The organism is Lysobacter sp. 22409, assembly GCF_052045105.1.
GTDB classification, from domain to species: Bacteria; Pseudomonadota; Gammaproteobacteria; order Xanthomonadales; family Xanthomonadaceae; genus Lysobacter; species Lysobacter antibioticus_B.
This window is the reverse complement of the sequence record NZ_JBQEOE010000009.1, coordinates 1-56,688: the sequence shown is the minus strand read 5'-3', so window position 1 is coordinate 56,688 and position 56,688 is coordinate 1. Positions and strand designations below refer to the sequence as shown.

At 67.5% G+C, this 56,688-nt stretch carries 46 protein-coding genes and 2 pseudogenes; 14 read left to right on the top strand and 34 right to left on the bottom strand.

What is annotated here, in order from left to right:
- Window positions 1–27 precede the first annotated feature (27 nt).
- Together ACTJJK_RS06855 and ACTJJK_RS06850 are read right to left on the bottom strand one after the other, a co-directional pair.
- Window positions 28–630: a ferritin-like domain-containing protein gene (locus ACTJJK_RS06855; RefSeq protein ID WP_440729836.1), complete on the bottom strand. Its 603-nt coding sequence runs from the start codon at window positions 628–630 to the stop codon at window positions 28–30.
- A gap of 132 nt (window positions 631–762) precedes the next feature.
- Window positions 763–1,239: a peroxiredoxin gene (locus ACTJJK_RS06850; RefSeq protein WP_440729835.1), complete on the bottom strand. Its 477-nt coding sequence runs from the start codon at window positions 1,237–1,239 to the stop codon at window positions 763–765.
- Window positions 1,240–1,401: 162 nt separating this feature from the next.
- On the opposite strand from ACTJJK_RS06850, the gene ACTJJK_RS06845 reads away from it, so the two are divergent.
- The gene (locus ACTJJK_RS06845; protein WP_223621097.1) at window positions 1,402–2,295 is read left to right on the top strand and encodes a DnaJ C-terminal domain-containing protein; all 894 of its coding nucleotides are present in this window, start codon (window positions 1,402–1,404) and stop codon (window positions 2,293–2,295) included.
- Window positions 2,296–2,480: 185 nt separating this feature from the next.
- Here the strand turns inward: ACTJJK_RS06845 and pilH are convergent, their stop codons facing one another.
- The 15 genes from pilH to purB form a co-directional block, all read right to left on the bottom strand.
- Complete coding sequence (gene pilH / locus ACTJJK_RS06840; RefSeq protein WP_031370810.1) at window positions 2,481–2,852, bottom strand: twitching motility response regulator PilH; 372 nt, start codon at window positions 2,850–2,852, stop codon at window positions 2,481–2,483.
- 60 nt (window positions 2,853–2,912) lie between these two features.
- On the bottom strand, window positions 2,913–3,905 hold the full coding sequence (locus tag ACTJJK_RS06835; protein ID WP_440729834.1) for a YhdH/YhfP family quinone oxidoreductase: 993 nt from the start codon (window positions 3,903–3,905) through the stop codon (window positions 2,913–2,915).
- A 531-nt stretch (window positions 3,906–4,436) separates the two neighbouring features.
- Entirely contained in the window at window positions 4,437–4,682 is a 246-nt protein-coding gene (locus tag ACTJJK_RS06830) for a hypothetical protein (RefSeq protein WP_440729833.1), read from the bottom strand.
- A 207-nt stretch (window positions 4,683–4,889) separates the two neighbouring features.
- The gene (locus ACTJJK_RS06825) at window positions 4,890–5,534 is read right to left on the bottom strand and encodes a DUF6438 domain-containing protein (RefSeq protein ID WP_440729832.1); all 645 of its coding nucleotides are present in this window, start codon (window positions 5,532–5,534) and stop codon (window positions 4,890–4,892) included.
- Window positions 5,535–5,582: 48 nt separating this feature from the next.
- Window positions 5,583–6,176, bottom strand: a complete 594-nt coding sequence (locus ACTJJK_RS06820) for a TIGR00730 family Rossman fold protein (protein ID WP_440729831.1) — start codon at window positions 6,174–6,176, stop codon at window positions 5,583–5,585.
- Window positions 6,177–6,380: 204 nt separating this feature from the next.
- Window positions 6,381–7,805, bottom strand: coding sequence for a dihydrolipoyl dehydrogenase (gene lpdA / locus ACTJJK_RS06815; protein ID WP_031372992.1), 1,425 nt, complete (start codon window positions 7,803–7,805; stop codon window positions 6,381–6,383).
- Between the two features lie 119 nt (window positions 7,806–7,924).
- Window positions 7,925–9,136: a dihydrolipoyllysine-residue succinyltransferase gene (sucB, locus tag ACTJJK_RS06810; RefSeq protein WP_031372991.1), complete on the bottom strand. Its 1,212-nt coding sequence runs from the start codon at window positions 9,134–9,136 to the stop codon at window positions 7,925–7,927.
- Window positions 9,137–9,205: 69 nt separating this feature from the next.
- On the bottom strand, window positions 9,206–12,040 hold the full coding sequence (locus ACTJJK_RS06805; RefSeq protein ID WP_440729830.1) for a 2-oxoglutarate dehydrogenase E1 component: 2,835 nt from the start codon (window positions 12,038–12,040) through the stop codon (window positions 9,206–9,208).
- A 257-nt stretch (window positions 12,041–12,297) separates the two neighbouring features.
- Window positions 12,298–13,200, bottom strand: coding sequence for a GNAT family N-acetyltransferase (locus tag ACTJJK_RS06800; RefSeq protein ID WP_031372989.1), 903 nt, complete (start codon window positions 13,198–13,200; stop codon window positions 12,298–12,300).
- Window positions 13,197–14,435, bottom strand: coding sequence for a ribosomal protein uL16 3-hydroxylase (locus ACTJJK_RS06795; protein WP_223621091.1), 1,239 nt, complete (start codon window positions 14,433–14,435; stop codon window positions 13,197–13,199). Before ACTJJK_RS06795 ends, ACTJJK_RS06800 begins: the two co-directional genes overlap by 4 nt.
- Window positions 14,436–14,490: 55 nt before the next feature.
- Complete coding sequence (locus ACTJJK_RS06790; RefSeq protein ID WP_161786136.1) at window positions 14,491–15,303, bottom strand: ankyrin repeat domain-containing protein; 813 nt, start codon at window positions 15,301–15,303, stop codon at window positions 14,491–14,493.
- Window positions 15,304–15,510: 207 nt separating this feature from the next.
- Window positions 15,511–16,959, bottom strand: a complete 1,449-nt coding sequence (locus ACTJJK_RS06785) for a hypothetical protein (protein WP_440729829.1) — start codon at window positions 16,957–16,959, stop codon at window positions 15,511–15,513.
- A gap of 264 nt (window positions 16,960–17,223) precedes the next feature.
- Window positions 17,224–17,628: a VOC family protein gene (locus ACTJJK_RS06780; protein ID WP_440729828.1), complete on the bottom strand. Its 405-nt coding sequence runs from the start codon at window positions 17,626–17,628 to the stop codon at window positions 17,224–17,226.
- A gap of 108 nt (window positions 17,629–17,736) precedes the next feature.
- The gene (gene bla / locus ACTJJK_RS06775; protein WP_440729827.1) at window positions 17,737–18,645 is read right to left on the bottom strand and encodes a subclass B3 metallo-beta-lactamase; all 909 of its coding nucleotides are present in this window, start codon (window positions 18,643–18,645) and stop codon (window positions 17,737–17,739) included.
- A 553-nt stretch (window positions 18,646–19,198) separates the two neighbouring features.
- The gene (gene purB, locus ACTJJK_RS06770; RefSeq protein WP_440729826.1) at window positions 19,199–20,575 is read right to left on the bottom strand and encodes an adenylosuccinate lyase; all 1,377 of its coding nucleotides are present in this window, start codon (window positions 20,573–20,575) and stop codon (window positions 19,199–19,201) included.
- A 280-nt stretch (window positions 20,576–20,855) separates the two neighbouring features.
- Here purB and ACTJJK_RS06765 point away from each other — a divergent pair, with 280 nt between their 5' ends.
- Both ACTJJK_RS06765 and ACTJJK_RS06760 read left to right on the top strand, forming a co-directional pair.
- Window positions 20,856–22,340, top strand: a complete 1,485-nt coding sequence (locus ACTJJK_RS06765; RefSeq protein WP_440729825.1) for a class II fumarate hydratase — start codon at window positions 20,856–20,858, stop codon at window positions 22,338–22,340.
- A gap of 580 nt (window positions 22,341–22,920) precedes the next feature.
- Window positions 22,921–23,103 carry a hypothetical protein gene (locus ACTJJK_RS06760; RefSeq protein WP_031372981.1) on the top strand — a complete coding sequence of 61 codons (183 nt, stop codon included), beginning with the start codon at window positions 22,921–22,923 and terminating at the stop codon, window positions 23,101–23,103.
- Between the two features lie 301 nt (window positions 23,104–23,404).
- Here ACTJJK_RS06760 and ACTJJK_RS06755 read toward each other — a convergent pair whose 3' ends face one another.
- The 6 genes from ACTJJK_RS06755 to ACTJJK_RS06730 all read right to left on the bottom strand — a co-directional run bounded on the left by ACTJJK_RS06755 (window position 23,405) and on the right by ACTJJK_RS06730 (window position 27,747).
- A complete protein-coding gene (locus ACTJJK_RS06755; protein WP_440729824.1) occupies window positions 23,405–23,944 on the bottom strand; it encodes a hypothetical protein in 540 nt (179 codons plus the stop codon).
- A 61-nt stretch (window positions 23,945–24,005) separates the two neighbouring features.
- A complete protein-coding gene (locus ACTJJK_RS06750) occupies window positions 24,006–24,773 on the bottom strand; it encodes a hypothetical protein (protein ID WP_440729823.1) in 768 nt (255 codons plus the stop codon).
- Between the two features lie 183 nt (window positions 24,774–24,956).
- Complete coding sequence (locus ACTJJK_RS06745) at window positions 24,957–25,991, bottom strand: ABC transporter permease (RefSeq protein WP_235186311.1); 1,035 nt, start codon at window positions 25,989–25,991, stop codon at window positions 24,957–24,959.
- Window positions 25,988–26,872 carry an ABC transporter ATP-binding protein gene (locus ACTJJK_RS06740; protein WP_031372977.1) on the bottom strand — a complete coding sequence of 295 codons (885 nt, stop codon included), beginning with the start codon at window positions 26,870–26,872 and terminating at the stop codon, window positions 25,988–25,990. The genes ACTJJK_RS06745 and ACTJJK_RS06740 overlap by 4 nt, the downstream gene beginning before the upstream one ends.
- Window positions 26,869–27,249 (bottom strand): GntR family transcriptional regulator, encoded by a 381-nt coding sequence (locus tag ACTJJK_RS06735; protein ID WP_031372976.1) that lies wholly within the window; start codon window positions 27,247–27,249, stop codon window positions 26,869–26,871. Before ACTJJK_RS06735 ends, ACTJJK_RS06740 begins: the two co-directional genes overlap by 4 nt.
- A 3-nt stretch (window positions 27,250–27,252) precedes the next feature.
- A complete protein-coding gene (locus ACTJJK_RS06730; RefSeq protein WP_031372975.1) occupies window positions 27,253–27,747 on the bottom strand; it encodes a hypothetical protein in 495 nt (164 codons plus the stop codon).
- Window positions 27,748–27,902: 155 nt separating this feature from the next.
- Between ACTJJK_RS06730 and ACTJJK_RS06725 the strand changes: the two are divergent.
- The 6 genes and pseudogenes from ACTJJK_RS06725 to ACTJJK_RS06700 all read left to right on the top strand — a co-directional run.
- Window positions 27,903–28,481, top strand: a pseudogene (locus ACTJJK_RS06725) (glutathione peroxidase); the annotation flags it as partial.
- A gap of 342 nt (window positions 28,482–28,823) precedes the next feature.
- On the top strand, window positions 28,824–29,768 hold the full coding sequence (locus ACTJJK_RS06720; RefSeq protein WP_031372973.1) for an FKBP-type peptidyl-prolyl cis-trans isomerase: 945 nt from the start codon (window positions 28,824–28,826) through the stop codon (window positions 29,766–29,768).
- Window positions 29,769–29,890: 122 nt separating this feature from the next.
- Window positions 29,891–30,730, top strand: coding sequence for an FKBP-type peptidyl-prolyl cis-trans isomerase (locus tag ACTJJK_RS06715; RefSeq protein ID WP_223621082.1), 840 nt, complete (start codon window positions 29,891–29,893; stop codon window positions 30,728–30,730).
- Between the two features lie 82 nt (window positions 30,731–30,812).
- Window positions 30,813–32,159: a UDP-glucose dehydrogenase family protein gene (locus ACTJJK_RS06710; RefSeq protein WP_031372971.1), complete on the top strand. Its 1,347-nt coding sequence runs from the start codon at window positions 30,813–30,815 to the stop codon at window positions 32,157–32,159.
- A gap of 27 nt (window positions 32,160–32,186) precedes the next feature.
- The gene (locus ACTJJK_RS06705) at window positions 32,187–32,420 is read left to right on the top strand and encodes a SlyX family protein (RefSeq protein ID WP_031372970.1); all 234 of its coding nucleotides are present in this window, start codon (window positions 32,187–32,189) and stop codon (window positions 32,418–32,420) included.
- Between the two features lie 9 nt (window positions 32,421–32,429).
- Window positions 32,430–33,188 carry a DUF2058 family protein gene (locus tag ACTJJK_RS06700; protein WP_440729822.1) on the top strand — a complete coding sequence of 253 codons (759 nt, stop codon included), beginning with the start codon at window positions 32,430–32,432 and terminating at the stop codon, window positions 33,186–33,188.
- A 1,111-nt stretch (window positions 33,189–34,299) separates the two neighbouring features.
- On the opposite strand, the gene ACTJJK_RS06695 is transcribed toward ACTJJK_RS06700, so the two are convergent.
- The 5 genes and pseudogenes from ACTJJK_RS06695 to ACTJJK_RS06675 form a co-directional block, all read right to left on the bottom strand.
- Window positions 34,300–35,163, bottom strand: a complete 864-nt coding sequence (locus ACTJJK_RS06695; protein ID WP_051885061.1) for an alpha/beta fold hydrolase — start codon at window positions 35,161–35,163, stop codon at window positions 34,300–34,302.
- A gap of 242 nt (window positions 35,164–35,405) precedes the next feature.
- Window positions 35,406–36,146 (bottom strand): hypothetical protein, encoded by a 741-nt coding sequence (locus ACTJJK_RS06690; RefSeq protein WP_031372360.1) that lies wholly within the window; start codon window positions 36,144–36,146, stop codon window positions 35,406–35,408.
- 59 nt (window positions 36,147–36,205) lie between these two features.
- Window positions 36,206–38,908, bottom strand: a complete 2,703-nt coding sequence (gene metH / locus ACTJJK_RS06685) for a methionine synthase (protein WP_440729821.1) — start codon at window positions 38,906–38,908, stop codon at window positions 36,206–36,208.
- Window positions 38,909–39,037: 129 nt separating this feature from the next.
- A complete protein-coding gene (locus ACTJJK_RS06680) occupies window positions 39,038–40,150 on the bottom strand; it encodes a homocysteine S-methyltransferase family protein (protein WP_223621078.1) in 1,113 nt (370 codons plus the stop codon).
- 49 nt (window positions 40,151–40,199) lie between these two features.
- Window positions 40,200–41,126 (bottom strand): annotated as a pseudogene (locus ACTJJK_RS06675) (ArsR/SmtB family transcription factor); the annotation flags it as partial.
- Between the two features lie 405 nt (window positions 41,127–41,531).
- Here ACTJJK_RS06675 and ACTJJK_RS06670 point away from each other — a divergent pair.
- From ACTJJK_RS06670 to ACTJJK_RS06655, 4 genes are all read left to right on the top strand, one after another.
- The gene (locus tag ACTJJK_RS06670) at window positions 41,532–42,692 is read left to right on the top strand and encodes an acyl-CoA dehydrogenase family protein (protein ID WP_031372356.1); all 1,161 of its coding nucleotides are present in this window, start codon (window positions 41,532–41,534) and stop codon (window positions 42,690–42,692) included.
- 11 nt (window positions 42,693–42,703) lie between these two features.
- Window positions 42,704–42,886, top strand: coding sequence for a hypothetical protein (locus ACTJJK_RS06665; protein WP_152566253.1), 183 nt, complete (start codon window positions 42,704–42,706; stop codon window positions 42,884–42,886).
- Between the two features lie 59 nt (window positions 42,887–42,945).
- Complete coding sequence (locus ACTJJK_RS06660) at window positions 42,946–48,051, top strand: NAD-glutamate dehydrogenase (RefSeq protein ID WP_440729820.1); 5,106 nt, start codon at window positions 42,946–42,948, stop codon at window positions 48,049–48,051.
- Between the two features lie 280 nt (window positions 48,052–48,331).
- On the top strand, window positions 48,332–49,105 hold the full coding sequence (locus tag ACTJJK_RS06655) for an NAD kinase (RefSeq protein WP_223621075.1): 774 nt from the start codon (window positions 48,332–48,334) through the stop codon (window positions 49,103–49,105).
- A 6-nt stretch (window positions 49,106–49,111) separates the two neighbouring features.
- Here ACTJJK_RS06655 and ACTJJK_RS06650 read toward each other — a convergent pair whose 3' ends face one another.
- The 5 genes from ACTJJK_RS06650 to ACTJJK_RS06630 form a co-directional block, all read right to left on the bottom strand.
- The gene (locus ACTJJK_RS06650) at window positions 49,112–49,555 is read right to left on the bottom strand and encodes an NUDIX domain-containing protein (RefSeq protein ID WP_440729819.1); all 444 of its coding nucleotides are present in this window, start codon (window positions 49,553–49,555) and stop codon (window positions 49,112–49,114) included.
- 125 nt (window positions 49,556–49,680) lie between these two features.
- Window positions 49,681–51,090: an amino acid permease gene (locus tag ACTJJK_RS06645; RefSeq protein WP_440729818.1), complete on the bottom strand. Its 1,410-nt coding sequence runs from the start codon at window positions 51,088–51,090 to the stop codon at window positions 49,681–49,683.
- 123 nt (window positions 51,091–51,213) lie between these two features.
- Complete coding sequence (locus ACTJJK_RS06640) at window positions 51,214–52,563, bottom strand: sensor histidine kinase (RefSeq protein WP_051885059.1); 1,350 nt, start codon at window positions 52,561–52,563, stop codon at window positions 51,214–51,216.
- Window positions 52,560–53,246 carry a response regulator transcription factor gene (locus tag ACTJJK_RS06635; protein WP_440729861.1) on the bottom strand — a complete coding sequence of 229 codons (687 nt, stop codon included), beginning with the start codon at window positions 53,244–53,246 and terminating at the stop codon, window positions 52,560–52,562. Before ACTJJK_RS06635 ends, ACTJJK_RS06640 begins: the two co-directional genes overlap by 4 nt.
- An 18-nt stretch (window positions 53,247–53,264) precedes the next feature.
- Window positions 53,265–54,389, bottom strand: a complete 1,125-nt coding sequence (locus ACTJJK_RS06630; protein ID WP_440729817.1) for a type 1 glutamine amidotransferase domain-containing protein — start codon at window positions 54,387–54,389, stop codon at window positions 53,265–53,267.
- Window positions 54,390–54,582: 193 nt separating this feature from the next.
- Between ACTJJK_RS06630 and ACTJJK_RS06625 the strand changes: the two genes are divergently transcribed.
- Window positions 54,583–55,503: a 5'-nucleotidase gene (locus ACTJJK_RS06625; protein WP_031372348.1), complete on the top strand. Its 921-nt coding sequence runs from the start codon at window positions 54,583–54,585 to the stop codon at window positions 55,501–55,503.
- Between the two features lie 56 nt (window positions 55,504–55,559).
- Here the strand turns inward: ACTJJK_RS06625 and ACTJJK_RS06620 are convergent, their stop codons facing one another.
- On the bottom strand, window positions 55,560–56,081 hold the full coding sequence (locus ACTJJK_RS06620) for a CHRD domain-containing protein (RefSeq protein WP_031372347.1): 522 nt from the start codon (window positions 56,079–56,081) through the stop codon (window positions 55,560–55,562).
- Between the last annotated feature and the right edge of the window lie 607 nt (window positions 56,082–56,688).

Here is a 56,688-nt window from a genome sequence, read left to right as displayed (position 1 = left end):
CGAGCCGCGGCCGTTGGCTGTTGCGGCTTATCCGCCGGTCCAGCCGTTGAGCAGGTCGGCCAGTTCGTCGGCGTGTTCTTCTTCCTGCGCCAGGATGTCCTCCATCAGGCGCTTGGTGGTGGTGTCCTGGTCGCCGATGTAATCGATGATCTGCCGATAGCTGTCGATCGCGATGCGTTCGGCGACCAGATCCTCCTTGACCATGTCGCGCAGGTCGGTGCCTTCTACGTATTCGGCGTGCGCGCGCTTGGACAGCACGTCGGGATTGAAATCCGGGGCGCCGCCGAGCTGGACGATGCGTTCGGCGATGCGATCGGCATGCGCCTGTTCTTCGTTGGCGTGTTCGAGGAATTCGGCCTTGATCGCATCGGCCATCAGGCCGCTGGCCATGAAGTAGTGGCGCTTGTAGCGCAGCACGCAGACGATTTCGGTCGCCAGGGCTTCGTTGAGCAACTTGATCACCGCCTCGCGGTCGGCGCGGTAGCTGTCGGTGATCGCGCCGTCTTCGATGTGCTTGCGGGCACGCGCGCGAATGGTGGCGAGGTCGGTGACGAACGCCGAGAGTTTACCGGCGGACGATTGCGTGGACGCCGGGCGGGCGACGGTCTTGCTGACGGGCTTGGCAGGCATGGTGCCTCCTGGCTGGTCGGGGGAAGAGAGCGGGAACCTCGTGCGGGCGGGTGAAGAGGAAACGCAGCGGCGCGTCGATGGAGTCGATGAAGCGAGCGGCCCGGACCTGTGGCGATCCGGGCCGGCCGCGGCTCAGACCTGTTGCAGCATGTATTCGGCCGAGGACACGCGGTACTCGCCGGGTTCTTCGACGTGCAGTTGCTTGACCACGCCATCGTCGGCGTACAACGCGAAGCGCTTGGCGCGCGTGCCCATGCCGTAGGCGCTGGCGTCGAGCTCCAGGCCGAGCGCGCGGGTGAAGTCGCCGTTGCCGTCGGCCAGCATGATCATGCCGTCCGGCGCGTGCTGGCTCTGGGCCCAGGCCTGCATCACGAACGGGTCGTTGACCGCCAGGCACAGCACTTCGATGCCCTTGTCGCGGAACTCCTGGAAATGCTGGACGAACCCGGGCAGGTGTTTCTCCGAGCAGGTCGGGGTGAAGGCGCCCGGCACCGCGAACAGCACGGCCTTGCGGCCGTCGAACAGGGCCCGGGTATCGACGTTCTCGATGCCTTCGTTGATGCGCTTGAGTACGACTTCGGGAAGGCGTTCGCCGACCTGGATGCTCATGGAAATCTCCTGTGGGGGTTCGAGTCTAGGCAGCAGGTGCTAAATACCGCGTCAACGCGACTTGAAATCGCGGTCGTCGCCGCCATGCTGTCAGGCTAATGATGCGTCAAGACGGCGTGAGTGGGCTGCGCCGCGTATGGCGCTTGTATGTGGGGAGCAACGATGCAGTTCAAGGATTATTACGAAACCCTCGGCCTGGAACCGAGCGCGGGCGAGGCCGAGATTAAGACGGCCTATCGTCGCCTGGCGCGAAAGTACCATCCCGATGTCAGCAAGGAGGCCGGCGCCGAGGAGAAGTTCAAGGCCGTCAACGAGGCCTACGAGGCGCTGCGCGACCCACAGAAGCGCACGGCCTACGATCAGTTGCGCGCACGCGGCTACCGGCCCGGCGACGAAGTGCAGCCCAGCGCCGGCGGCTACGGCGGCGGCAGCCCGGACTTCGAGGAGATCTTCGCCGGCGGTGGCGCCGGCGGCGGTTTCAGCGACTTCTTCGAGACCCTGTTCGGTCGCGGCCGCTCGGCGGCCGGCGGGTTCGGCCAGCAGGGCGCCCGCAGCGCGCCGCCGCGCGGCGATACCCGGGCCAAGCTCGCGGTGTCGCTGGAAACGGTGTACGAGGGCGGCAGCATCCGCATTTCGGTCAACAACAAGACCCTCGACGTACGCGTGCCGAAGGGCGTGCGCCCCGGCCAGCTGATCCGCCTGGCCGGGCAGGGCGCACACGGCGACCTGCTGCTCGAGATCGAATACGCCGCGCATCCGCATTTCGAAGTCGACGGCCGCAACGTGATCTACATGTTGCCGTTGGCGCCGTGGGAAGCCGCGCTCGGTGCGACCATCAGCGTGCCGACCCTAGGCGGCCCGGTCGAGCTCAAGATCCCGGCCAACTCCGAGGCGGGGCGCAAGCTGCGCCTGCGCGGCCGCGGCCTGCCGGGCACCCAGGCGGGCGACCAGATCGTCGAGTTGGAAGTGCTGGCGCCGCGCGCGGAAACGCCGGCGCAGCACGATGCCTACGAGGCGATGCGGGTGGCCTTCGGCGAGGATTGGCGGCGGGTCTGAGCGCTGCCGCGGCCATCGGCCGCGTGGGGCGTCGTGGCCGGTCGACTGCGATGCCGCAGCCGGTGCGTGGTGGCCCGAGTGCGCCGCCGATGCGCTGAAGCGAGTTTGGAAACGACAAACCCGGCTTGCGCCGGGTTTGTTCGTTCTGCTGCGAGGCGCCGGCCTGCCGGGCCCGCGTGCCGCATTCAGGCGGCCGAAGGCAGCAGCTGCGCGATGATCTCGGACAGATCGGTCTCGCTGAACGGCTTGGTGATGTAGGCCTTGGCCCCCTGGCGCATGCCCCAGACGCGGTCGGTGTCCTGATCCTTGGTCGTGACCAGCACGATCGGGATGTGTTTCGTCGTGGATTCGCGGCAAATCGAGCGCGTCGCCTGGAACCCGTTGAGGTTCGGCATCACCACGTCCATCAGGATCATATCGGGCAGCTCGCGCTTGGCCGCTTCGACGCCGGCGGCGCCGTCCTCTGCGGTCAAGGCTTCATGCCCCAGTTTTTCGACGATGCGACGAATGCCCATCAGCTGGGACGGCGAATCGTCGACGATCAGAATACGCGCCATGTGTTTCCCCCAAGAACCTGCGGCCGATTGTAGCGACGCGCCGCGCCGCTGCAATGCCAACTAGATCACGACGAGGGTCCGGCCGACCGAACCGCCGGCCAACATGCCCGGAAATACCTGCGGCAGCTCGGCCAGACCGACTTCGCGGGTGCAGATCCGGTCCAGATGCGCGGGCTTCCAGTCGCTGCCCAGGCGCTGCCAGATCTCGTCGCGGATGCTTCTTGCGGTGCCCGCCGAGGCCACGCCGAGCAGCGACACGCCGCGGATGATGAACGGCATGACCGTGGTCGCCAGCTCGTGGGTGGCGGCGAGCCCGGCGGTGGCGACGTTGCCGTAGGGCGCGGTCTGGGCGAGCAGGCTGGCCAGCATCGGCCCGCCGACGTTGTCCAGGCCGCCGCCGAAGCGCGCCGACTCCATCGGCCGCTCGGTCTGTAGGGCGTCGCGGCCGAGCACCTCGCGGGCGCCGATCGAGCGCAGGTAATCGGCTTGTTCGGGCTTGCCGCTGATCGCGTGCACCTCGAAGCCGACGCGGCTGAAGATGTCCAGCGCCAGCGAACCGACGCCGCCGGTGGCGCCGGTGACCGCGAGCGGCCCCTGCGCCGGCGTCTGCCGGTTGTCGAGCATGCGGTGCAGGGCGAGCGCGGCGGTGAAGCCGGCGGTGCCGAGGATCATGCTCTCGCGCAGGCTGAGGCCGGCCGGTAGCGGAATCGTCCACTGCGCCTGCAGGCGCGCGTACTGGCCGTAACCGCCATCGCGCACCTCGCTGAGGCCGCAACCGGTGACCAGCACCGCGTCGCCTTCCTTGAACGCCGGATCGCTCGAGGCGACCACGTGGCCGGCGACGTCGATGCCGCCGACCAGCGGGAACCGGCGCAGGATCTTGCCTTCGCCGGTGCCGGCCAGCGCGTCCTTGAAGTTGACCGACGAGTACGCGGTCTTGATCACCACCTCGCCGGGCGCGAGATCGTCGAGCGAGACCGACTCGATGCCGCTGCGGTAGCCGCTGGCGTCGTTATGGATGCGGAAGGCGTCGAAGGAGGCGGGTAGGGTCATTGCGTGCTCTGGCGGCGGTACGGGGCGTGGAGCGGCACCGGGTGGGGCGGGTGGATCGTGATGGGGGATGATAGCCGAGTGGGTAATCGCGGTCTTTTTGGCCTCTGGCAGGGGCGCTCGCGAGTGGTTGCAGCCCCTTGTAGGAGCGGCGTAAGCCGCGACCAAAGGACGCGCAGACACGGCAACGCCGACGTCATTCATCGCAGCGGCGTGCCGTCGTGGGGGTAGGAGCGACGCGAGTCGCGACCGCGCAACTCGCGGTTGGTGCGTTCCTTGCCGCAGAGCGATGAAGCAACATCAAGGTCTACAGCTTCCGTCCGCTGACGCGGCCGGGTTACTTTCTTTTGCTAAGCCCAAAAGAAAGGTAACCAAAGAAAAGGGCTTTCCTTGCAAGGGCACAGGCCACGAGTTCGATGCGGTCGCCGGGATTTTTCGATAGGACATCCATGTCCTATCGAAAAACGGCGCACGTCCTGTGCGCCGCCCTCCGGGTCTACGGTTGCATCGCAAGTTCGGTACTGCGCCAAGCTTTCACGGCAACGGCAACGGCAACGGCAACGGCAACGGCAACAGCAACAGCAACAGCGACAGCGACAGCAATTGTTGAATTGCCGATACTGTTGTTGCTGTGCGCAGCATCAGTCTTGCGAAGGCAATCGAAGACCCGAAGGGCGGCCTGCATGGATGCAGGCCGTTTTTCATCGGGACATGGATGTCCCGTATGAAAAATCCCTGCGTCGGCATCGAACGTGCGGCCGGTGATTCAAAGAAAAGCATTTTTCTTTGGTTAGCTTTCTTTTGTTGCTTATGACAAAAGAAAGTAACCCGCCGCTTTAGTGGCGGAAGCTTTTAGCGTTTGATTTAGATCTTTATCTTGCGTGAGCGAAACGCCGCAAACCCCTTACAGCGCGGTCGCGGCTCGCGCCGCTCCTACAAGAAACGATCCGCAACTAGGGCGATTCGTCGCACCGGAACGCCTCGCCTTCATGGCTGCACGGAACCGGCATTCGCCGCTGCGCCGAACGACGGCAAGCGGCAACGCTCCGGCGGCGACAATCGGGGATCGTTGGGGTCCTGCGGCGGACGGGTTTGCGCGGACCAGAAGCCGGCGCAGCTCGCGGTTTCGATCAGGGCGACGGTCTCGCAGAACACATCGGGCACGAAACGTGCTTGAGGGTCGATCGAGGTGGACGACAGGGCGCCTGGCTTCTTGCTGTCGCGCAGGCAGGCGACGGCGTTCTGGGTGACGCGGCGCTCGCCGGATGGCGTGTTGACGGTGATCGTCGTGGTCGGGCCGTCGGACACGCCGCTGGAGTAGTCCGGCAGCAGTTCGGCGAAGGCCTTGGAATTCACTCGCTGGAACAGGGCGCGACGGTCCTTGTCGGCGATTTCGTGCGGGATCACCAAGTCGCCGCTCGCGCTGCGCAGCGGGTGGCGGCCGGTGAAGTCGCGGGCGCTGAAGATCGCCACACCGTCGGAGTTGATGCGCAACTTATAGACCGGACAGCTGTCGAGGCAGCCGCTACGTTCGATCTCGACCGTGGTGCGGTCGATGTCGCTCGCGGGAGGCCGGGCCGGTTTGCACGCCGCCACGGCGAGCACGGCCAACGGCAATACGATCCAACGCATGATCCGACCTCCTGTCCCTGGGCCTCGCAGCTTATCGGGCCTTGCAGCTTAGCGCAGGGCGTTGCGCCGCTTCTCGTCCATCCACTTCGATGCGGCGGCCGGCTGGTACTCGCTCATCCAGGCGAGCATCGTGTCGAGGTCGTCGCCGTGCCACAGGTCGCGGCGCTGGTCGGCGTGCAGGAAACGTTCTTCGACCATGCGGTCGAGCATCGACATCAGCGGCGTGTAGAAGCCGTCGATGTCGAGAAACGCGCAGGGCTTGTTGCCGATGCCGAGCTGGCGCCAGGTCAGCATCTCGAACATTTCGTCGAGGGTGCCGAAGCCGCCGGGCAGGGCGACGAAGCCGTCGGCGAGGTCGAACATGCGCGCCTTGCGCTCGTGCATCGAACCGACGATCTCCAGCTTGGTCAGGCCGTGGTGGGCGACTTCCCAGTTCACCAGCTGCTCGGGAATCACCCCGATCGCTTCGCCGCCGGCTTCGAGCACCGCATCGGCGACCGTGCCCATCAGGCCGACGTTGCCGCCGCCGTAGACCAGGGCGATGCCGTCCTTGGCCATGCGCGTGCCGAGCGCCATCGCGCGTTCGGTATAGATCGGCCTGGAGCCGGAATTGGAGCCGCAGTAGACGCAGAGGGTTCGCATGGCTGTTGCCGGGAATGGGGAATCGGGAGTCGGGAGTCGTTAGAGCACAGGCGTTGCGACGGGTCGAAGCGAAGACGGGAGTGTGGATCAGGGAGTTGGAGCCTTCAGAGGCTGGACTTTCCCTCCGCCCCAAAAGCGAATCGGGAACCGGATTAGCGCGTGGCGCTCTTCCGATTCCCGATTCTCCATTCCCGATTCCCGGCCTTAATTGGCCTTATGAATCGCGCGCTTGTCGACCGCCATCGCCGCATCGTGGATCGCTTCCGACAGGGTCGGGTGAGCGTGGCAGATGCGTGCGAGGTCGTCGGCGGAGCCCTTGAACTCCATGGTCAGCACGCCTTCGTGCACGAGCTCCGACACGCCTACGCCGACCAGGTGCAGGCCGAGGACGCGATCGGTTTCGGCGTGGGCGATGACCTTGACGAAGCCGGCCGGCTCGCCCATGGCCACCGCACGGCCGATCGCCGCGAACGGGAAGCTGCCGGTCTTGTACGGCGTGCCTTCGGCCTTGAGCTGCTGCTCGGTCTGGCCGACCCAGGCGATTTCCGGCTCGGTGTAGATGACCCACGGAATGGTGTCGAAGTTGACGTGGCCCGGCAGGCCGGCGATGAGCTCGGCCACGGCGATACCTTCCTCGAAGCCCTTGTGCGCGAGCATCGGGCCGCGCACGCAGTCGCCGACCGCCCACACGCCGTCGACGCCGGTGTGGCAATGCTCGTCGACTTCGATCTGGCCGCGCTCGTTGAGCTTGACGCCGGTGCCTTCGGCCAACAGGCCTTTGCTGGCGGCGCGACGGCCGACCGCGACGAGCAGCTTGTCGACCACCAGTTGCTGGTCGGCCTTGCCGTCGTTATAGGTCAGGTGGACGCCGTCCTTCTGGATTTCGGCCTTGCTGACCTTGGCGCCGAGCTTGATCTCCAGGCCCTGCTTCTTGAATTCCTTGGCGGCGGTCTTGGCCACTTCGGCGTCGGCCACGGCGAGGAAGTCGGGCAGCGCTTCGAGGATGGTGACCTCGGCGCCCAGGCGCTTCCACACGCTGCCGAGTTCCAGGCCGATCACGCCGGCGCCGATCACGCCCAGGCGCTTGGGCACTTCGGTGAAGTCGAGCGCGCCGACGTTGTCGACGATCTTGTCGCCGTCGAACTTGGCGAACGGCAGTTCGATCGAATCCGATCCGGCGGCGATGATGACGTTGGTGCCCTTGAGCTCGACTTCCGAACCGTCGTGCTGCTTGACCTTGACGATGTTGCCCGGGTGCAGGGTGCCGAAGCCGTAGTAGGGCGTGACCTTGTTGGCCTTGAACAGCATCGCGATGCCGCCGGTGAACTGCTTCACGATCTTGTCTTTGCGGCCGACCATGGTGCCGACGTCGATCTTGGCGTTGTCGGCGCTGATGCCGTGCTCGCCGAACAGGTGCTGCAGGTTCCAGAACTGGCGCGAGCTGTCGAGCAGCGCCTTGGACGGAATGCAGCCCACGCGCAGGCAGGTGCCGCCGAGGGCGGGCTTGCCGTCCTTGCCGAGTGCGGCGTCGATGCAGGCGGTCTTGAGGCCCAGCTGGGCGGCGCGGATGGCGGCGTGATAACCGGCCGGACCGGCGCCGATGACGACTACGTCGAATTGTTCAGACATTGGGGGTCCTTGGTGGCTCGAAATGATTCAGAAGAAAAGGAGTGAGTATGGAAAAGTGAGAAATGAGTAAAGCAACGTCTGCCACTCACTCCTCACTCCTCTTTACTCTCAGCTCGCCCTTACATTCCGAGCAGCATGCGATGCGGATTTTCCAGCTGGTTCTTGATGTCGACCAGGAACAGCACCGCGTCCTTGCCGTCGATGATGCGGTGGTCGTAGGACAGGGCGATGTACATCATCGGTGCGGCGACCACGGCGCCGTTCTCGACGATGGCGCGTTCCTTGATCGCGTGCATGCCGAGGATGGCCGACTGCGGCGGGTTGACGATCGGGGTCGACATCAGCGAGCCGAAGGTGCCGCCGTTGGTGATGGTGAAGGTGCCGCCCTGCAGGTCTTCCAGGGCCAGCTTGCCGTCGCGCGCCTTCTTGGCGTAGTCGCCGATGGCCTTCTCGACGTCGGCGAAGCCCATGCGCTCGACATTGCGCAGGACCGGCGTGACCAGGCCCTTGTCGGTCGACACGGCGATCGAGATGTCGGCGTAGCCGTGATAGACGATGTCGTTGCCGTCGACCGAGGCGTTGACCACCGGGTGGCGCTGCAGCGCGTTGGCGGCGGCCTTGGCGAAGAAGCTCATGAAGCCGAGCTTGACGCCGTTGGCCTTCTCGAAGGACTCGCCCAGCTCCTTGCGCATCGCCATGACCTTGCCCAGGTTGACTTCGTTGAACGAGGTCAGCATCGCGATCGAGTTCTTCGACTGCATCAGGCGCTCGGCGATGCGCGCGCGCATGCGGGTCATCGGCACGCGCTCTTCCGGGCGGGCGCCCGAGGCATTGCCGACGCCGCCGGACTTGGCGTAGTTGAGGATGTCTTCCTTGGTCACCGCGCCCTTGCGGCCCGTGCCTTCGACCTGCGCAGCGTCGATGCCTTCCTTGTTCGCGGTGAAGCGCGCGCCCGGCGGCAGTTGGTCGTTGGAGGCTGCGGCCTTCGGGGCTTCGGCCTTCGGGGTGATCGGCTGGGCGCCGGCGGCCGGCAGCGCTTCGGCCTTGGCGGCGGCCGGAGCGGCTGCGGCGGCGGGCTTGGCTTCGGCGGCGGCGCCGGCCTCCACGATCGCGATCAGCTGCTGGCTGGTCACGGTCGCGCCTTCCTCGAACTTGATTTCCTTGAGCACGCCGTCGACCGGCGAGGGCACTTCGAGCACGACCTTGTCGGTTTCCAGATCGACCAGGTTCTCGTCGCGCTTGACCGCATCGCCCGGCTTCTTGTGCCACGTGGCGATCGTGGCGTCGGAGACCGACTCGGGAAGGACGGGGACTTTGATCTCGGTGCTCATGGGGCAGGCATCCTGGAGTGCTTGAAAGGGTGTGTGTCGTTCTTGGATGTAGGGTCGGCAGGCCAGCGCTTATTCAGCGCTGGACTCGCCTTGCAGCGAATTGACCAGCGCGTCGGCGACCAGCTTGGTCTGCTCGGCGACGTGGTCGGCCAGGTGGCCGGCCGCTGGCGACGGCGAACGCGCGCGGCCGGCGTAGTGCAGGCTCTGCTTCGGCGCCAGGCAGGCGGACAGGTGGTGGCGGATCTGGTACCAAGCGCCCTGGTTCTGCGGCTCTTCCTGGCACCACACCACGTCCTTGGCCGCGCTGTAACGCTTGAGTTCGGCCGCCAGCAATTCGCGCGGGAACGGGTACAGCTGTTCGATGCGCAGCAGGGCGACGTCGTCCAGACCGTCCTTCTGCGCCTGCTCGAACAGGTCGTAATAGACCTTGCCCGAGCACAGCACGACGCGCTTGACCTTCTTGACGTTGGCCTGGGCGTCGGGGATCAGGTGCTGGAACTCGCCGTTGGCCAGTTCGTCCAGGGTCGAGACCGCGAGCTTGTGGCGCAGCAGCGACTTGGGCGTCATCACCACCAGCGGCTTGCGCGTGCTCATGCGCATCTGCCGGCGGATCATGTGATACGCCTGTGCCGGCGTGGTCGGCGCGCAGACCAGCATGTTCTCGAGCGCGCACAGCTGCAGGAAGCGTTCCAGGCGCGCCGAGCTGTGCTCGGGCCCCTGGCCTTCGTAGCCGTGCGGCAGGAACAGCGCCAGGCCGCACAGACGGCCCCACTTGGCTTCGCCCGACGACAGGAACTGGTCGATCACCACCTGGGCGCCGTTGGCGAAGTCGCCGAACTGGGCTTCCCAGATGTCCAGGGTCATGGGATCGGCGGTCGAATAACCGTACTCGAACGCCATCACCGCTTCTTCGCTGAGCAGCGAGTCGATGATGGTCATGTCCGACGGCGTGCGCACCAGCTCGCGCAGCGGCATGACGTAGGCGTCGGTGCTCTGCTCGTGCAGGATCGCGTGGCGGTGGAAGAAGGTGCCGCGGCCGCTGTCCTGGCCGACCAGGCGCAGCTTGTAGTCCTCGCTGAGCAGGGTGGCGTAGGCCAGATTCTCGGCGAAGCCCCAGTCGCCGCCGAGCTCGCCGGCGGCCATCTTGCGGCGGTCTTCGTAGATCTTGGCGACGCGCGGGTGCAGCTTGACGTTGTCGGCGACCGCGTTGATCTGGGTGGCCAGCGCGTCGAGCTTGCTGCGCTCGAACTTGGTGTCGACCGGGTCGCTGAGCTTGCCCGACAGGTACTTGGACCAATCGATGGTGAACTCGTCCGGCTTGACCTCGACCAGCTCGGTGGTGACCGCGCCCTGGTCCAGCTTGTCGCGGTAGTTGTCCACCAGAGCCTGCGCGTCTTCGGCCTTGAGCACGCCTTCGGAAACGAGGCGGTCGGCGTACAGCTCGCGCGGGGTCTTGTGCTTGCGGATCACCTGGTACATCAGCGGCTGGGTCGCCGCCGGCTCGTCGGCCTCGTTATGGCCGTGGCGGCGGTAGCAGACCAGGTCGATGACCACGTCGCGGCCGAAGCGCTGACGGAAGTCCAGCGCCAGCTCGGCGCAGAACACCACCGCTTCCGGGTCGTCGCCGTTCACGTGCAGGATCGGCGCGCCGACCATCTTGGCCACGTCGGTGCAGTACAGCGTGGAACGCGCGTCCTGGCGCTCGCTGGTGGTGAAGCCGACCTGGTTGTTGATGACGATGTGGACCGTGCCGCCGACCGCGAAACCGCGTGCCTGCGACATCTGAAACAGTTCCATGCCGACGCCCTGGCCGGCGAACGCGGCGTCGCCGTGCAGCAGCACCGGCAACACCTGCGCACGACCGTTCTCGCCGCGGCGGGTCTGGCGCGAACGCACGCTGCCGGCGACCACCGGGTTGACGATTTCCAGGTGCGAGGGGTTGAACGCCAGCGCCAGGTGGACCGGGCCGCCCGGGGTGGCGACGTCGGCGCTGAAGCCCATGTGGTACTTCACGTCGCCGGTGTGGGCGTGCTCGTCGTGGTCGAACTTGCCTTCGAACTCGTCGAACAGCTTGCGCGGCGGCTTGCCGAGGGTGTTGACCAGGACGTTGAGGCGGCCGCGGTGGGCCATGCCGATCACCACGTCCTGCACGCCCTGTTCGCCGGCGCGGCGGATGGTCACGTCCATCAGCGGGATCAGCGCGTCGCCGCCTTCCAGCGAGAAGCGCTTCTGGCCGACGTACTTGGTGCCGAGGTAGCGTTCCAGGCCGTCGGCCGCGGTCAGCCGCTCGAGGATGCGCTTCTTGTCGTCGGCGCTGCGGGCGAACTTGCCGCCGGCGCCTTCCAGGCGTTCGTACATCCAGCGGCGCTGTTCGGCGTCGGCGATGTGCATGAACTCCGCGCCGATCGGGCCGGTGTAGGTGGCCTTGAGCAGGGCGAGCAGGTCGCCGAGCTTCATGCGTTCCTTACCGGCGACGCCGCCGGTGCTGAACTCGCCCGACAGGTCGCTCTCGGACAGGCGGTGGAAGCCCAGCGCCAGGTCCGGCGCTTCCGGCTTCTCGAGCAGGCCCAGCGGATCGATGTTGGCGGCGAGGTGGCCGCGCGAACGGTAGGCGGTGATCACCTTGCCGACCGAGCGCTCGCGCTCGTCGCTGGCCTGGGAACCGCCCGCGGCGGCCGTTACGACGCCCCGGGAGGCGGCGCGGCTGGCGGCGGCGATGCTTTCGATGGCGGCCGAATGCGGGATGTCCCCGGCTTCGCGGCCCTTGAACCCGTCGAAATAGGCTTTCCATTTGCCCCCGACGCTTTCGGGGTCGACCAGGTACTGCTCGTACAGGTCTTCGATGAAGGCGGCGTTGGCGCCGAGTTGCGAGGATTGCGAGAACTGCTTCAGGAGACTGTCCACGATGGCTATCGGGAAACTCTAGGTGGGCGGATTGGGGTCGCGCATACGCCAGGGGCGCGCGGACAAGGCCCGGAATTATAGCGGTAGTGTTAAGGCCAGCGGCATAACTACTTATGTCTAAGCGGCCGATTTTGTTCGATATCCGATGCCGGAGCGGATACGGACCGTTCCGGCAATGCCGCTTGGGCGCAACAGGGCCGGTCGCAAGCGGGCCGCGGGCCGGCGCCGAGCGTGGCCGAAGGCGGTTTACCCGAGCCTCAGATTCCGAGCGCGCGGTACTCGCTGCAGGGGCGGGCGCGCTCCCAGACCGGGTCGAAATGCGCGCGCAGCTGGCGTGCGCGTGCGCCGCCGTCGAGCCGGGTCTCGCCGTCGTAGCGGTGGCCGAGCGGGCGGTAGTACCAGCCGTCGCGGTCGTTGACCACATAGGCCGAAGGGTATTTCAGGTCGACCGGCTCTTCGATGGCGCGGAACTCGAACACGCTCGACAGGCGCTGGCTCAGCCCGATCAAGGGGGCGAGCGCGCGTTGCGGCGCGCCCGGGTCGTGCAGCAACACCCGGATTGCGCCGCCGGAGGTGGCGAGCCGGCGCAGCGCGGCGACCACCTCGGGCCGGTCGAGCAGGCCCGGGTCGAGGTCGCGGCTGTAGATCGACAGGCCGCGGCGGGCGTTGGCGACGACTCCGGCCAGGGCGGCGAGGGCGGCAGCGCGGGTTTCGACCGGGTTGGCGGCGTCGAGCAACAGGCGCATCGACTGGTGGTCGATGCCGGCCTCGACGAAGCGCTCGCCGAACGGCAGGAAGCCGCGGCGGGCATAGAAACCGATCGCCGAGGCCTGGGCGTGCAGGGACAGCTCGCGCCAGCCGAGTTGGCGGGCGCGTTCGATCAGGGCATCGAGCAGGGCCTCGCCGACGCCGCGGCCGCGCCAGCCGGCGAGCACGGCCATGCGGCCGATGCGCCCGTCCGGGGTTAGCCGGCCGGTGCCGATCGGGCGTTCTTCGGCATCCAGGGCCAGCACGTGCTGGCACAACGGGTCGTGCGGGTCGAGTTCGATCTCGGCCGGGACCTGTTGTTCCTGCACGAACACCGCCTCGCGGACCGAGCGCAGCGCCGCCAAGGCAGCGGCGTAGTCGGCGACGGCGACGACCCGGAACCCGGTGCTCATTCCTCTTCTCCGCCGTCCTCGTCGTCGAGGCCGAGGCGGTAATGGCCGGCGGCGATGAGTTCCTGGACGCAATCGCGGCCGGCTTCTGACAGCGCCGAATACACGGCGGCGTCGATTTCGGCGGCGGCCGAGATGGCCTGGGCGTCGCCGGCGGGCAGGGCGAATTCCTGGCCGCTGACGTAGAGCCGGGCCAGCGCGCCCTGCGCCTTGGTCTGTCTGGCCGGCTGCGCATGGGCCTTGCGCCAGGCCATGCGCGACCACGGGTGGCGCCATAGGCTGGCGCCGCGCTCGAGGTCCCATTCGATCTCGATGCGAGAGCGCGGGTCTTCATGGCCGGACGAGACTTCGCCGGCGGCGCGGTAGACGGTGATGAAGCGGCCGAACCAGTCGCCGAGGCGGTCGGGGTCGTTCATGCGCAAGACGTTCAAGGCCTCGACCACCCGGCCCATCGCCGCGGCGTCGATCTCGTTGGGATCGGCCGGCGGGCTCAGGTCGGGGTCGTGGTAGCGCAGGCTCTCGTCGGCTTCGGCGGCCAGGGTGTCGATGAAGTCGCCCATCAGCTCGGCCGCCGACGGCGCGCGCATGCCGACCGAGAAGGTCAGGCAGGCATCCTCGGCGACTCCGTGGTGCGGCACACCGGGCGGCAGGTACAGCATGTCGCCGGGGCCGAGCACCCAGTCGTGGCTCGGCTCGAACTCGCGCAGCAGCTTCAGCTCGGCGTCCGGGCGGAAATCCTGCGGCGCGCCGGGGCGGGCGTCGATCTGCCAGCGCCGATGGCCCTGGGCCTGCAGCAGGAACACGTCGTACTGGTCGACATGGGCGCCGACCGAGCCGCCGGGCGCGGCGAACGAGACCATGATGTCGTCGATGCGCCAGCGCGGCAGGAAATCGAAGGCCGGCAGCAGCGCGGCGACGTCGGCGTCCCACTTGTCCACGTCCTGGACCAACAGCGTCCAGTCCTGGTGCGGCATGCCGGGGAATTCGGACTCCTCGAACGGCCCATGCCGCAGCGAATAACGATCGCTCGCGCGATCGTGCTGGATCAGCCGCGCCAGCACGCCTTCTTCGCAGGCCAGGCCGGCCAGGTCTTCGGGTTGGATCGGCGATTGCAGGCCGGGAAAGGCGTTGCGGATCAGCAGCGGGCGTTTCTGCCAGTAGTCGCGCAGGAACACGGCTGGCGGCATGCCGAGCGGCGGGCGTCGAGCGGCGTCGACTTCGATGAGAGGCGATTTCATGGGCGCGAAGTCTACGCCAGGGGCGTCGCGCTTGGCGTCGTCGCGCCGGCCGAAGTCAGCGCGGCGTCGACGCGTCTTTCAATTCGCTTTCCCGGTGCTCGATGTCGGCTTTCAGATCGACGACGGACGCGGCGTCGCCCGCGCCTTGGGCCAGGCGCAGGCGCTGCAGATGCGCCGGCTCGCGCGGCAGGGTCAGGCCGCGTGCGGCGAGCAGTTGCTGGCAGCGCTGCTGCCATTGCGCGAGCTGCGGGAATTTGCCGCCGTCGACCGGCCACCAGTAGACGTTCTCGACCACGGTCTGGGCGCCGATGCGCTCGGGCTTGGCCGCGCTTTCGAGGCGGTGAGTGGGGTCGGCGCCGCGTTCGAGCAGCCAAAGGGTCTTGTCGAACTGGCCACGCGAGTAATACGTCAGCAAGGTGTCGCCGCTGTCGCCGTGGGCCGGGGCATCGATGTCGGCGCCGTGCTCGATCAGCAGCTTGACGTTGTCCCACTGCCCGGCGAGGGCGGCGATCCGGGTCAGAGGTTGCCGGTCGAGATCGCTGGCGTCGGCGCGGCCGCCGCGTTCGAGGAAGGCGCGCAACACCTCCGGCGATTCGGCTTTGGCCGCCCACACCATGACCGTGCCGACGGCGGGCACGGCGCGGTTGGGGTCGGCGCCGGCCTCGATCAGGGCGGCGACGCCGGCGGCGTTGCCGTGCAGCACCGGCCAGGCCAACAGCGGCAGGCCGCCCGGGGACACCGCATTGGCGTCGGCATGGGCTTGCTTGACCAGCCGCTGCACCTCGTCGCCGCGGCCGGCGGCGGCCGCCTGCGCGAGTTCGAGTTCGGGACCGTTGAAATGTTGCTCGATCTGCAAGTTGGGGGCCATGGCGACGACGGGCTCGGCAGAAGGTGTGGATGCGACGGCGGGCATCGGTGCGGAGTCGCTGCAGGCGCACAGCGCCAACAGGACCGAAGGCGCCCAGTGAAGGCGCGAACCGCCTTCGGGGAAGGGCGCGCGGGTCATGTCGGCAGTATGGCCATTGTGGCGATCCTCCGGCGTGAGCCCGGCTCGGCAAGGCTCATCGGCCCGGGTTCAAGCGTCGAGCTGTTCGCGCAAGGCCGCTTCCTCGCTGTCGATGTGGCTGGCCATGGAGTCGTCGAACACGCCGAAGCTATGCCGGTCGACCATTTCCAGCACGCTGGGGATGGTATCGGGCTCCAGCCCGGCCTCGATCGCGGTGGCCACGCCGGTCTCGATGGCGTCGGTCGCGTCGGCGGCGAGATCGCCGCCTTGCTCGACCAGGTCGCCGAGCGATTCGATGCCGTCGCCAAGAGTCTCCACGCCGTCGCCGAACGCGCCGAGGATCGCACCGGCCGGGCCGGGCAAATGCTCGTCGATGAATTCGGTGCCGCTGTCGACCAGGTCGGTGAAGCCGCCGACGATGTCGCCGAACAGGCCGCCGCCGTCGCCGACGGTCTCGGCGATATCGCCGAGTTCGCCGATCGGCAACTGGTCGGACGCGGCGTTGATGCCGTCGATGGTGTCGTCGAGCGAGACAATCTCGGGGCGCGCTTCGCCGTTGTCGTCGGTGGCGTCGAGGGTGACGCGGCGGCCGACCGCATCGGGCAGGTTCAACACGCTGTCGGCGGTGGCGTTGGTCGGCAACACCACATCGTCCTGCAGGCGGTTCGCGGCCAGGCCGACGCCGTTGAGAATGGCGGCGAAGCCGGCGGCGTTGTCGTCGGACAAGCCCGAGGTCGCGGCCTGCAATTCGGTCAGCAGGTCGCCGTCGACGGCATACGTGGTGATGTTGCCGTCGGCCTGCTCGAAGCTGAGGCCGCGCTCGGCCAGTGCCGCCTCGACCGTGGCCGGGTTGACCCCGGCCGGGTTGGAGACGATGCCCCGGTTGCCGGTGACCAGCGCCGCCGCGGTGGCGAGGCCGCCGCCGAGCGAGTGGCCGCTGAAGATGACATTGTCGCCGCCGTGTTCGGCGACCGAGCTGGCGATGTCGATGGCCTGGTTGTAATAGGCCTCGTCGTTGCCGAGCGCCTGGGCGACGTCGGCGTTGACGTCCTCCAGGTCGGCGAAGTCGGTGCCTTCGAACTGCAGCACCGGCGCGGCATCCGGGCCGAACACCGCGGGATCGGGGATGAACAGCTCGGCATTGAAGCCGGAGCCTTCGGGATGCAGTTGCTGCGGGGTCAGCCCGTACAGCTCCAACTCGGCCTCGCTGGCGCGATGCCAGCCTGCGGGCACTTCGTCGTCGGCGCCGAGCGAGCGGCTCAGGGCCAGCACTTCACGGTCGTGGTACAGCGTTTCCAGCGCTTCGGTCTGCTGCCACAGCGCGCCGTCCCGATCCTGCTGCGCCTGGGTATAGCCCTGGGTCAGCAGCTCGCGTTGCTCCGGGTTCGAGGTCGCGGCATTGACCCGCGCTTCGATCTGCTCGGGAGTCTGCGCCGGCGGCGGAGGCGGCGGTTCCTGCTGCAGGACCTGTTCGACGACACGGGAGACGCTTTGGACGAAATCGGTGACGAAGGACATGACCGTAATCCGGGCTGTGACGGCTGCCGCGAATCTCGCCACAAGCTGCGCCGCTCCGCCATCCGGGCGGACCCTAGCCTAGGGTCCGCCCGGGGACCCGGATTTAGGGCTGCCGTTCGCCCGGGGACCCGGATTAGGGATGCCGTCCGCCCTGGGGACCCGGATTAGGGATGCCGTCCGCCCTGGGGGACCCGACTTGGACCTACGGTTCGCCCCGGGGCCAACCGATCGCAGGTTCGGAGTTGGCCCTGGGGGCGTCGCGACTCAGGTCGGGTCCGCGATCTCGTCGTAACCGCGGCCGACGAACTGCAGCAGGCACCAGCCGTGGCCGAACGGATCGGCGATCTGCACGATGCGGCCCCAACGGGGGCTGCGGATGCGGTCTTCCTGGATGGCCCCGGCGGCGACCGCACGGGCCAATGCGGCTTCGGCGTCGTCGACGACCACGTCGCAATGCACCGGCGTCCAGTGGCGCGAATACACCCGCACGTCATGGCCCGCGGCCTGGCTGCCTTCGGTCTTGAGCAGCAGATAGATCGGCGCTTCGCCGCCGAGCAACTCGACCACTTGGTCGCCGAAGCGGCGGCCGACCCGCAGACCGAAGGCTTCGGTGTAGAACGCGGTGGCCTCGTCGAGGTGCGGTACGTCGATGTTGATCAGTTGTTTCATCGGGCGGCTCCGCGGGCGATAGCCATCGATCTTGCGCGCTCCCGCGCTAAGGCCGCGTGGCGATGCGGGCCATGCCGTTGCCGGCGCGGCCCGCAAGCAGGCCCGGGCTCAAGGCGCCGGTGCGCGCTCCTTGGCCAGGCGTTCTTCGAGCTTGCCGGCGCCGGTCGCGGCGTAGGCGCGGCAATCGTTGGAAGTGCCCGACGGCGTGGTTTCGGACGCGTCCAGTCGCGCGAGCAGGTTGCTGGCATTGGGATGCGGGGTCACCAGGATGTCGCAGGGCAGCGCGGCGACGGTCTCGATGCTGCGGCGGAACGCGGCGACTACGCCGGGGTGCGCGGTTTCGTCGCTGTAGCGGTAAACATCGTCGCTGATCGGGGTGAGGCTGTCGGCGTAGGCGATGCTGCGGCACTCGCCGGCCTCGTCGCAGGCGCGCCAGCTCCAACTGGTGCCGCCCGGTGTGTGGCCCGGCGTGGCATGCGCGGTCAGCACGATCGGGCCGAGGCTGAGGGTGTCGCCGTCGCCGATGGCGCGCACTGCGGTCACTGGCGGGAACGGCGACACGCTCAGGAACTGCGGATCGCCGCGATTGCTCTTGCCGGTTTCCAGCGCGGCGATGGCCGGTGCGCGCGCGACCACGGTCGCGCCGGTGACGCGCTGCAGGTGGGCGAGGCCGCCGGCATGGTCGTTGTGTTCGTGCGAATTGAGCAGATAGCGGACCTGGCGCGGGTCGAAACCGAGCTTGCGGATATTGGCTTCGATCTGCGGCGCGGCTTTCTCGGTGGCGCCGTCGACCAGCACATGGCCCTGGTCGGAGGTGATCAAGACTGCGCTGAGCCCGCAGGTGCCGACGTACCAGGTATTGCCGTGGATACGGCGCGGCTGGGTAGGCTGGTGCCAGTCGGGATCGGCCGCGCACGGCGCGGCGGCGGCACCGGTGGCGTTGGGCGCGGGTGTCGACGCGCAGGAGGCCAAGACGCAGATCAGAGAAGCGGCCAGCAGGCCGTCACGCAAAAACATCGGCGGATCCGAACGGAAGCGAAGGGGCGCTCACTATGTTCGATCGCGTCGTGCAGTGGAACCGCGCGATGTCGATTGCGACGGCCACCCTGTAGGAGCGGCGTAAGTCGCGACCGCGTCGCTTCCTGATGGCCACGCCGGCACGTGCAATCCCGCAGTCGCGGCTCGCGCCGCTCCTACAACAGCAGCGGCGCGGTTTTGGGGTAGGAGCGACGTAAGTCGCGACCGCAGCGCTCCATGATCGCCGCGCCGGTACATGCAATCCCGCAGTCGCGGCTCGCGCCGCTCCTACAACGGCAGCGGCGCAGCTTTGGAGTAGGAGCGACGCAAGTCGCGACCGCGTCGCTCCATGATCGCCGCGCCGGCACATGCAATCCCGCGGTCGCGGCTGACGCCGCTCCTACAAGAGCCGCGGCGCAGCTTTGGAGTAGGAGCGACGCGAGTCGCGACCGCGTCGCCGCATGATTGCGGCGACGCAATCTGAAATCGCGCAGTCGCGGCTTGCGCCGCTCCTACCCACAGCGACTTCTGCGATCGCGTCGCCGTCAGCGCATCAGATCTCGCGCGCGAGCTTCTCGGCCAGGCCGGTGTAGCTGCCCGGGGTCATCGCCAACAGGCGCTGTTTGTCCTCGGCCGGAAGCTCCAGCGAGGCGATGAACTCGCGCATCGAGGCTTCGTTGATGCCGTGGCCGCGGGTCAGGGCCTTGAGTTGCTCGTAAGGATTCGGCAGGCCGTGACGGCGCATCACCGTCTGCACGGCTTCGGCCAACACTTCCCAGGACGCATCGAGGTCGGCGGCGAGGCGCTCGGGGTTGGCGCTGAGCTTGCCCAGGCCGCGCAGCAGCGCGTCCAGGCCGATCAGGGCGTGGCCAAAGGCGGTGCCGAGCGCGCGCAGCACGGTCGAGTCGGTCAGGTCGCGCTGCCAGCGGCTGATCGGCAGCTTGGCGGCGAAATGCTCGAACAGGGCGTTGGCGATGCCGAAGTTGCCTTCGGCGTTCTCGAAGTCGATCGGATTGACCTTGTGCGGCATGGTCGAGCTGCCGACTTCGCCGGCCTTGACCGACTGCTTGAAGTAACCCAGCGAGATATAGCCCCAGACGTCGCGGCACAGGTCGATGCAGACCGTGTCGATGCGGCGCTGCGCGTCGCAGACTTCGGCGATGCCGTCGTGCGGTTCGATCTGGGTGGTGTAGGGCTGCCAGTCCAGGCCCAGCGAGGCGACGAAGCGCTGGGCGAAGGCCGGCCAGTCGATGTCCGGATAGGCCGAGAGGTGGGCGTTGTAGTTGCCGACCGCGCCGTTGATCTTGCCCGGCATCTGCGCGCCGGCCAGGGTCTCGCCCTGGCGCTGCAGGCGCGCGACCACGTTGGCGATTTCCTTGCCGACCGTGGTCGGCGAGGCAGTCTGGCCGTGGGTGCGCGACAGCATCGGCAGGGCGGCGTAGTCGTGCGCCATGCTGCGCAGCTTCTGGATCAGCTCGTCCAGGCGCGGCAGCAGCACGTGCTGGCGGGCCTCGTTGAGCATCAGCGCGTAGCTGAGGTTGTTGATGTCCTCGCTGGTGCAGGCGAAGTGCACGAATTCCAGGGCCGGGCCGAGCTCGGCGTCGTCCTTGAGGCGTTCCTTGATCAGGTACTCGACCGCCTTGACGTCGTGGTTGGTGGTGCGCTCGATCTCCTTGACGCGTGCCGCGTCTTCGATCGACAGCTCGTCGGCGAGCTTGCGCAGGCGGGCGGCGGCGGCTTCCGAGAACGGCTTGAGTTCGACGATGCCGGGCTCGTTCGCCAGCGCCAGCAGCCATTCCACCTCGACCTTGACGCGGGCCTTGATCAGGCCGAACTCGGAAAAGATCGGCCGCAGCGCGTCGACCTTGCCGGCATAGCGGCCATCGAGCGGGGACAGGGCGAGCAGGGTGGTCTTGGGGTCGGCAGACATGGCACGCGCAGGGCAGTAAACAGTCCGCCATTCTACAGCCACGCCGCCCCGGGTCGCTCCGGGAGCCCCATGCCGCCTCCGAGACGCCTCGACAGGACGCCCCGATAGAGCCGGATTTGGCGGTTCGCGGCGGCGCTCTCGACGCCCGCCGCGGTCGTCGCCATGATGGCGCCCGCCAGCCGCTGCACGCGCCAGCTCCCATGATCCGCCGGGCGTATCCTCGCAGCATCCGCGATACGCAGCGGCGCCTCGCGTCCCCCTTGAATCGATGGAGCTGGCCATGGCGACTTTCGCCAAGAACAAAAGCAAGACCGCAAGCAAGACCGCGCCCAAGCGCGAAGGCAAGGGCGCGACGGGCAAGCCCGCTGCGGGCTTCCGCCTCGAACACGACAGCATGGGCGAGCTCAGCGTGCCCGCCGAAGCCCTGTGGGGCGCGCAGACCCAGCGTGCGGTGCAGAACTTCCCGATCTCCGGTGTGCCGATGCCGCGCGAGTTCATCCGCGCGCTGGCCCTGGTCAAGGGCGCGGCGGCCGAGGTCAATGCCGGTTTCGGCCTGCTCGACAAGGGGCCGGCGGCGGCGATCCGCGCCGCCGCGGCCGAAGTCGCCGAAGGCCGCCACGACGCACACTTCCCGATCGACGTCTACCAGACCGGCTCGGGCACTTCGAGCAACATGAACGCCAACGAGGTCATCGCGACCCTGGCCACGCGTGCCGGCAAGCATGCGATCCACCCCAACGACCACGTCAATCTCGGCCAGAGTTCGAACGACGTCGTCCCGACCGCGATCCGGGTGTCGGCGCAACTGGCGGTGACCGAATCCTTGCTGCCGGCGCTCAAGCACCTGCGCAAGACCATCGAGGCGCGTGCCAAGGAACTGGCCAAGGTCACCAAGACCGGCCGCACCCATCTGATGGATGCGATGCCGCTGACCTTCGGCCAGGAATTCGGTGCCTGGGCGGCGCAGTTGAGCTCGGCGCAGGCGCGCATCGAGGACAGCCTGAAACGGTTGCGCCGCTTGCCGATCGGCGGCACCGCGATCGGCACCGGCATCAATGCCGATCCGCGCTTCGGCAAGGCCATGGCCAAGGCCTTGTCGGCCGCGACCGGCAGCAAGTTCGAGTCGGCCGCCGACAAGTTCGAGGGCCTGGCGGCGCAGGACGACGCGGTCGAGCTGTCGGGGCAGCTCAATGCGCTGGCGGTGGCGTTGATGAAGATCGGCAACGACCTGCGCTGGATGAACTCCGGGCCGCTCGCGGGCCTCGGCGAGATCGAACTGCCGGCATTGCAGCCGGGGAGCTCGATCATGCCGGGCAAGGTCAATCCGGTGATTCCCGAAGCCCTGGCGATGGTCTGCGCCCAGGTCATCGGCCACCACGCGGCCATCACCGTGGCCGGGCAGAGCGGCAACTTCCAGCTCAATGTGATGCTGCCGCTGATCGCCCACGACCTGCTCGATTCGATCCGCCTGCTCGGCAACGCCATGCGCCTGCTCGCCGACAGCAGCATCGCCGGCTTGAAGGTGCGGCAGGCGCATGTGCGCGAAGCCCTGGACCGCAACCCGATCCTGGTCACTGCGCTCAACCCGATCATCGGTTACGAAAAGGCCGCGGCGATCGCCAAGCAGGCCTACAAGGAAGGACGTCCGGTGCTGGAGGTGGCGATGGCCGCGACCGGCCTGCCGGAAAAACAGCTGCGGCGCCTGCTCGACCCAGCCGCGCTGACCCGCGGCGGTATTCACGGCGGCGGCGGTGGTGGCGGCTGAAGCGGCTGAATCGGCAGCCCGGGGCCGCAGCCCAGGGCTGCCCGGCGCTTCGGCCGGGATGCCCGAGTGCTTGGATTTCACGGCACATTCACGGACGTAGCCCGGACATCGCGCCCGTCAGCGAATTGTTCGAGGATTTTATTTCGCGACCGAAGTGGGGTTTCGCGACGAGGCCGTTTCGCTATCCTCGCTGCGCATACAGGCAGCAATCCAGTCGCCGGGACATACTCGGCGGCAGTCGGACAGACCGGCAGGGGCGGTCGAGCGACAACCGGCATCCGGGCCATCGGCCCGGTCTAGGTCGCGTCGAACCCAACCCCCATCGGACTCATCCGCCGGACGCCCTTTCGCTCCGCGGCATGGGGCCGTGCGTCCGCCGTTTTCCAGTTTTCGCACGCTTGCCGACGACCCGTCGCGCAGCCGGTTATTGAGCGGTAATCGGTCTGCAACGCCAGGTGTATATCGAGCGGTTCATGTCCCAACGTCCGGCCGACCGTCGCCAAGCGGTGGCCGGACGAGCTGTTTCCCCCGACCCCCGGATCCGATCCGGTCAGCCATAACCAGAAGTGGAGCTTCGCTCATGAATTCGATTCGATTCTTTCGGTACGCCGTCGTCCTGTCCCTGTTCGCCTGCGCCGGCTGCAACCCGCAGAGCGTGCCCATCGGCGACGAGCTGAAGTCCGATCTGTTGGCCAGCCATGCCGCCCCGGCCGTCGCTGTCGCGGCCCAGGCCACGGTCGACCAGGTCCGCAAGGCGCACTGAGCGACGCTGCCTAGGCGCCATCCGGCCGTGCTTCGGCACGGCTGGACGGCGTTTGCCGTGCCTGTCTCTTGCGGGCGGACGCTTTGCTTGATCGCCCTACGGCCAGATACGCCGCTGCCGGAGACGGCGTGGTCGCGGCTTGTGACCGAAGGAAATCCAGTAGGACGCCGCTCCTCCCCAAAGGCGGCGGCGTCGCCTAAGTCCGCATCGCAAGGATGCGGATGCCGTTGTCGAAGGTTTGCTCCTCACAACGCACGGTCGCGACGAACTGTCGCGACCGCGGTCGGTTCCGCGCTTGCGCTCAGCTGCGGCAGTCGCCGACCGAGCTGGCCTCGATCGCGGCGAAAGGCTCGAACGCGGGCAGGCTTGCGGTGAGCTCTTCCTGCGCAGTACGCAAGTCGGCGAGCCGGTCGCACATGTTCTGCGCGCGCTGTTCGAACACCGCCGCGTCGGCCTCGACTTTCGTGCCGATCGAATCCGGATTGCCGCTGGCCAGGCCGCTCAAGATCGTGCTCACGGTCTTGCCGGCGAAGGCGGCGCCGTCCTTGCCGATGGCGACGCCTTCCTTGCTGATGTTCATGGCGTGAGCGAAGTAGCGCTGGCTGATCGCCCGCTGCTCCGGGCTGAGGGCGACCGCGTTGCCGTCGAGGCTCAGGGTGCCGTCGGCGCCGATTTCCGCATAGGCGCCATCCTTGCCGCGCAGGATCACCCGATCGTTGGCCAAGCTCATCGGTGCGATCACCGAAACGTTCACGCTGGTATCGGGCGCCTGCGAGCAAGCGCTCGCCGACAGGGCGATCAATAGGGCGAAGGGAAGCGAGAGCGAACGTACGGCTTTCATGGCGGGCTTTCCTGGGCGGTTTAAGGGCGGCCTGGACGAGGGGCCGGATCGAACGTCCCGATCAATCGTCTTGCGGCAAGTGGACGCGGCCGGCGACGCCGTTGTGGACCACCGAGCCGCTGCCGATCGAGTGCACGCGCAAGTCGCCGCGCACGCCGTTGACTTCCAGGTCGCCCGAGCCGATGCGGCTCAATTCGACAGAACCGCCGACGTTGCTGAGTTCGACGTCGCCCGAGCCGATCGAGCCGAGCTTGACGTCGCGGGCGACGCGCTTGGCGGTGAGGTCGCCGGAACCGAGCGAGATCAGCTGCAGCGAACCGATGTCCTGGAAATCGACGTCGCCGGAACCGACGTCGGCGGTGGCCAGGCCGCGCACGTTGCTGACCTTGATGTCGCCCGAGCCGACGTCGGCACTGAGCGAGGCGACGCGGTCGACGTCGACGTCGCCGGAGCCGACCTTGAGCTGGACCATCATCGTGTCCGGCACGGTCGCCTGCAGCTTCATGTAGCTGTAGCGGTTGAGGCCGAAGTTGATGTTGGAGCGGTGCTGGGCGAGGACCACCAGCTTGTCGCCGACCCGCTTCTGGGTGACGGTCATGCCGGGCAGGTCGGCCGCATTGGTGGCGCAGGCGCGACCGCTGACCGCGGCCTTGGCGCCGGGCGAGCCGGTGACGCTGAGCTCGTCCGGGCCGATGTCGAAGACCACCGCCTTCACCCCGGTCAGGTCGAGCTGCAGATTGCGCGGTGCGGAAAATTCGCAGCGTTCGGCGGCCTGGGCGGCGAACGGCAACGAAAGGGCGAGGGCGAGCAGGGGGATCGTATGGCGCATCGGGCGCTCCGGAGTTGAAGGGTCGGTTCGATGGATGCGGCGCGGGCGAGCGGGGTTGCAATTATTTTCGCGGAGCCGGCTTTCGCTGAGCGGTACTTGGTGGGCGGTACTTGGTGGGTGGGACTGGGTCGAGCCGGCGTTGCGGTGGAGCTCCGGCCCCGTCCGCGGACGNAGGGCCGGCGGTCAGCCCTCGTCGCGCCAGCGGCGCAGGCGGATCGCGGCATAGACCATCAGCGCGCCGAGCACCGCGCCGATCCACAAGTCGACCGTGGCGAAGGCCTGCAGGCTGCTGGTGAAGTCGATCGAACGGGCGATGTCCTCGGGGCCGTTGATCACGCTGTTGGTATCGACGCCGTTGATCTGCGGGCTCAGGTACCAACTGCCGGGGACGATGCTGAGCAGACCGCGGAACGCCACCGTGTACCAGATCGCGTCGTGCGGGATCTCGATCCCCGGCAGGATGTCGAGCCAGCTGATGAACATGCAGGCCAGCAGCGGGATCACCACCGCCCAGACGAAGGGCACGCTGCGCGCCCACGCCGAGCACAGCATCAGCCAGCCGACCGTCGGCAGGGCCCACAGCGCGTACACCGGAATCGAGCACAGGATCTGCAGGACCAGGCGCAGCGGATGCGCTTCGGTGAAGACCCCGCTCGCGCCGGGCACGCCGTTGAGCAGCACCGCGACCCACGACAGCAGCCACATCACCGCGCCGATCGCCAGGCCTATGCCGATCGCCAGCGCCGGGGCCAGCACCAGCGCCCACAACAGCTTGGACAGCACCGCCTGGGTGTCGGAGACCGGCAACGACTTCCAGAACAGGATGCTGCGGTCCTTGCGTTCATCGTAGATCGAGCCCAGGGCGTAGAAGAACACCACGAACACGAACACCACGCAGGCCAGGCCCATGCCGCTGAGCAGGGCGATGTCGCCGGCGAGGCCGAACGCCGACTCGTGGCCGGAAACGTTGATGTTGACCCCGTCCATGTGCACGTCGCCGCGACGGATCGCGCTCTGCAGCATGATCGAGCTGGCGACCACGCCGAACAGCGAGAACACGATGGCGACCAGTCCGGTGATCACCGGGGCCCAGAAGAAGCCGCCGCGGTGTTCCCAGAACTCGCGCCGCAACAGCATCTTGAAGGTCTGCAGCGGCGGGATCGCGGCGACCGCGCGCGGTGCGGCGGGGGCGGCGAGGATATCGTCGGCGACGTTCATGCGTAGGTCCCCTTCATGGTGGCGACGAACAGATCGGCCAGGCCGGGCGTACGTACTTCGCCGAAGCCGGCCAACTGCTCGGCCGGAACGCCGTCGAACAACATCACGGTCTTGCCGAACGGAAGCGAGCGTTCGTCCAGCGGTTTCAGTGCGCGCGCCTGGGCGGCGGAGTCGGTATTGACCAGCACTTCGATGAAGCGCTCGCCGAGCACTTCCATCGGGCTGTCGAGCACGACCTTGCCGTCGCGGATGAACATCACGTCGGTGAGGATGTGTTCGATTTCCTCGACCTGGTGGGTGGTCACCAGGATGGTCTTGTTCTCGTCGAAATAATCCTCGAGCAGGCGCTGATAGAACTGCTTGCGGTAGAGGATGTCCAGGCCGAGGGTCGGTTCGTCGAGCACCAGCAGGCGCGCGTCGATGGCCATCACCAGCGCCAGGTGCAGTTGCACGATCATGCCCTTGGACATTTCGCGCACGCGCAGGTTGGGCTTGAGCTGGGTGCCGTGCAGGAAACGCTCGCACTTGGCCCGGTCGAAGCGCGGATGCACGCCGGCGACGAACTCGATCGCTTCGCGCACCCGCAGCCAGCGCGGCAGCACCGCGACGTCGGCGATGAAGCACACGTCGCGCATCAGCGCGTCGCGTTCGTGGCGCGGGTCGCGGCCGAGCACCGACAGCTCGCCGTCGAAGGCGATCAGGCCCAGGATGGCCTTGAGCGCGGTGGTCTTGCCGGCGCCGTTGGGGCCGATCAGGCCGACGATGCGGCCGGCCGGGATGTCGAAGGCGGCGTTGTCGAGCGCGAGCTTGTTCTTGTAGACCTTGCGCAGGCCGCGCGCGGTGACGATATGACCGGGGTCGATGTGGATGGCATTGGTCATGGTGCGTCTGCCTTGTCGTTGCCGGTGCGCGCACCGAGCAGTTCTTCGTTGCTGAGGCCCAGGCGCTGGATGCGCTCCAGGACCAGCGGCCATTCTTCGCGCAGGAAGCGTTCGCGCTCGTTGACGAGCAGTTTCCTTGCGGCTTCTTCGGTCACGTACATGCCCAGGCCTCGGCGTTTTTCGACCAGCGCCTCGTCCGCCAACTCCTGATAGGCGCGCGAGACGGTGATGGGGTTGAGTTGGTATTCGGCGGCGACCTGCCGCACGGACGGCAGGGCATCGCCTGGCTTGAGGACGCCGTCGAGCATCATCGCGACGACGCGCTCCTTGAGCTGGCGATAGATTGGAGCGCCGTCGCTCCATTGGATTGCGGTCATGGTTCAGCCCCGCGGCAGGAAGGAGAAGTAAGGCATAACGAGGTTCCGTCGGTTACGGCGCGCGGCGGTCCCGGCCTTGCGTTTGGTTTCGGTGCTTGCCGGCTCCGCGGCAACGAGGGGCTCGACCGCGTTGGCGATCGCGGTGAGGTCGGCGACTTCGCTGGCGATGCCGGCGACGAACAGGCTGACTTCGGCGGCGCTGGCATCCTGGCCGAGCCGGTCGGCGCTGGCTTCGATGCGGCGCGCGATGGTGGCGACGTCGGTTTGGCGGCTGCGGGCGCGCGCCACGAAGTCGCGGTCGAAGCTGATCTGCGCCTTGATCTGGCCCAGCTCGACCTGGATCGGGCGGGTCGCCACCGCGTCGCCGGCCAGCATGGCCAGTTCCGGGGCGGCGGACGCGACCGGCGCGGGCGAGGGGAAGGCGACTACCAGGCCCAGAACCAGGGCGCCGCCGGCGGCCATCAGGGCTGAAATGGAATTGTGGAGCTTGCGGTTCATATCGAACGTCCTGCTCGTTAGTGGGCCGGTGTTGTATGCAACTATAACACCTAAACACGTCGCGTCAATCGATACCGACCCAACTAAAGTCATACTTGGCCCAGCCAGTCCGGCTCCGCCGGCTTTCCCTCCATCGATCCTCCCGAGGCTGCCCGATGACTTCTTCGCTCCCCCGTTCAGGCCTGGCGCATTGCGCCGGCCCCGTCGCCCTGTTGTCCCTGGTGCTGGCCGCCGGCGCGGCCGTCGCCGCCGGTGGGCCCATGCTCGATCGCAGCTTCCGCCCGCTGGCCGGCAAGACCGCGGTCAACCTCGGCGCCCGCTACGGCGGCGACGTGGTGCTGGTGGTCAACACCGCCAGCAAGTGCGGCTACACCCCGCAATTCGAGGCCCTGGAAGGCCTGCAGGCCAAGTACAAAGGCAAGGGCTTCGCCGTGCTCGGTTTCCCCTCGGGCGACTTCAAGGCCCAGGAGTTCGAGGACGAAAAGCAGATCCAGGAGTTCTGCACCCTGACCTACGGGGTCAAGTTCCCGATGTTCGAGAAGGTGCACGTGATCGGCGAACAGGCGACGCCGCTCTACAAGGACTTGGCCAAGGCCGCCGGCGAAGCGCCGAAGTGGAACTTCCACAAGTATCTGCTCGGCCGCGACGGCCGCCTGATCGCCAGCTACGGCAGCAAGACCACGCCGGACGATCCGGCCGTGGTCGCCGCGATCGAGCGTGCCCTGACGGCGCCGCGGCCTAAGGCCGCGAAAGCGCCGGCTACCGCCACCGCGCCGGGGCCCAAGGCCGCGAAAGCGCCCACCGCCACCGCGCCGCAGCCGGCAGCCGCACGCTGATCCTCCAGGCCGGGCATCGGCAGCGCTCGGGCGCGGCGTCGCATCGCGCCGGAATGGGGCGCTGCGCGCGCGGATCTGCGCAGGCGATCCGGTTTCCTGCGCTCGCGAGCCGAGGCGGGATGGAACTTCCGGGCTTGTCCGCCGTCACACTGGAACATTGCCGCCGTAGCGCCGGCCCGCGACAATGACGGGCTTGCGCCGGACTGCGGCGTATCGATTCGCAAAAAGGAGCGGGACCCGATGAAGGCTTTCGTGCGCGGCGCGGCCGTGTTGATCACCACTGCGGCGCTGTTCAGCGGCGTCGCCTCTGCCCAGGACAAGACCGTGCTCGCCAACGACCGTGAAAAGATCAGCTATGCCATTGGCCTGGATGTGGCCAGTTCGCTCAAGCCGGTCGGTCCCGATCTCGACACCGCCGCCTTCGAGCGTGCGGTCAAGAACGTCTTCGACGGCGGCAAGCCGCTGATCACCCAGGAAGAAGCCCGCACCGTCGACCAGGCCCTGCGCGCGCGCATCGCCTCGCGCGACGGCAAGCCGGTTCCGGGCGCCGCCCCGGGCGCACCGCCGCCGTCGGTGGCCAAGGACAAGGTCGGTCTGTTGATCGGCACCTTCATGGTCGGCCCGTCGCTGCAGCAGATCAAATCCGAAATCGAACTGCCGCTGCTGGTGCAGGCGCTGCGCACCTCGCTGAGCGGCGGCAAGCCGCTGCTCGCCGAAGCCGAGGCCCGCACCGTGCTGACCGGTTTCAGCGAACGCCTGCAGGCCAAGATGAAGGCCGAAGCGGCCGCGGCCGGCGACGCCAACCTGAAGAAGGGCAAGGACTTCCTCGAGACCAACAAGAAGGTCAAGGGCGTGTTCGTGACCGGCTCGGGCCTGCAGTACATGGTGCTGCGCCAGGGTTCCGGCGAGCGTCCCAAGCCGACCGACAAGGTCAGCGTGAACTACAAGGGCACCTTGCTCGATGGCAGCACCTTCGACAGCTCCTACGATCGCGGGCAGCCGGCCGAGTTCCCGGTCAACGGCGTGATCCAGGGCTGGCAGGAAGGCCTGGCGATGATGCCGGTCGGCAGCAAGTTCAAGTTCTGGATCCCGGCCGAACTGGCCTATGGCCCGTCGGGCGCGCCGCCGAAGATCGGCCCGAATGCGACCCTCGAGTTTGAAGTCGAGTTGCTCGACATTCTCTGATCGTTCGTCGCCCAGACTCGTTGCGTTCAGCCGCCGGCTGGCAGTTTGTCCAGCCGGCGGCCAGGTTCCCACCCTCGTTTTCGGTTATTTCCTCCTCAGGAGTGCATTTGATGAAGCCTTTCATGCGTAACACCGCCCTCGCGTTCGCCGTGGCCTCGATGGCGCTGTTCGCGTCCGGCTGCAACCAGGCCGGCAAGCCGGCCGACGGCAAGGCCGCCGACGCCAAGCCCGGCGACAAGGCCGATGCCAAGAGCGACGTCAAGGCGCTCGGCGGCATGAAGACCGAGAAGGAACAGGAAAGCTATCTGATCGGCATGGACATGGGCCGCTCGCTCGAGCTGCTCAAGGACGATCTCGACCTGGCCGTGCTGCAGAAGGCCATGCAGGCCAACATGAAGGGCGACAAGCCGCTGCTGAGCGACGAGGAAGCGCGCCAGGTCCGCGAGCGCCTGCAGGAAAAGGTCCGCACCAAGCAGATCGAGAAAATGGTCGCGATGGCCAAGAAGAACCAGGAAGACGGCGACAAGTTCCTCGCCGCCAACGGCAAGAAGCCGGGCGTGGTGACCACCGCGTCGGGCCTGCAGTACCAGATGGTGACCGAAGGCAAGGGCGCCAAGCCCAAGAGCAGCGACACCGTGCGCGTGCACTACAAGGGCACGATGCTCGACGGCAAGACCTTCGACAGCTCCTACGATCGCAAGGAACCGGCGGTGTTCCCGCTCGGCGCGGTGGTCCCGGGCTGGCAGGAAGGCATCGCGCTGATGCCGGTCGGCAGCAAGTTCAAGCTGTGGATCCCGAGCAAGCTCGGCTACGGCGAGCAGGGCACCCCGGGCGGCCCGATCGGCCCGAACGCGACCCTGGTGTTCGATGTCGAACTGCTCGACATCGTCAAGCCTGGCGCGGGCGGTCCTGCCGGCGGCCCGGAATCGGCCGCGATGGGCGGCACGCACCCGCAGCACTGAGTCTTGCGCCGCTCCGTGCCCGCGCGTGCGGGCACGGAGTCCGGCCGCAGGGCCGGGCAATACCTTCGATAGAGAACACCCCATGCGCGTCACCATCTTCGGCACCGGCTACGTGGGTCTGGTCACCGGAACCTGCCTGGCCGATGTCGGTCACGACGTGGTCTGCGTCGATATCGACCAGGCCAAGATCGAAGGCCTCGAGCGCGGGGTGATCCCGATCTACGAGCCCGGCCTGGAGCCGATGGTCAAGGCCAACCACGCCGCCGGCCGTCTCCACTTCACCACCGACGCCGCCGGCGCGATCGCCCATGGCGACCTGATCTTCATCGCCGTCGGCACGCCGCCCGACGAGGACGGCAGCGCCGACCTCAAGTACGTGCTCGCCGTGGCGACGACGATCGGCCGCCATATCGAGCGCCAGGTGGTCGTGGTCAACAAGTCGACCGTGCCGGTCGGCACCGCCGACAAGGTTCAGGCGACGATCGCCCGCGAACTGCAGGCGCGCGGCGTCGACGTCGCCTTCGACGTGGCCTCCAACCCCGAATTCCTCAAGGAAGGCGATGCGGTCAACGACTGCATGCGTCCCGACCGCATCGTGATCGGCGCCTCCAGCCCGGTCGCGCTGGAAAAACTCAAGCGCCTGTACGCGCCGTTCAATCGCAATCACGAACGCATCGTCTACATGGACCTGCGCTCGGCCGAACTGACCAAGTACGCCGCCAATGCGATGCTGGCGACCAAGATCAGTTTCATGAACGAAATCGCCAACATCGCCGAGAAAGTCGGCGCCGACATCGAGATGGTCCGCCAGGGCATCGGTTCTGACCCGCGCATCGGCTGGCACTTCATCTACCCCGGTGCCGGCTACGGCGGGTCGTGCTTTCCGAAGGACGTGCAGGCGCTGGCCCGCACCGCCCAGCAGCACGGCTACCAGGCGCGCCTGCTCGACGCGGTGGAAGCGGTCAACGACAGCCAGAAGGGCCATTTGTTCGAGCTGATCCAGCGCCACTACGGCGGCAACATCGCCGGCAAGACCTTCGCGGTCTGGGGTCTGGCGTTCAAGCCGAACACCGACGACATGCGCGAGGCCTCGAGCCGCACGCTGCTGAACCAGTTGTGGGACGCCGGCGCGCGCGTGCGCGCCTACGATCCGGAAGCCAACGAAGAAGCCGAGCGCATCTTCGGCGAGCGCGAGGACCTGGCGCTGTGCGATTCGGCGCGCGCCGCGTTGGCCGATGCCGACGCCCTGGTCGTGGTGACCGAGTGGAAGCAGTTCCGCAGTCCGGATTTCGTGCGCGTGCGCCAGGCCTTGGCCGACGGTGTGATCTTCGACGGGCGCAACCTGTACCATCCCGACGAGGTCGAGGCGGCCGACCTGGCCTATTACGGCATCGGGCGCGGGCGCTCGATCCTGATCGACGGCGATTGAGCCGTCGGCACGCATGGATTACCGCCTGTGACTTCCGAACTCGAGCAACGCCTGATCGATCTGGAAACGCGCGTAGCGTTCCAGGAGCATGCGCTCAATGAACTCAGCGACGCACTCGCCGCGGCACGCAGCGAGGAAGCGCGCAATTCGCTGCTCATGTACCGCGCGCTCGATGAAATCAAGCAATTGCGCAGTGCCATGGCGGCCACGCCGCTCACCGGCGGCGACGCCGCCGGCGAACCACCCCCGCCGCATTACTGATACCGGATCATGAGCGACACTCTTCGCGATCAACTGCTGGGCCTGGGCTTCAAGCCGGCTCCCAAACCCGAACGTCCGGAACGCTCCGAACGCAGCGGCGACCCCAAGCGCGGCGGCAAGCCCGGCGAGCGTTCCGGCGCCGCGCGTCACGATGCGCGCAAACCCGGCGAGCGCGGTGCACGACCGCACGGCGAGCGGCCCGGCGCCGACAAACCCGGCTCCGAGCGCCCCAGCGCCAACCGGCCGCAGGGCCAGCGTCCCGGCGCCGGCAAGCCCGGCCAGGGCCGTCCTGGCGCCAATCAGGGCTCGGGCCGACCGGGGCAGGGCAAGCCGCGTACGCGCGAAGACATCGATCTGGCCAAGGCCTATGCGATCCGCGCGCAGCGCGAGAAAGACGAACGCATCGCTGCCGAGCAGGCCAAGCAGGAAGAGGCGCGCCTGCGCCGCGAAGCCCGCGCCAAGCTCGCCGAAGCGCTCAAGGACCAGGCGCTCAATGCGCCCGATGCCGAGATCGCCCGTCACTTCCCGTACGGCGGCAAGATCAAGCGCGTCTACGTCACCGAAGCGCAGCTCAAGCAGCTCAATGCCGGCGAACTCGGCGTGGTCCAGCTCGAGGGTCGCTATGTGCTGGTGACCGCGGCGATGCTGGAGCAGGCCGAGGCGATCTTCGCGCCGGCGGTCGCGCTGAAGGTCGATCCGAATGCGCCGGCCGAGGACGATCCTTACGCCGATCCGTTGTATCAGGTGCCGGACGACCTGGTCTGGTGATCGTGGGCGGCGCTTTTCGCGCCGCCGATGCTTTCGGTCTTGCTTCGCCGCTTTCCTGCAGGCGCGGCTTTCGGTGAATTGCTGTAGGAGCGACGTGAGTCGCGACCGCGGAACGCGCAGAGTCCGCAATGCCTTCGTCGTCGATCGAATCGGTGATTCGTCGCCGGGGTAGGAGCGGCGCGAGCCGCGACCGCGTTGTTTCGGTCTCGCGTCGCATCGCTCAAGCAAGATCAATATCTAGATCAAACGCCAAAAGCTTCCGCCACTAAAGCGGCGGGTTACTTTCTTTTGTCTAAAGCAACAAAAGAAAGGTAACCAAAGAAAAATGCTTTTCTTTGAATCAAGGGCCCGCACGAGCGATGCATCCGCGGGGCTTTTTCATACGGGACATCCTTGTCCCGATGAAAAACGGCGCGCATCCCTGCGCGCCGCCCTCCGGGTCTTCGATTGTCTTCGCTAGTACGAATCGGCGCACGGCAACAGCAAAAGCTTTCTGGCCACGGCCACGGCGCGTAGCGGCTTGAGGGGTAGGGGCGGCGTCCTACTGGATTTCCTTCGGTCACAAGCCGCGACCGCGAATCTACGGCGGCCGGCGCGGGTATTCGTAGCTGCGCGGTCGCGGCTTGTGCCGCTCCTACCCTGAGAGCACAGCAACCGTTCCCGTTCCCGTTGCTGTGGAGAGCTTGGCGCAGTACCGAGCTCACGAGAACACCTGGAGACCCGGAGGGCGGCGCACAGGACGTGCGCCGTTTCTCGATAAGACAGGGATGCCTTATCGAAAAATCCCGGCGCCAGCTTCGAACTCGTGGCCTGTGCCTTTGGAAGGAGAGCCCTTTTCTTTGGTTACCTTTGACCGAAGGGAATCCAGACGGACTTTTGGGCTTGGCAAAAGAAAGTGACCCGCCGCTTTAGTGGCAGAAGCTCTTATCGTTTGATCTTGCTTGAAGATGCGTCGCGAGATCGCTGCAGCGCGGTCGCGGCTCGCGCCGCTCCTACCCTCGCGACAGGGGGCGGTTTCGATAGAGCGCATCGGCGTTGTTGCCTCTGCGCGTCCAGCGGTCGCGGCCGCGCCGCTATTGCCCGGAAGGCGACAGCAGGCCGCAGCGCAAACTCAGCCGTTGACGGCAGCAGCCCAAGTCGCCGGCTCCTCGTCGGCAACGGTCGGCTTCATCCCCTCGATCATCGCCGCGATCGCCTGCGCGGTGTCCAGCGGCCGTTCCATCGGGAACAGGTGGCCGCCCTCGATCCAGCGCCAGCGTTCGCCGACCAGCCTCTGGGTCGGTGCGGAACCGGCGTTGCGCAATTCGCGCGAACGCGTGCCGGCAAGAAAGCCGACCGGCACGCGCACCGACGGCGCCAGGCCGCTGAGCGCGGTGGTCGGCAGGGTGTGATAGATCCGGTACTCGATCTCGCGCTCGAACGCGAGTTCGCGGCTGCCGTCGGCAGCCGCGCGGGTGCCGTGTTCGACGTAATCGTCGAGCACGCGCTCGTCCCAGCAGGCGAACGCGGGCTTGGCCAGGAAGTGCTCGCGTACCGCGGTGCGGTCGGGCCAGAGCCGGCGGCGCTGCAAGGTGGCGCGCATCGGCATCAGCAGATTGTCCAGGCCGGTGCGGCGGCCGATCGAGACCAGGCGCGCGCGCCAGCCGGCGATCAAGGGCGAATCCAGCATGACCACGCCGGCGACGCGCCCGGCCAACGCCGAGTCGGCCAGCCGATGCGCCGCGAGCAGGCTCAGATAGCCGCCGAGCGAGTGCCCGACCAGCCAGATCCGGCGCGCATTGCCGGCCGCGGTCTCTGCGCGCGCGACGAGTTCATCGACCAGATGCGGCCAGTCGGGGGTCACCGGATAACGCGGGTCGTGGCCGATGCGCTCGGGCCGGACCACGTGGAAACGCTCGGCCAGGGCAGTGAGCATCACCCGGTAGACCGGGGCCGGGAACCCGTTGGCGTGGGAGAACAGCAGCAGGTCGTGCATGGCGATCCGTGGGCGGGTCGGTGCGCCGGTCGCGCCGAGACGGCGCGGCCGGGCCAGGATGGCGTCACCATACCATTGCGTATTGAGGTGCGATAGCGGCACCGGTCGCGTTTGCGACCCCGTATCGGATCGGCCGCCCAGCCAAAGAAATCCGGCGGCACGACCGCATTCCGCGATGTTCGGCGAAGCGCCTGCGCCATGGGTACCGGCGTTGCCATGCGGCACGCCTGCTCGCGGACGCCTCAGTCCGAATCGAGTGCGCTGCTCAGCCAGTGTTTCGACTTGTGGCCCAGCTCGCGGATCGTCGATACGCCCAGGTCGCGGATGATCCGATGGGTGCGGTGCGGCAGCGGCGATTCGTCGATATCGTGCGGGGCGATGTTCTTGCCGGGCACGCCGGGCAGGAATTCGATGCCGGCGGCGTGGTAGCAATGTTGGACCAGCGCCGAGCAGTACAGCGCGCCTTCCTTGGCCAGCAGATTGCTGCGCCGGCGCAGGCGACGGCTGTGCATCGCCATCAGGGTGCCGACCAGTTCGCTGATCGAATAGCTCGACAGGCCCGACAGCAGGTCGAGGCCGGCGACCTGGATCTTGTGCACCTGTTCCGGGCTCAAGTCGAAATCGAGGATGGCGATGTTCGGAAACGCGTCGGCGTCGTAGTAACGGTCGACGCGGTTCTCCTGCACGCCCAGGCGGATCTGCTTGTAGCGCAGGTCGAGGTCGGACTCGATCACCCACCATTGCCCGTCGATGCGGCGTTCGCTGAAGACGAAGGCGTGCGACCACAGGCTGCGATGACCGTCTTCGGTCAAGGGCGATTGCGCCTTGCGGATCAGTTTGTTGATCCAGTCGCGCCCGCCGCACAGGCCGATGCGGCCCGGAGCCGCATGTTTCTCGATGAAGGCGGCGTTGCCGAGCGCATCGCCGCCGCGGTCGGCCGCCGCGTCGATGCCGTAACCGCCGGGTATCAGGATTTCGCTCATCCGTGCACGCTCGTGTTGACCGGTCCCTGGAGGGGGCGGCTGTGCGCCGCCCGTCCGTGTTACTCGGGATCGTAATCCAGATTCGAGGCCAACCAGCGTTCGGCCTGCGCCAGGGTCGCGCCCTTGCGGCGGGCGTAGTCCTCGACCTGTTCCTTGGAGACCCGGCCGACCACGAAGTACTGGCTGTCGGGGTGGCTGAAGTACAGGCCCGAGACCGCCGCGGTCGGATACATGGCGAAGCTCTCGGTCAGCTCCAGGGTGGTGTGGCGGGTCGCGTCGAGCATGCGGAACAGGGTGCCCTTCTCGCTGTGCTCGGGGCAGGCCGGATAGCCGGGGGCTGGGCGGATGCCGCGGTAGCCTTCGTCGATCAGGGCCTCGTTGTCGAGCGTCTCGTCGGCGGCGTAACCCCAGAACTCCTTGCGTACGCGCTGGTGCATACGCTCGGCCAAGGCCTCGGCGAAGCGGTCGGCGAGGGCCTTGAGCATGATCGCGTTGTAGTCGTCGTGATCGGCCTCGAAGCGGGCGACGTGCGGCTCGATGCCGATGCCCGAAGTCACCGCGAAGCCGCCGATCCAGTCCTGCCGGCCGGAGTCCTTCGGCGCGACGAAATCGGCCAGGCACAGGTCGGGCCGGTCGACCGGCTTGTCGACCTGCTGGCGCAGGAAGTGCAGGCGCACGGTCTCGCTCTTGCCTTCGCCGGGAACCTGCACCTCGACGTCGTCGCCGACCGAGTTCGCCGGCCACAGGCCGAACACCGCTTTGGCCTGCACCCACTTCTCGGCGACCATCTGCTTGAGCATGGCGCGCGCGTCGCGGTAGAGCTCGCTGGCCTGGGTACCGACGATTTCGTCGGTCAGGATCGCCGGATAGCGCCCGGCCAGTTCCCAGGTGTTGAAGAACGGGGTCCAGTCGATGTACTCGATCAGCTCGTCGAGCGGGTAGTCGTCGAACACGTGCAGGCCCGGTTGCAGCGGCGCCGGCGGTTCGTACTCGCTCCAGTTGCCGTTGAAGCGCTGGCCGCGGGCCTTCTCAAGCGAGACCAGGCGCTTGCCGTCGCCGCGGTTGCGGTGGCGCTCGCGGATCTCGGCGTAGTCGGAGGCGTTGGCGGCGACGAAGGGCTCGCGCAGTTCGATCGAGATCAACGACTGCGCCACGCCGACCGCGCGCGAGGCGTCCTTGACCCAGATCGTCGGCGACTTGTAATGCGGGTCGATCTTGAGCGCGGTGTGCGCGCGCGAGGTGGTCGCGCCGCCGATCAACAGCGGCATGGTGAAGCCCTGGCGCTGCATTTCGCGGGCGACGTGGCTCATTTCCTCGAGCGAGGGCGTGATCAGGCCGGACAGGCCGATCAGGTCGGCGTTCTCGGCCTTGGCGCGATCGAGGATGGTCTGCGCCGGCACCATCACGCCGAGGTCGACCACGTCGAAGTTGTTGCAGGCCAGGACCACGCCGACGATGTTCTTGCCGATGTCGTGGACGTCGCCCTTGACCGTGGCCATGACGATCTTGCCGTTGGATTTGCCGGCGTCGCCGGTGCGCAACTTCTCGGCTTCGATGTAGGGCAGCAGATAGGCCACGGCCTTCTTCATTACCCGTGCCGACTTCACCACTTGCGGCAGGAACATCTTGCCGGCGCCGAACAGGTCGCCGACCACGTTCATGCCGGCCATCAGCGGGCCTTCGATCACGTCGAGCGGACGCGTGGACTCGGCGCGCGCGGCTTCGGCGTCCTCTTCGATCCACTGGTCGATGCCGTGCACCAGCGAGTGGCTGAGGCGGTCGCGCACCGGCTTGTCGCGCCAGGCCAGGTCCTCGACCTTCTTCTCGCCTTTCTTGCCCTTGTAGCGCTCGGCCAGGGTCAGCAGGCGTTCGGTGCTGTCGTCGCGACGGTTCAGCACCACGTCCTCGACCGCTTCGCGCAACTCGTTGTCGAGGTCGTCGTAGAGCGGCAGGCCGCCGGCATTGACGATGCCCATGTCCATGCCGGCCTTGATGGCGTGGTAGAGGAACACGGTATGGATGGCCTGGCGCACCGCCTCGTTGCCGCGGAACGAGAACGAGACGTTGGAGACGCCGCCGGAGATGTGGCTATAGGGGAAACGGCGCTTGAGCTCGCGCGTGGCCTCGATGAAATCGACGGCGTAGTTGTTGTGTTCCTCGATGCCGGTCGCGACCGCGAACACGTTCGGGTCGAAGATGATGTCCTCGGGCGGGAAGCCGATGCGCTCGGTCAGCAGCTTGTAGGCGCGCGAGCAGATCTCGACCTTGCGATCGATGGTGTCGGCCTGGCCGACCTCGTCGAAGGCCATCACCACCACCGCGGCGCCGTAGCGGCGGACCAGGCGGGCCTGGCGCAGGAATTCGGCTTCGCCTTCCTTCATCGAAATGGAGTTGACGATGCCCTTGCCCTGCAGGCATTTCAGCCCGGCCTCGATGACCGTCCACTTGGAACTGTCGACCATGACCGGGATGCGGGCGATGTCGGGCTCGGCCGCGATCAGATTGAGGTAGGTGACCATGGCCTGCTCGGAATCGAGCAAGCCTTCGTCCATGTTGACGTCGAGCACCTGCGCGCCGTTCTCGACCTGTTGGCGCGCGACCACCACGGCCTCGTCGTAGCGGGCTTCGGTGATGAGCTTGCGGAACTGCGCGCTGCCGGTGACGTTGGTGCGTTCGCCGACGTTGACGAAATTGCTTTCGGGCGTGATCTGCAGCGGTTCGAGGCCGCTGAGGCGGGTCTGGCGGGGGAGGGCGGCAGTCATACGGTGGCTGGTGCCTGGGAAGGGGGCTGGTGAGAGGAGTGAGGAACTAGGAACGAGTAAGGAGTGAGCAACGAGGAACGAGTGGGGTGGCTTTACTCACTCCTCACTTCTATGCACTCACTTCTCGCTTCAAGCCGCGTTTTCCAACTGCAGCGGGCGGCGCGGCTCGACGCCTTCGACCACCGCGGCGATCGCGGCGATGTGCGCCGGGGTCGTGCCGCAGCAGCCGCCGACCAGGTTGAGCAGGCCGGCGCGGGCGAACTCGCCGAGCACCGCGGCCATGTCCTCGGGGGTTTCGTCGTAACCGCCGAAGGCATTCGGCAGGCCGGCGTTCGGGTGGGTGCTGACGTGGGAGTCGGCGATCTGCGCCAGCACGTCGATGTGCACGCGCAGGTCCTTGGCGCCGAGCGCGCAGTTCAGCCCGATCGCGGTCGGCTGGACGTGGCGCACCGAATACCAGAAGGCCTCGGCGGTCTGGCCCGAGAGGGTGCGGCCGGAGGCGTCGGTGATGGTGCCGGAGATCATGATCGGCAGGCGCGCGCCGCGCGCGTCGAAGGCTTCCTCGACCGCGAACAGCGCGGCCTTGGCGTTGAGCGTGTCGAAGATGGTCTCGACCATGATCACATCGGCGCCGCCGTCGATCAGGCCGTCGGTGGCTTCGCGGTAGGCGATGCGCAACTCGTCGAAGGTGATCGCGCGGTAGCCGGGCTGGTTCACGTCAGGGCTCAGCGAGGCGGTACGGCTGGTCGGGCCGAGCACGCCGATGACGTAGCGCGGCTTGGAAGGGTCGCGCGCTTCGGCCTCGTCGCAGGCCTGGCGGGCCAGGCGCGCGCCTTCCTCGTTGAGCTCGCGCGCCAGGTGCTCCAGGCCGTAATCGGCCAGCGAGATCGTGGTCGAGTTGAAGGTGTTGGTCTCGATCAGGTCGGCGCCGGCGGCGAGGTATTCGGCGTGGATGCCGCCGATGATGTCGGGCCGGGTCAGGGTCAGCAGGTCGTTGTTGCCGCGCTGGTCGCGCGAGCAGCCGCAGCTCTCGCCGTGGACGTGTTCGGTCTCGCCGTCGTGGCCGCCCGCGTACAGCCGGTCGTAGCCTTCGGCGAAGCGCTCGCCGCGATAGTCGGCTTCCTGCAACTCGTGCTGCTGGATCATCGTGCCCATCGCGCCGTCCATGATCAGGATGCGTTCGTCCAGGCCGCGCAGCAGCGTGCGCGCACGTTCGGGGTTGAGCCAGGGCAGGGTTTCCATCGGCAGGGCCTCGTTATTTCTTCGCCGGCTTGCGCGCCGGTTCGGCAGCGGGTTTACGCGCCATCAGGGCGATGACTTCGAAATGCGGCGGGCGCCGTTCGCGGGTCACGGTTTCGCAGCTGACGATGTCGAAGCCGGCCTTGGCGGCGAACTTCTGCAGGTCCTTCTCGGCGAAACCCAGGTTGACGTGGCCGAAGGCTTCGACCGCGCCGCGGTGTTCGTGGCTGGCCAGGCTGGTCAGCAGCAGGCGGCCGCCGGGGCGCAGCACGCGCGCGGCTTCGGCCACGGCCTGGGCCGGGTGTTCGGCATAGGTCAGCGCGTGCATCAGCACCACCAGGTCGAAGCTGTCGGCCTCGAACGGCAGCGCGTGCATGTCGCCTTCGCGCACCTCGACGTTACGCAGCTTGCGCAGCCGTTCGGAGGCGGCGGCGACGACCTTGGTGCTGGCGTCGAGGCAGACGTAGCGGTTGGAGTGCGGCGCCAGCAGTTCGGCCAGCACGCCGTCGCCGGAGGCGATGTCGAGCACGTCGCCGGGTTGCAGCAGGGGCAGGGCCGAGCGCGCCAGGGCTTCCCAGGTGCGGCCCGGCGAGTAGTGGCGTTCCATGTCGCCGGCGACCGAGTCGGCCCAGTTCTGGTCGGAGGCGCGCATCGCGAGCACCGCGGCCACGCGCTCGGCGTCCTGGCGCAGCAAGGGGTCGTCGCTGCCGGTGCTGAGGGTCTGCCACAGCGCGCGCTGGGCCTGGTCGAGCGCACCGTCGTCGAAACGGTAATAAGCCGACACGCCGGCGCGGCGGTCGCGCACCAGCCCGGCTTCCTTGAGCTTGGACAAATGCGTCGATACGCGCGGTTGGGCCAGGCGGGTGATCGCCGACAGCTCGGCCACGGTCAGCTCCTCGCCTTCGAGCAGAGCGAGCAGACGCACGCGGGTGGCGTCGGCGAACACCTTCAAGCGGGACGACCAGCCTTCGAGATCCATGGGGCAACCTTGGGAATAGGGAATCGGGATTGGGGAATAGGGAATCGAAGGTGGGCAACGGGACAGTCACTAGGACGATTCCCGATTCTCCATTCTCGATTCCCGTGTTCCATCAACGTATCGCGATATAGAGATAAGTGTGTTCCCGGAGGGCTTGCAGGTCAAGTCGGGGCCGGCCCGGCCGTGACCGCGCAGACGCCTCGCGGCGCAAACACAGGCGCATGGGCGGGGCAGGCGCATGGGTGGGGTTATTCGGCGCGCGCGGCTACAATTCGCATTCGCGGCCATCGACAGGGCCGCGGACCAGGACGCAGAACCATCGCGCCGGTCGGGGATCGACGACGGCGCCGCCTACGGGCTGCCGCGCGCCCCGGCCGCAGTGCTCAAACCAGCAGAGGTGCCGACGTGGATTTTGGCTTTACCGAAGAGCAGTTGATGATCCAGGACGTGGCGCGCCGTATCGCCCAGGAAAAGATTGCTCCCAGCGCCGAGCACCACGACCAGACCGGCGAGTTCCCGCTCGAGAACATCCGCACCCTCGGCGAGAACGGCCTGATGGGCATCGAAGTGCCGGCCGAGTACGGCGGCGCGGGCATGGACCCGATCTCCTACGTGCTGGCCATGGTCGAGATCGCCGCCGGCGACGCCGCCCATTCGACCATCGTGTCGGTCAACAATTCGCTGTTCTGCAACGGCATTCTCAAGTTCGGCACCGAGGCGCAGAAGCAGCTCTACGTGCGCGCGATCGCCGAGGGCCGCGAGATCGGCGCCTTCGCCCTGACCGAGCCGCAGTCGGGCTCGGACGCCACAGCGATGCGCTGCAAGGCGGTCAAGCAGGCCGACGGCAGCTTCGTCATCAACGGCAAGAAGAGCTGGATCACCTCCGGCCCGGTCGCCAAGTACATCGTGCTGTTCGCGATGACCGACCCGGACAAGGGCGCGCGCGGCATCACCGCGTTCATGATCGACACCTCCAAGCCGGGCTTTCACCGCGGCAAGACCGAGCCCAAGCTCGGCATCCGCGCCTCGGCCACCTGCGAGATCGAGTTCGAGGATTACGTCGCCGCGCCGGACGACGTGCTCGGCGAAGAAGGCCACGGTTTCAAGATCGCCATGGGCGTGCTCGACGCCGGCCGCATCGGCATCGCCAGCCAGGCCATCGGCATCGCCCGCGCCGCCTACGAGGCCACCCTGACCTACGTGCGCGAGCGCAAGGCCTTCGGTCAGCCGATCGGCGCCTTCCAGATGACCCAGGCCAAGATCGCCGACATGAAGTGCAAGCTCGACGCGGCCCTGCTGCTGACCTTGCGCGCGGCCTGGAAAAAGGCCGAGACCGACAAGCACGGCGGCCGTTTCAGCAACGAGGCCGCCATCGCCAAGCTCACCGCATCGGAAGCGGCGATGTGGATCGCCCACCAGGCCGTGCAGATCCACGGCGGCATGGGCTATTCCAAGGAAATGCCGTTGGAGCGTTATTTCCGCGACGCCAAGATCACCGAGATCTACGAAGGCACCAGCGAGATCCAGCGCCTGGTCATCGCCCGCAACGAAACCGGTCTGCGCTGAAGCGACAGACGATGAAACGTTTCGGCTCGTCACGGCCCACCGCCTGTCCTGAGGACGGCGGCATGGGCTCGCGCGCTTCGAACGATGCCGCCGTACCCGGTCCGCGCCCGATGGCGCGCGGCCGCGTGGGCGCGTCGCTCGATTACGGCGCCGCGTCCATTGCCGCCCTGCAAGCCTCCAACCGCAAGCACTAACCTTTCTCTTGGCCCGCGCGAAAGCGTGGGCCTCATACCATCCGGACCTCAGAGTTCCCATGAGCAACAAACCCAAAGCCGCGTCCAAGCAGGATCCCGCCAAACCAGCCTCGGCCAAGAAAGCGGGCAAGCCCGCCGCCAAGACCGTCGCCGCGAAGCCTGCCGCAAGCAAGCCTGCTACGACTAAGCCCGCTGCCGCGAAGAGCGCCACGGCCAAGTCGGTCGCCGCCAAGCCCGCCGCCAAGAGCGTTGCGCAGGTCGAGGCGCAGAGCGCCAGCGTCTCGCTGGAGCCGATCGTCGCCGCGATGCGCAAGCGCCTGCCGAAGGCGCGCCACGCGGAGGCCGAGGCGTTCGCCAAGGCGTTCTACAAGCGCATGAGCCTGGACGAGCTGCCGCAGCACCAGGCCGACGGCTGGGCCGCGCTGGCGACCGATTTCCTCGACTATGCGCGCGACCGCAAGCCGGGTTCGGCGCTGGTGCGCCTGTTCAACCCGACCCTGAAGACGCACGGCTGGGAATCGGCGCATACGGTGCTGCAGATCGCCAACGACGACATGCCGTTCCTGGTCGATTCGGTGACCATGGCGCTGGCCGACCAGAGCATCGGCGTGCACGTGCTCGGCCATCCGGTGGTGACCTTCCTGCGCGACAAGGCCGGCAAGCTGGTCTCGGTCGGGCAGGGCGTGCCCGAGTCGTTGATGCACCTGGAAATCGACCGCCTGACCAATGAGTCGATGGCCTCGGCCAAGAAGGCGCTGGAAACCGTGCTCGCCGACGTGCGCGCGATCGTCCGCGACTGGTCGCAGATGCGCGACAAGATGAACGAGGTCGCCGACGGCATGATCGGCGAGCGCATGCCGGTCAACGAAGACGGCAAGCGCGAGGCGCAGGCCTTCCTGCACTGGGCCGCCGAGAACCACTTCACCTTCCTCGGCTACCGCGAGTACGAGGTGATCAAGCACGACGGCCAGGACGTGCTCAGCGCCATCAAGGGCAGCGGCCTGGGCCTGCTGCGCGGCAAGGACGCCGGCAAGCCGCGTCCGCTGACCTCGCTGGCCGCGCACTACATCCCGCAGTCGGGTTCGGTCGATGCTTTGATCCTGACCAAGACCAATGCGCGCTCGACCGTGCATCGTCCGGGCTACATGGACTACATCGGCGTGCTGAGCTTCGACGCCCAGGGCCGTCCGGTCGCCGAGAAGCGCTTCCTCGGCCTGTATACCTCCAGCGCCTACAACCGCCGCCCATGGGACATCCCGCTGGTGCGTCAGCGCCATGCCTATGTGATGGAGCAGTCGGGCCTGGCCCCGGACAGCCACAGCGGCAAGGCCCTGCGCCACGTCCTGGAAACCCTGCCGCGCGACGAGCTGTTCCAGTCGAGCGAAGAGGAACTGTTCAAGACCACCTCGGGCATCCTCGGCCTGCAGGAGCGCGTGCGCAGCAAGATGTTCCTGCGCCGCGACCGCTACGGCCGCTTCTTCTCGGGCCTGGTCTACATCCCGCGCGACCGCTTCAACACCGACGTGCGCCTGCGCGTGGAGGCGATGCTCAAGCGCCGCCTGCACGGCGAATACATCGACACCACCGTGCACATCGGCGAATCGCCGCTGGCGCAGATGCACGTGATCGTGCGGCCGAAGTCGGGCGAAGCGATCCAGATCGACCACGTCGCGATTGAGGCCGAACTGACCGAGATCGTGCGTAACCGCCAGGACGAACTGCGCGACGCGCTGGTTCAGCGCCACGGCGAGCAGCAGGGCCTGGCCCTGGCCAACCGCTACGGCCGCGCCTTGCCGGCGGGCTATATCGAAGAAGTCTCGGCCGGCGTCGCCGCGCAGGACATCGCCCACCTGGCCGCGCTGACCGGTCCGGACGATCTGCGCCTGAGCCTGTGCCGCACCCGCCAGGGCGAGGGCGGCCTGCGCTTCAAGTTCTACCGCCAGCTCGACGACATTCCGCTGTCGGACGCGCTGCCGATGATGGAGAACATGGGCCTGCGGGTGATCTCCGAGCACCCCTACCGCCTGCGCGTCGACGAGCAGCCGGTCTACATCCAGGACTTCGAGGTCGAGACCGCCAACAACGATATCGACATCGACAGCCTCGACGAGAACTTCGAGGACGCGTTCGCGCAGATCTGGCGCGGCAACGCCGAGAACGACGGCTTCAACCGCCTGATCCTCACCGCCAACCTGTCCTGGCGCCAGGTCGCGATGCTGCGCGCCTACTGCAAGTACCTGCTGCAGGTCGGCGTGCCGTTCTCGCAGAGCTACGTCGAGGAAACCTTCTCGCGTTATCCGCTGCTCGCGCGCCTGCTGGTGGAATTGTTCGAGGCCCGCTTCGATCCCTGCACCGGCAAGGAGAGCAAGGCCGAGATCAAGGCCGGCCAGGACCTGCTGGTCCAGCAGTTGCAGGCCCTGTCGGGCGGCGACGCCGCGGTCATGGCCGCGGTCAAGCCGGTCATCGACGCGCGCAACGGCAAGCGCGACGAGCAGGCCAAGGCCACGGTCGATGCGATCAAGGCGCTGCTCGACCGCGTTTCCAGCCTCGACGAAGACCGCATCCTGCGCAGCTTCATCGGCGTGATCAACGCGACCCTGCGCACCAGCTACTACCAGCGCGCCGCCGACGGCGCCGATCGCGGCTACGTCAGCTACAAGTTCGATTCGGCGCAGGTGCCGGACCTGCCCAAGCCGCGCCCGTACCGCGAAATCTTCGTCTACGGCCCGCGCGTGGAAGGCGTGCATCTGCGTTTCGGCCCGGTCGCCCGCGGCGGCCTGCGGTGGTCGGATCGTCGCGAAGACTTCCGCACCGAAGTGCTGGGCCTGGTCAAGGCGCAGATGGTCAAGAACACCGTGATCGTGCCGGTCGGTTCGAAGGGCGGCTTCTTCGCCAAGCGTCCGCCGGCCGGCGGCGACCGCGACGCCGTGCTCGCCGAAGGCATCGCCTGCTACAAGATGTTCATCAACGGCCTGCTCGACATCACCGACAACATCGTCGACGGCAAGATCGTCGCGCCGCGCGACGTGGTGCGTCACGATCAGGACGATCCGTATCTGGTGGTCGCCGCCGACAAGGGCACCGCGACCTTCTCCGACATCGCCAACGGCATCGCCGCCGAGCACAAATTCTGGCTCGACGACGCCTTCGCCTCGGGCGGTTCGGTCGGTTACGACCACAAGGGCATGGGCATCACCGCCAAGGGCGCGTGGGAGTCGGTCAAGCGCCACTTCCGGGCGATGGGCCGCGACAGCCAGACCCAGGATTTCACCGCGGTCGGCATCGGCGACATGTCCGGCGACGTGTTCGGCAACGGCATGCTGCTGTCCGAGCACATCCGCCTGATCGCCGCGTTCGACCACCGCCACATCTTCCTCGACCCGAACCCGGACGCGGCGAAGACGTTCAAGGAGCGCGAGCGCATGTTCAAGCTGCCGCGCTCGAGCTGGGACGACTACGACAAGAAGCTGATCGGCAAGGGCGGCGGCGTGTACCCGCGTTCGGCCAAGTCGATCCCGCTGTCGCCGGAGATCAAGGCCGCGCTCGGCATCGACGCCGGCATCGCCGCGATGAGCCCGGTCGAGCTGATGAGCGCGATCCTGAAGTCGCCGGTCGACCTGCTGTGGAACGGCGGCATCGGCACCTACGTCAAGTTCAGCGGCGAAACCAACAGCGACGTCGGCGACCGCGCCAACAACGGTCTGCGCGTCGACGGCCGCGACCTGCGCTGCAAGGTGGTGGGCGAGGGCGGCAACCTCGGCCTGACCCAGCTCGGCCGTATCGAAGCGGCTCAGCACGGCGTGCTGCTCAACACCGACTTCATCGACAACTCGGCCGGCGTGGACACCTCGGACCACGAGGTCAACATCAAGATCCTGCTCAACGGCCAGGTGCAGGCGAAGAAGCTGACCCTGCCGGACCGCAACAAGCTGCTCGCCTCGATGACCGACGAGGTCGCCGAGTTGGTGCTCAACGACAACTACCGCCAGAACCAGGCGATCAGCCTGATGGAGCGGATGAGCCAGACCCGCCTGGGCTCCAAGCAGCACTTCATCCGCACCCTCGAAGCGCAGGGCCTGCTCGATCGCCAGATCGAGTTTCTGCCGTCGGACGCCGAGATCTCCGAGCGCAAGGCGCGCGGCCAGGGCCTGACCCGTCCGGAACTGTCGGTGCTGCTGTCGTACTCCAAGCTGGTCGCGTTCCAGCAGATGCTCGACTCGGACGTGCCGGAAGACCCGTACCTGTCGAAGGAACTGGTGCGTTACTTCCCACAGCCGCTGCAGACCAAGTACGCCAAGGCGATGGAGAACCACCGCCTGAAGCGCGAGATCATCGCCACCGCGGTGACCAACTCGACCATCAACCGGATGGGCGCGACCTTCCTGCTGCGCATGCAGGAAGACAGCGGCCGCACCCCGGGCGAGGTCGCCAAGGCCTTCACCATCACCCGCGAGACCCTCGACGCGCGCGATTTGTGGGCGCAGATCGACGCGCTCGACGGCAAGGTCGCCGAGTCGACCCAGATCGACGCCTTGCAGGTGATCTGGAACCTGCAGCGTTCGTTCACCCGTTGGCTGCTGTCGCGTCCGGGTACGATCCCCGACATCACCACCGCGGTCGAGCGTTACCACGACGGCTTCAAGAACATCCGCGCCGGCCACGGCATCCTCGGCGACGGCCAGCGTCCGGCGCACGATGCCGCGTTCGCCGACTGGAAGGCCAAGGGCGTGCCGGAAGCGCTGGCCGCCCAACTGGCGGCGCTGCCGTACCTGGAACCGAGCTGCGACATCATCGAACTGGCGCGCGAGCGCAAGCTCAAGCCGGTCGAGGTGGCCAAGGTCCACTTCCGCCTCGGCGAAGCGCTGCGCCTGCCGTGGTTGCAGGAACAGATCGACGCCTTGACCGTCGACGGTCGCTGGCACGCGGTCGCACGCGGCGTGCTGCGCGAAGAGCTGGGCGCGCAGCAGCGCATCCTGGTCGGCCAGGTGCTGTCGATGCCGGGCGCCAACGCCGATGCCAAGATCGCCCATTGGCTCGGCCGCGACGACGTCTCGCTGCGTTTCACCCTGGCCATGCTCAACGAGCTGGCCGCGCAGAAGTCGCTGGACTATCCGACCGCGTCGGTCGCGGTGCAGCGTTTGTCGCAGTTGGCCGCGCGCGGTTGATCGAGCGTTGACCTAAGCGCCGATGACGATTGGCACTAAGCCCCTCTCCCGCCCGGGAGAGGGGCTTTTTTGTGCGCTCTGTCATATCGCCGCAGCGCTCCGCTTTGGAGCAGGAGCGGCGCGACCGCGACCGCGTTCTTGCGTCTTGCCACGTCACTGCGATGTAGCGGCTCGCGCCGCTCCTACCCTCGAAGCGGCTCCTTGGCCGACCGTCGCGACCGGCGTGCAGAATCCGCAACGCCCTCCGGGTTATGCTGACGGCATCCTTCCGGAGCCGCCGATGACCGCGACGCAACGCATCGCCTTCCTCGCCAGTCACACCGACGAGGCCCAGCGGGCGCTCGCCGATCTCATCGCACGCCATGGCCAGCACGAGCCGGATGCCGCCGATGTCCTGGTCGCGCTCGGCGGCGACGGCTTCATGCTGCAGACCCTGCATCGCCACGGCGGCCTCGGTAAACCGGTGTACGGGATGAAGCTCGGCACCGTCGGTTTCCTGATGAACCAGCACAACGGCGAGGACCTGTTCGCACGCCTGGAGGCGGCCGAGCCGGCGGTGCTGCGTCCGCTGGAAATGGTCGCCCAGACCGAGTCCGGCGCGACCTTCGGTTCGCTGGCCTATAACGAGGTGTCGTTGCTGCGCCAGACCCGCCAGGCCGCGCACATCCGCATCGACCTCAACGGCCAGACCCGGCTCGACGAGCTGATCTGCGACGGCGTGCTGGTCGCGACCGCGGCCGGCAGCACGGCCTATAACTTCTCCGCCCACGGCCCGATCCTGCCCCTGGGGTCGGCGGTGATCGCGCTGACCCCGATCGCGGCGTTCCGGCCGCGGCGCTGGCGCGGCGCCTTGCTCAAGGCCGACACCGAGATCCGCTTCCGCGTACTCGACCCCTACAAGCGTCCGGTCAGCGCCACCGCCGATTCGCATGAGGTGCGCGACGTGGTCGAAGTGATGATCCGCGAGTCGCGCGACCGCACCGTCACTTTGCTGTTCGATCCCGAACACAACCTCGAAGAGCGCATGCTGATCGAGCAGTTCACCAGCGGCTGAGCGGGTTCAGCCCAGCCGCAGCAGAACTTCGCGCAGGCGCGGATCGGCCAGCTCGGGCAGGGCCGCCGCTTGCGCCGCTTCGAACCACTGCAGGCCTTGATGCTCGTCGCCTCGCGCCTCGGGTTCGCCGTCCCAGGCCTCGACGCGGTAGATGCGCAGTACCAGGCCGTCGCAGGCGAATTCGGCGACTACGCTGGCCGCCGCCGCGGCGTGCTGGTCGGGCGTAGCGAGCACGGGCCTAGCGAGCACGGGCGGGCCGATGCCGGCTTCTTCCTGCAGCTCCCGCCACAGGGCTTGTTCGGGCGTCTCGCCGGCCTCGACGTGGCCGCCGAGCATGTCCCAGCAATTCGGTGCCAACCGCTTGTGCGCGGCGCGCAGGCCCAACAGCACGCGGCCTTGGCGCCACAGCAAGGCGCCGACCAGATCGATGCCGTGTTCGCCTGCGCTCATCGTTTGCGGCGCTCCTTCCTGTTGCGCTGCTCCAGCAGGCGAGCGATCGTCGACCCTGCTCGAAACCGCTTTAAGTTATAGATAAATAACCTTAAATATCAGTTATTTAAATAATGTAATTAATGTCAATTGCCACTGGCGGTTTTGCTGCGCATCCGGCGTGCGACTTCGCTGGCCGCGGCGATGAGCAAGGTCAGGGCGATCGTCGACAGCAACTGCAGACGCGGGCCTTCGATCGACAGCGCCAGCACGAACACCAGGCCGAGGATCGCCAGGCCGGCCCAGGTCACGTAAGGGAAGGCCCACATCTTGAACGGCAGCACGGTGCCGGCGCGGTCGGCGCGGCGGCGCAGGATCAGCTGCGAGAACAACGACAGCGCCCACACCAGCAAACAGGTCGAGCCGACCACGTTCAACAGCGCCGGCAGCACCTTGTCGGGATACAGCAGCTCCAGTGCGGTGGCGACGAAGCCGAAGGCCACGCTCGCCAGCACGGCCACGGTCGGCACGCGGCTGCGGCTCAGGTGGGCGAGCGCGCGCGGCGCTTCGCCGCGTTCGGCCAGCGAATAGATCATGCGCGAGGCGCCGTAGAGATTGGCGTTGAGCGCCGACAGCAGGGCGACCACCGCGACCAGGGTGATCGCGGTCGCCGCGCCGGGGATGCGCGCGACTTCCAGCACCGCGGCGAACGGCGAATTCAACGACTCGCTGGTCCACGGCACCACCGCGATGATCACCGCGAGCGAGCCGATGTAGAACACCAGGATGCGCCAGGCCACGGTGCGGATGGCGTGGGTGATGCTGCGCTCAGGGTCCTGGGTTTCGGCCGCGGCGACCGCGACGATCTCGGTGCCGCCGAAGGCGAATACCACCACCAGCAAGGCCGCGCCGACGCCGGCCCAACCCTTCGGTGCGAAGCCGCCGTGGTCGAAGAAGTTCGACAGCCCCGGCGAGGGCACGTTGGGCAACAGGCCGCAGACCAGCAGCACCCCGATGGCGATGAAGGCGAGGATCGCGGCGACCTTGAGGATCGCGAACCAGAACTCGAATTCGCCGAAGTTGCGCACGCCAAGCAGGTTGACGCCGGTGAACACCGACATGAACACCAGCGACATCAAGGCCACCGGCAATTGTGGCCAGACCGTGGCGAGCAGGCCGGCGGCGCCGACCGATTCGGCCGCGATCACGATCACCAACTGCGCCCACCACAGCCAGCCGAGCGTGGCGCCGGCGGTCGGCCCCATCGCGTCGGCGGCATACACCGAGAACGCGCCGCTGGTCGGCCGCGCCGCGGCCATTTCGCCGAGCGCGCGCATCACGATGATGACCAACGCGCCGGCGATCAGATACGACAACAGCACCGCCGGCCCGGCGCTGCGGATGCCGACCCCCGAACCGAGGAACAGGCCGGCGCCGATCGCGCTGCCCAGCCCCATCATCACCAACTGGCGCGACTTCAAGGCATGGCCGAGCTGGGACGCGGCGGCGCCGTTCATGAGCGTGGCGGTGCGGGCAGGGACTTCGGTTGGGGACATGTCGGGCGTCCGGACGATGAGGCGGTGCGGAACGATACCTTGTCGCCGCGGTCGGCAACGAGGCCTGCGGCGATTCCGGCCCTAAACCGCAGGAATCGGCCGGCCGGCGCCGCTGTCGCGCGGCTAGTCCGAGCGCACGGCTGAGCTTTCCGCCGTCCCCGGCGCGCCCTGGGGCGAACCCGCAGCGCCCGCCACGGCGAGGCTCACCACCATCGCCCCGGCCTCCTCGTCGAGGCGCAGGTCGACCCGGTAGCGTTCGCACAGGCGCTGCACGATCGCCAGGCCGAGGCCGAGGCCGGCGCTGCCTTCGCGTTTGCGGAAGGGCTCGTGCAGGCGTTCGCGCAGCTCGGCCGGGATCGGATGGCCGCGGTTGGCGACGCGCAGGCGCCCGCCGGCGATGCGGATGTCGACCGTGCCGGATTCGGTGTGGGCGAAGGCATTGCCGATCAGATTCGACAACAGGATATGCAGCACCGGCTGCGGCAGATCGATGCGCGTCTCGCCGGGCACGTCGACCTCGACCTCGACCGGCTTGCCGTCGAGCCAGACCGCTTGTTCGATCACCACCTGTTCCAGCACCGGCAACAGCGCGATCGGCGCATCGGGCAACACCACGGGCGCCTCGCGCGCCAGGGTCAGCAGCGTCGTTACCGTCTGTTCGAGTTGCCAAGCCGATTGGCGCAGGTGCAGCAGATGCTCGCGGCCGGCCGCGGACAGGGCAGGCTCGGCCAGCAGGCGTTCGCCGGTGCTGCGGATCACCGCCAGCGGCGTGCGCAGTTCGTGGCTGGCATCGCGGGTGAAGGCCTGCTCGCGGTCGATGAAGGCCTGGGTGCGTTCGGTCATCGCATCCAGGCCGCGTGCGAGCACGCCGACCTCGTCGTCGGGAAAACCCGCGGCGATGCGTTGCGGCCAGCGGTTCGGCGCCATGCTGTCGACCAGTGCGGCCAGGCGCGACAGCGGCGCGGTGCTGCGCCGCGCCAGCCAGGCGCCGAGCGCCAAGGCCAGGCCGACCACGGCCAACGCCGACCAGCCCAGCCATTGCAGGATGCGGTCGCGCATCGGCCGCACCACCAGTTGCCGGCTGACCTCGGCGACCAGCCAGGCGCCTTGCGCCGGCGCCGGCGGCTGCAGCGCCTTGACGTGGTAATGGCGGCCGTCGCGGCCGGCGAATTCCGAACGCCAGGGCTCGGACTCGCGCGCGGCGAGCAGATCGGCGGGGAAATGTTGCGTGTCCGGGTAGACGCGCATGAAGGCTTGTTGCGGCTCGGCCCAAGCGCCGTCGAGCGCGTGCCGGCGCAACTGCGCCGCGGCTTCCTGTTCGAGCATCGACTCGAAGAAGGCGTCTTCGGTCGCGTACATGAAGGCCACCGCATACAGCCCGAACAAGGCCGCGACCGACAGGGCGAAGCCGGCGAAGGCGAGCATCAGGCGATTGCGCAGGCGCCGCTTCGGTGCTTTCGCCGGGCCGCTCACGGCGTCGCGTCCTCGTCGCTTTCGAGCTTGAAGCCGACGCCGTGCACGGTGCGCAGCATCGGCTGTGCGAACGGCTTGTCCAGCGCCTGCCGCAACAGATACAGGTGCGAACGCAGCGGATCGGATTGCGGCGGCACGTCGCCCCACAGGCGCTGGATCAGCTCGCTGCGGGTCAGGGTGCGCGGCCAGGCCTCGGCGAGGATGGTCAGGATCCGCAAGGGCGTGTGTTGCAATTCCAGCAGGCGGCCTTGGCGGCGCACTTCGCCGCTGCGGCGGTCGATGCTCAAGCTGCCGATGCGCAGGCCGTGCGGCTCGCCCGCGCGATGCCGGCGCGACAGGGCCAGGCAGCGCGCGAGCAATTCTTCGCCGGCGAAGGGTTTCACCAGATAGTCGTCGGCGCCGGCCTCGAAACCGCGCAATTTGTCGTCGAGGCCGTCGCGTGCGGTCAGCATCAGAATGGGGATGTGACGGTCGGCGCGTGCGCGCAGTTCCGTGCACACGCGCAAGCCGTCGAGGCCGGGCAGGGTCAGGTCGAGCACCAACACGTCGGGTGGATCGCTCAGGGCCAACTGCAGGCCGGTGCGGCCGTCGGCGGCGAAATCGGCGGCATGGCCGTGCGATTCGAACATCGCCGCCATGGCCGTGCGCAGGGCCAGGTGGTCTTCGATCACGAGGATGCGCAGGCGGTCGTGCATCAGCGCTCAGCCGTCGATCCGTTCGAGAAGGCGCTTAGCATCGGTCATGTCCGGGTGACTGACCAGCACCTCGCCGATCATCGCCCGTGCCTGGGCCTCGTCGCCGAGCCGCCAATGCGCTTCGGCGATACCCAGGCGCAATTGCGGTTCGGGCATGTACGGCGCGGCCAGTTGCATGATCGCCAGGGCGGCGCGGGTGCGGGCCGGCTCGGGATGCGCCTGCAACTGGTAATAACCGATCAACCCGATCAACTGCACGTGGTAGGCGTCCGGCTCGTCGGCGAGCGCTTTGTGCGCAGCTTCGCGCTCGCCGGCGAGCAAACGCTCGACCAGGGCCAGGCTGCGTTCGTCGCGCCAGGGCGTGCGCGCGACCGGCGTGCGCCCGAGCGCGGCGACGATGGCTTCGGCGACGGCCGGGGTGGAGTAGGGGTTCTGGCCGGTGATCAAGCGGCCGTCGACGGCCAGCCCCGGCATCATCAAGGGCGCTTCCTGCCAGCGTGCGCCGCGTTCGCGCAGGGCGTCTTCGAGCTGGAAGCGGAACTGCCTGGCCCAGCGCTTGCCGAAGATCGCTTCTTCCTCGTTGCTGAAACCGGTCAAGGCGCGGCCGGAGACCAGATAGGAGCCGTCGTCGAGACGCACGTCGACCAAGGCGGCCGGGCCGTGGCAGACCGCGGCGACCACGCCGCCGCGCTCGTACACTTCGGCGAGCAGTTTTTTCAGCGCCGGGTCGTCCGGCAGATCGAACATCGCGCCCTTGCCGCCTACCACGTAGACCGCGGCGTAGTCCTCGGCGCGCACGGCCGAGGTGGCCAGGGTGGTGTTCAACTGGTTCAGGCCGTGGCCTTCTTCGAGCAGGCGCGCATTGAAGGCGAGCTTCGGGTCGTACTTGTCGGCCTCGGCGGCGCCGCCGCGCGGGCTGGCGACGTCCACCGCCAGGCCGTTGTCGCGGAAGATCAGATAGGCCTGGGCGAACTCGTCCATCTCATAGCCGGGCCGGGTCTTGCCCTGGTCGCGGCCTTCGCTGCTGACCACGATCAGGACCTTGTCGGCGGCCTGGGCGATGCCGGTGCCGGAGCACGCCAGCAGCAGGCCCAGGGCCAACCGGCGCAAATGCGGGAATCGGAGGTTCATGGCGAGGACTGCGTGTGAAGGAGGGCCAGTCTCGCGAGCGCCTGTGAAGCAAACTTCAAACGGCATCGAAGCGGGCTTAGCCATACGCAGTGGTAAGCAACAGCGCGCACGGTTACTGCCACGCCGACCGGCGGGGCCCGACATGGGGCAGTCCGTCCTATCTGCGTGGCGCGCGACAGGGCACAATGACGGCATGCCTGACCGTGATGCCGACCCGTTGATCGTCGCGATTTCCTCGCGCACCCTGTTCGACATGGAAGAGAGCCATACGCTGTTCGAGCGTGAGGGCATCGACGCCTACGCCGACTTCCAGCGCGAGCACGAGGACGATTTTCTGCGTCCCGGCGTCGCCTTCCCGCTGGTGCGCAAATTGCTGGCGCTCAACCAAGGCGCGCCGCCGGAGGCGCCGCGGGTCGAGGTCATCCTGATCTCGCGCAACTCCGCCGACAGCGGCCTGCGCATCTTCAATTCGATCGCCCATCACGGCCTGTCGATCAAGCGTGCGGCGTTCAGCAACGGCGCGCCGCCGTTTCCCTACATCCGACCGTTCGGCGCCGACCTGTTCCTCTCGGCCAATGCCGAAGACGTCAGCGCCGCGCTCGCTGCCGGTGTCGCCGCGGCGACTTTGTTGCCGGCGATTCCGCCGTCGCGGCTGGCGCCGCATCTGCGCCCGGACCAGTTGCGTATCGCCTTCGACGGCGACGCGGTGATCTTCGACGACGAGGGCGAGCGCGTCTCGCGCGAGGGCGGCCTGGCCGCGTTCGCCGAGCACGAGCGCAGCCACGCCGGCGAACCGCTCTCCGGCGGCCCGTTCCGCGGCTTCCTCGACGCCCTGCATCGCTTGCAGAAGGCCTTCCCGGTCGGCCAGGACGCACCGATCCGCACCGCCCTGGTCACCGCGCGCTCGGTGCCGGCGCACGAACGGGTGATCCGTACCCTGCGCGAGTGGGGCATCCGTCTCGACGAGGCGCTGTTCCTCGGCGGCCGACCCAAGGGGCCGTTCCTGGAAGCCTTTGGCGCCGACATCTTCTTCGATGACTCCGAGCACAACATCCTGTCGGCGCGCGACCACGTCGCCGCGGGGCACGTGCCGCACGGAGTTGCTAACCGCTAAACGTTCCTGGTTGGCCCGAGAAGCTCAGCGCAAGCGCCCAGGCTGGAACCTCTCGCTCAATCGTCGTGGCCGTTGTGGCGATGACCCAGTTGGCTGCGCACCTCGCCGCCCGGGAATTTGCTGGTGTGCACGTTCGCATAGGCGTTGCCGCCGCGCAGCGCGCGCAGCAATTCCTCGAACTCGCCGGCGGCGATGCCTTGGCCGCTCGGGCCGACCACGTCGGCGGCCATGATCACGCCCTGGATGGTCGCCGGCGGCGGCGGACACGGTTGCACGCCCGCAGGCGTCGGCGGGCTGGCCAGGTTCGAGCACAGCCACACGGCGATGCCGCCGTTGACACTGCGCTGGCCCACGTGGATATGCGCTTGGGTGACGTCGCCTTCCAGACCGGAATACGAAAGCTGGTAGTGGATCGCGCCGCCGTCGCCGATGCGGGCGCGGAACCCACCGCTGGCGCCGGTGGAGACCAGCGGAACTTCCTGGCTGCCTTCCAGGACTGCGCGGAACTCGCGGTGTTCGGCCTGCGCTGAAACAAGCGGAAGCAACGCGACCATCGCAAACGCAGCGATGCGTTTCATGTCGTCGTCCTCGTGAATCGTTCCCGCATTGCGGGCGGACGCGAGACGCGTCCGATCGGACGCTGCTCCCAGCGCCGTTAGCCGCGGGTGAAAATATTCCCGGCATCAAACGTGCCAGAAATACCCGGGTTTCTGGCTCGATTCGTGCAAGCGCGGCGCCCGCGCGAGCTCATCGCAGCAATGACAACGGCACGGCGCTGTCAAAACTGCCGTTGCCGTAACGATTTTGCTTCTGCCGTGGCTGTGCGTCGCCTCGCACTAGCGAAGGCCATAGAAGACCCGGAGGGCGGTGCGCAAGGATCCGCGCCGTTTTTCGTCGGGACAGGGATGTCCCGTATGTAGAGCCCTGCGTCGGCATCGCTTGTGCGGGCCTGTGATTCAAAATAAGAAACTTATTTGGTTGCTTTGCTTTTGTTGCTTATGACAAAAGAAAGTAACCCGCCGCTTCACTGGCGGAAGCTTTAAGCGTTTGGTCCGATCTTAATTCTCAGGAAGCCATAAGCAAGAGCAGAGCTTCCGTCCGCTGCCGCGGCCGGGTTACTTTCTTTTGCTAAGCTCAAAAGTCCGTCTGGATTCCCTTCGGTCAAAGGTAACCAAAGAAAAGGGC

Excerpts from the sequence above, each read along its gene's own strand:
- ACTJJK_RS06855 (WP_440729836.1), bottom strand. The coding sequence starts at position 630 with ATGCCTGCCAAGCCCGTCAGCAAGACCGTCGCCCGCCCGGCGTCCACG.
- ACTJJK_RS06850 (WP_440729835.1), bottom strand. The coding sequence starts at position 1,239 with ATGAGCATCCAGGTCGGCGAACGCCTTCCCGAAGTCGTACTCAAGCGC.
- ACTJJK_RS06845 (WP_223621097.1), top strand. The coding sequence starts at position 1,402 with ATGCAGTTCAAGGATTATTACGAAACCCTCGGCCTGGAACCGAGCGCG.
- pilH (WP_031370810.1), bottom strand. The coding sequence starts at position 2,852 with ATGGCGCGTATTCTGATCGTCGACGATTCGCCGTCCCAGCTGATGGGC.
- ACTJJK_RS06835 (WP_440729834.1), bottom strand. The coding sequence starts at position 3,905 with ATGACCCTACCCGCCTCCTTCGACGCCTTCCGCATCCATAACGACGCC.
- ACTJJK_RS06830 (WP_440729833.1), bottom strand. The coding sequence starts at position 4,682 with ATGCTTTTCTTTGAATCACCGGCCGCACGTTCGATGCCGACGCAGGGA.
- ACTJJK_RS06825 (WP_440729832.1), bottom strand. The coding sequence starts at position 5,534 with ATGCGTTGGATCGTATTGCCGTTGGCCGTGCTCGCCGTGGCGGCGTGC.
- ACTJJK_RS06820 (WP_440729831.1), bottom strand. The coding sequence starts at position 6,176 with ATGCGAACCCTCTGCGTCTACTGCGGCTCCAATTCCGGCTCCAGGCCG.
- lpdA (WP_031372992.1), bottom strand. The coding sequence starts at position 7,805 with ATGTCTGAACAATTCGACGTAGTCGTCATCGGCGCCGGTCCGGCCGGT.
- sucB (WP_031372991.1), bottom strand. The coding sequence starts at position 9,136 with ATGAGCACCGAGATCAAAGTCCCCGTCCTTCCCGAGTCGGTCTCCGAC.
- ACTJJK_RS06800 (WP_031372989.1), bottom strand. The coding sequence starts at position 13,200 with ATGAGCACCGGGTTCCGGGTCGTCGCCGTCGCCGACTACGCCGCTGCC.
- ACTJJK_RS06795 (WP_223621091.1), bottom strand. The coding sequence starts at position 14,435 with ATGAAATCGCCTCTCATCGAAGTCGACGCCGCTCGACGCCCGCCGCTC.
- ACTJJK_RS06790 (WP_161786136.1), bottom strand. The coding sequence starts at position 15,303 with ATGGCCCCCAACTTGCAGATCGAGCAACATTTCAACGGTCCCGAACTC.
- ACTJJK_RS06785 (WP_440729829.1), bottom strand. The coding sequence starts at position 16,959 with ATGTCCTTCGTCACCGATTTCGTCCAAAGCGTCTCCCGTGTCGTCGAA.
- ACTJJK_RS06780 (WP_440729828.1), bottom strand. The coding sequence starts at position 17,628 with ATGAAACAACTGATCAACATCGACGTACCGCACCTCGACGAGGCCACC.
- bla (WP_440729827.1), bottom strand. The coding sequence starts at position 18,645 with ATGTTTTTGCGTGACGGCCTGCTGGCCGCTTCTCTGATCTGCGTCTTG.
- purB (WP_440729826.1), bottom strand. The coding sequence starts at position 20,575 with ATGTCTGCCGACCCCAAGACCACCCTGCTCGCCCTGTCCCCGCTCGAT.
- ACTJJK_RS06765 (WP_440729825.1), top strand. The coding sequence starts at position 20,856 with ATGGCGACTTTCGCCAAGAACAAAAGCAAGACCGCAAGCAAGACCGCG.
- ACTJJK_RS06760 (WP_031372981.1), top strand. The coding sequence starts at position 22,921 with ATGAATTCGATTCGATTCTTTCGGTACGCCGTCGTCCTGTCCCTGTTC.
- ACTJJK_RS06755 (WP_440729824.1), bottom strand. The coding sequence starts at position 23,944 with ATGAAAGCCGTACGTTCGCTCTCGCTTCCCTTCGCCCTATTGATCGCC.
- ACTJJK_RS06750 (WP_440729823.1), bottom strand. The coding sequence starts at position 24,773 with ATGCGCCATACGATCCCCCTGCTCGCCCTCGCCCTTTCGTTGCCGTTC.
- ACTJJK_RS06745 (WP_235186311.1), bottom strand. The coding sequence starts at position 25,991 with ATGAACGTCGCCGACGATATCCTCGCCGCCCCCGCCGCACCGCGCGCG.
- ACTJJK_RS06740 (WP_031372977.1), bottom strand. The coding sequence starts at position 26,872 with ATGACCAATGCCATCCACATCGACCCCGGTCATATCGTCACCGCGCGC.
- ACTJJK_RS06735 (WP_031372976.1), bottom strand. The coding sequence starts at position 27,249 with ATGACCGCAATCCAATGGAGCGACGGCGCTCCAATCTATCGCCAGCTC.
- ACTJJK_RS06730 (WP_031372975.1), bottom strand. The coding sequence starts at position 27,747 with ATGAACCGCAAGCTCCACAATTCCATTTCAGCCCTGATGGCCGCCGGC.
- ACTJJK_RS06720 (WP_031372973.1), top strand. The coding sequence starts at position 28,824 with ATGAAGGCTTTCGTGCGCGGCGCGGCCGTGTTGATCACCACTGCGGCG.
- ACTJJK_RS06715 (WP_223621082.1), top strand. The coding sequence starts at position 29,891 with ATGCGTAACACCGCCCTCGCGTTCGCCGTGGCCTCGATGGCGCTGTTC.
- ACTJJK_RS06710 (WP_031372971.1), top strand. The coding sequence starts at position 30,813 with ATGCGCGTCACCATCTTCGGCACCGGCTACGTGGGTCTGGTCACCGGA.
- ACTJJK_RS06700 (WP_440729822.1), top strand. The coding sequence starts at position 32,430 with ATGAGCGACACTCTTCGCGATCAACTGCTGGGCCTGGGCTTCAAGCCG.
- ACTJJK_RS06695 (WP_051885061.1), bottom strand. The coding sequence starts at position 35,163 with ATGCACGACCTGCTGCTGTTCTCCCACGCCAACGGGTTCCCGGCCCCG.
- ACTJJK_RS06690 (WP_031372360.1), bottom strand. The coding sequence starts at position 36,146 with ATGAGCGAAATCCTGATACCCGGCGGTTACGGCATCGACGCGGCGGCC.
- metH (WP_440729821.1), bottom strand. The coding sequence starts at position 38,908 with ATGACTGCCGCCCTCCCCCGCCAGACCCGCCTCAGCGGCCTCGAACCG.
- ACTJJK_RS06680 (WP_223621078.1), bottom strand. The coding sequence starts at position 40,150 with ATGGAAACCCTGCCCTGGCTCAACCCCGAACGTGCGCGCACGCTGCTG.
- ACTJJK_RS06665 (WP_152566253.1), top strand. The coding sequence starts at position 42,704 with ATGAAACGTTTCGGCTCGTCACGGCCCACCGCCTGTCCTGAGGACGGC.
- ACTJJK_RS06660 (WP_440729820.1), top strand. The coding sequence starts at position 42,946 with ATGAGCAACAAACCCAAAGCCGCGTCCAAGCAGGATCCCGCCAAACCA.
- ACTJJK_RS06655 (WP_223621075.1), top strand. The coding sequence starts at position 48,332 with ATGACCGCGACGCAACGCATCGCCTTCCTCGCCAGTCACACCGACGAG.
- ACTJJK_RS06650 (WP_440729819.1), bottom strand. The coding sequence starts at position 49,555 with ATGAGCGCAGGCGAACACGGCATCGATCTGGTCGGCGCCTTGCTGTGG.
- ACTJJK_RS06645 (WP_440729818.1), bottom strand. The coding sequence starts at position 51,090 with ATGTCCCCAACCGAAGTCCCTGCCCGCACCGCCACGCTCATGAACGGC.
- ACTJJK_RS06630 (WP_440729817.1), bottom strand. The coding sequence starts at position 54,389 with ATGAACCTCCGATTCCCGCATTTGCGCCGGTTGGCCCTGGGCCTGCTG.
- ACTJJK_RS06625 (WP_031372348.1), top strand. The coding sequence starts at position 54,583 with ATGCCTGACCGTGATGCCGACCCGTTGATCGTCGCGATTTCCTCGCGC.
- ACTJJK_RS06620 (WP_031372347.1), bottom strand. The coding sequence starts at position 56,081 with ATGAAACGCATCGCTGCGTTTGCGATGGTCGCGTTGCTTCCGCTTGTT.